At 73.0% G+C, this 55716-nt stretch carries 48 protein-coding genes, 2 tRNA genes and 1 rRNA gene (1 of these 51 only partly in view); 18 read left to right on the plus strand and 33 right to left on the minus strand.

Going from position 1 to position 55716, the window contains the following annotated elements:
• The 4 genes from BLW78_RS26555 to metG all read right to left on the minus strand — a co-directional run.
• Window positions 1–276, minus strand: a 16S ribosomal RNA gene (locus BLW78_RS26555); the annotation flags it as partial.
• Between the two features lie 455 nt (window positions 277–731).
• Window positions 732–1535, minus strand: coding sequence for an MBL fold metallo-hydrolase (locus BLW78_RS26560; RefSeq protein ID WP_091683120.1), 804 nt, complete (start codon window positions 1533–1535; stop codon window positions 732–734).
• Between the two features lie 22 nt (window positions 1536–1557).
• Entirely contained in the window at window positions 1558–2358 is an 801-nt protein-coding gene (locus tag BLW78_RS26565) for a TatD family hydrolase (RefSeq protein ID WP_091683122.1), read from the minus strand.
• Between the two features lie 49 nt (window positions 2359–2407).
• A complete protein-coding gene (gene metG / locus BLW78_RS26570) occupies window positions 2408–3985 on the minus strand; it encodes a methionine--tRNA ligase (RefSeq protein ID WP_091683123.1) in 1578 nt (525 codons plus the stop codon).
• A gap of 1314 nt (window positions 3986–5299) precedes the next feature.
• Here metG and BLW78_RS26580 point away from each other — a divergent pair.
• On the plus strand, window positions 5300–6274 hold the full coding sequence (locus BLW78_RS26580; protein ID WP_091683125.1) for a helix-turn-helix domain-containing protein: 975 nt from the start codon (window positions 5300–5302) through the stop codon (window positions 6272–6274).
• A 104-nt stretch (window positions 6275–6378) separates the two neighbouring features.
• On the opposite strand, the gene BLW78_RS26585 is transcribed toward BLW78_RS26580, so the two are convergent.
• The 8 genes from BLW78_RS26585 to BLW78_RS26620 all read right to left on the minus strand — a co-directional run bounded on the left by BLW78_RS26585 (window position 6379) and on the right by BLW78_RS26620 (window position 15018).
• A complete protein-coding gene (locus BLW78_RS26585; RefSeq protein WP_091683126.1) occupies window positions 6379–8097 on the minus strand; it encodes an FAD-dependent monooxygenase in 1719 nt (572 codons plus the stop codon).
• Complete coding sequence (locus BLW78_RS26590; protein ID WP_091683128.1) at window positions 8094–8678, minus strand: MarR family winged helix-turn-helix transcriptional regulator; 585 nt, start codon at window positions 8676–8678, stop codon at window positions 8094–8096. The genes BLW78_RS26585 and BLW78_RS26590 overlap by 4 nt, the downstream gene beginning before the upstream one ends.
• A gap of 148 nt (window positions 8679–8826) precedes the next feature.
• Entirely contained in the window at window positions 8827–9879 is a 1053-nt protein-coding gene (locus BLW78_RS26595) for a DNA polymerase III subunit delta' (protein ID WP_091683130.1), read from the minus strand.
• A 166-nt stretch (window positions 9880–10045) separates the two neighbouring features.
• The gene (tmk, locus tag BLW78_RS26600; protein ID WP_091683163.1) at window positions 10046–10768 is read right to left on the minus strand and encodes a dTMP kinase; all 723 of its coding nucleotides are present in this window, start codon (window positions 10766–10768) and stop codon (window positions 10046–10048) included.
• Between the two features lie 10 nt (window positions 10769–10778).
• On the minus strand, window positions 10779–12011 hold the full coding sequence (locus BLW78_RS26605; protein ID WP_042670512.1) for a D-alanyl-D-alanine carboxypeptidase family protein: 1233 nt from the start codon (window positions 12009–12011) through the stop codon (window positions 10779–10781).
• Window positions 12012–12218: 207 nt separating this feature from the next.
• Window positions 12219–13595, minus strand: a complete 1377-nt coding sequence (locus BLW78_RS26610) for a septal ring lytic transglycosylase RlpA family protein (RefSeq protein WP_091683132.1) — start codon at window positions 13593–13595, stop codon at window positions 12219–12221.
• A 468-nt stretch (window positions 13596–14063) separates the two neighbouring features.
• Window positions 14064–14387: a ribbon-helix-helix domain-containing protein gene (locus tag BLW78_RS26615; RefSeq protein WP_020095560.1), complete on the minus strand. Its 324-nt coding sequence runs from the start codon at window positions 14385–14387 to the stop codon at window positions 14064–14066.
• Window positions 14371–15018, minus strand: a complete 648-nt coding sequence (locus BLW78_RS26620; RefSeq protein ID WP_012318487.1) for a ParA family protein — start codon at window positions 15016–15018, stop codon at window positions 14371–14373. Before BLW78_RS26620 ends, BLW78_RS26615 begins: the two co-directional genes overlap by 17 nt.
• Before the next feature lie 372 nt (window positions 15019–15390).
• On the opposite strand from BLW78_RS26620, the gene BLW78_RS26625 reads away from it, so the two are divergent.
• The gene (locus BLW78_RS26625; RefSeq protein WP_020095561.1) at window positions 15391–15951 is read left to right on the plus strand and encodes a PAS domain-containing protein; all 561 of its coding nucleotides are present in this window, start codon (window positions 15391–15393) and stop codon (window positions 15949–15951) included.
• 106 nt (window positions 15952–16057) lie between these two features.
• On the plus strand, window positions 16058–17695 hold the full coding sequence (locus tag BLW78_RS26630; protein WP_091683133.1) for an acyl-CoA synthetase: 1638 nt from the start codon (window positions 16058–16060) through the stop codon (window positions 17693–17695).
• Window positions 17696–17738: 43 nt separating this feature from the next.
• Here BLW78_RS26630 and BLW78_RS26635 read toward each other — a convergent pair whose 3' ends face one another.
• Window positions 17739–17924, minus strand: coding sequence for a hypothetical protein (locus BLW78_RS26635; RefSeq protein ID WP_056524620.1), 186 nt, complete (start codon window positions 17922–17924; stop codon window positions 17739–17741).
• Window positions 17925–18209: 285 nt separating this feature from the next.
• Between BLW78_RS26635 and BLW78_RS26640 the strand changes: the two genes are divergently transcribed.
• The gene (locus BLW78_RS26640) at window positions 18210–19562 is read left to right on the plus strand and encodes an alpha/beta hydrolase (protein ID WP_091683135.1); all 1353 of its coding nucleotides are present in this window, start codon (window positions 18210–18212) and stop codon (window positions 19560–19562) included.
• A gap of 229 nt (window positions 19563–19791) precedes the next feature.
• Window positions 19792–22038 carry a TonB-dependent siderophore receptor gene (locus BLW78_RS26645; protein ID WP_091683137.1) on the plus strand — a complete coding sequence of 749 codons (2247 nt, stop codon included), beginning with the start codon at window positions 19792–19794 and terminating at the stop codon, window positions 22036–22038.
• A gap of 154 nt (window positions 22039–22192) precedes the next feature.
• Here BLW78_RS26645 and BLW78_RS26650 read toward each other — a convergent pair whose 3' ends face one another.
• The 8 genes from BLW78_RS26650 to BLW78_RS26685 form a co-directional block, all read right to left on the minus strand.
• A complete protein-coding gene (locus BLW78_RS26650; protein WP_091683138.1) occupies window positions 22193–23752 on the minus strand; it encodes a PhnE/PtxC family ABC transporter permease in 1560 nt (519 codons plus the stop codon).
• Window positions 23752–24456, minus strand: a complete 705-nt coding sequence (locus BLW78_RS26655; RefSeq protein ID WP_091683140.1) for an ATP-binding cassette domain-containing protein — start codon at window positions 24454–24456, stop codon at window positions 23752–23754. Before BLW78_RS26655 ends, BLW78_RS26650 begins: the two co-directional genes overlap by 1 nt.
• Window positions 24457–24461: 5 nt before the next feature.
• The gene (locus tag BLW78_RS26660) at window positions 24462–25436 is read right to left on the minus strand and encodes a putative selenate ABC transporter substrate-binding protein (RefSeq protein ID WP_244527071.1); all 975 of its coding nucleotides are present in this window, start codon (window positions 25434–25436) and stop codon (window positions 24462–24464) included.
• 157 nt (window positions 25437–25593) lie between these two features.
• Entirely contained in the window at window positions 25594–26919 is a 1326-nt protein-coding gene (locus BLW78_RS26665; protein ID WP_020095569.1) for an adenylate/guanylate cyclase domain-containing protein, read from the minus strand.
• The gene (gene hflX / locus BLW78_RS26670; protein WP_020095570.1) at window positions 26919–28331 is read right to left on the minus strand and encodes a GTPase HflX; all 1413 of its coding nucleotides are present in this window, start codon (window positions 28329–28331) and stop codon (window positions 26919–26921) included. The genes BLW78_RS26665 and hflX overlap by 1 nt, the downstream gene beginning before the upstream one ends.
• A gap of 249 nt (window positions 28332–28580) precedes the next feature.
• Window positions 28581–28832 carry an RNA chaperone Hfq gene (hfq, locus tag BLW78_RS26675; RefSeq protein WP_007563033.1) on the minus strand — a complete coding sequence of 84 codons (252 nt, stop codon included), beginning with the start codon at window positions 28830–28832 and terminating at the stop codon, window positions 28581–28583.
• A gap of 196 nt (window positions 28833–29028) precedes the next feature.
• Complete coding sequence (locus BLW78_RS26680) at window positions 29029–30393, minus strand: nitrogen assimilation response regulator NtrX (protein ID WP_020095571.1); 1365 nt, start codon at window positions 30391–30393, stop codon at window positions 29029–29031.
• A complete protein-coding gene (locus BLW78_RS26685; RefSeq protein ID WP_091683142.1) occupies window positions 30390–32855 on the minus strand; it encodes a sensor histidine kinase NtrY-like in 2466 nt (821 codons plus the stop codon). Before BLW78_RS26685 ends, BLW78_RS26680 begins: the two co-directional genes overlap by 4 nt.
• Before the next feature lie 131 nt (window positions 32856–32986).
• On the opposite strand from BLW78_RS26685, the gene BLW78_RS26690 reads away from it, so the two are divergent.
• Together BLW78_RS26690 and BLW78_RS26695 are read left to right on the plus strand one after the other, a co-directional pair.
• Window positions 32987–33079: transfer RNA gene (locus BLW78_RS26690), tRNA-Sec, on the plus strand.
• 210 nt (window positions 33080–33289) lie between these two features.
• Window positions 33290–33550, plus strand: coding sequence for a hypothetical protein (locus tag BLW78_RS26695; protein ID WP_091683143.1), 261 nt, complete (start codon window positions 33290–33292; stop codon window positions 33548–33550).
• A 22-nt stretch (window positions 33551–33572) separates the two neighbouring features.
• On the opposite strand, the gene BLW78_RS26700 is transcribed toward BLW78_RS26695, so the two are convergent.
• Entirely contained in the window at window positions 33573–33968 is a 396-nt protein-coding gene (locus BLW78_RS26700; RefSeq protein ID WP_056524642.1) for a hypothetical protein, read from the minus strand.
• A 184-nt stretch (window positions 33969–34152) separates the two neighbouring features.
• Here BLW78_RS26700 and BLW78_RS26705 point away from each other — a divergent pair, with 184 nt between their 5' ends.
• Together BLW78_RS26705 and BLW78_RS26710 are read left to right on the plus strand one after the other, a co-directional pair.
• Window positions 34153–34389, plus strand: coding sequence for a DUF4170 domain-containing protein (locus tag BLW78_RS26705; protein WP_020095575.1), 237 nt, complete (start codon window positions 34153–34155; stop codon window positions 34387–34389).
• A 226-nt stretch (window positions 34390–34615) separates the two neighbouring features.
• Window positions 34616–35560, plus strand: a complete 945-nt coding sequence (locus BLW78_RS26710) for a ribose-phosphate pyrophosphokinase (RefSeq protein ID WP_012318471.1) — start codon at window positions 34616–34618, stop codon at window positions 35558–35560.
• A gap of 45 nt (window positions 35561–35605) precedes the next feature.
• Here the strand turns inward: BLW78_RS26710 and glgX are convergent, their stop codons facing one another.
• Together glgX and BLW78_RS26720 are read right to left on the minus strand one after the other, a co-directional pair.
• The gene (glgX, locus tag BLW78_RS26715; protein WP_091683145.1) at window positions 35606–37729 is read right to left on the minus strand and encodes a glycogen debranching protein GlgX; all 2124 of its coding nucleotides are present in this window, start codon (window positions 37727–37729) and stop codon (window positions 35606–35608) included.
• Between the two features lie 54 nt (window positions 37730–37783).
• Window positions 37784–39205, minus strand: coding sequence for an alpha,alpha-trehalose-phosphate synthase (UDP-forming) (locus tag BLW78_RS26720; protein WP_091683166.1), 1422 nt, complete (start codon window positions 39203–39205; stop codon window positions 37784–37786).
• A gap of 521 nt (window positions 39206–39726) precedes the next feature.
• Here BLW78_RS26720 and BLW78_RS26725 point away from each other — a divergent pair.
• The 4 genes from BLW78_RS26725 to BLW78_RS26740 all read left to right on the plus strand — a co-directional run bounded on the left by BLW78_RS26725 (window position 39727) and on the right by BLW78_RS26740 (window position 42035).
• Window positions 39727–40272, plus strand: coding sequence for a hypothetical protein (locus tag BLW78_RS26725; RefSeq protein WP_082557795.1), 546 nt, complete (start codon window positions 39727–39729; stop codon window positions 40270–40272).
• A gap of 4 nt (window positions 40273–40276) precedes the next feature.
• Complete coding sequence (locus BLW78_RS26730; RefSeq protein ID WP_170855257.1) at window positions 40277–40726, plus strand: phage holin family protein; 450 nt, start codon at window positions 40277–40279, stop codon at window positions 40724–40726.
• A gap of 5 nt (window positions 40727–40731) precedes the next feature.
• Entirely contained in the window at window positions 40732–41103 is a 372-nt protein-coding gene (locus BLW78_RS26735; protein ID WP_020095580.1) for a DUF3618 domain-containing protein, read from the plus strand.
• 119 nt (window positions 41104–41222) lie between these two features.
• Window positions 41223–42035 (plus strand): hypothetical protein, encoded by an 813-nt coding sequence (locus BLW78_RS26740; RefSeq protein WP_091683147.1) that lies wholly within the window; start codon window positions 41223–41225, stop codon window positions 42033–42035.
• Between the two features lie 170 nt (window positions 42036–42205).
• On the opposite strand, the gene BLW78_RS26745 is transcribed toward BLW78_RS26740, so the two are convergent.
• The 3 genes from BLW78_RS26745 to BLW78_RS26755 all read right to left on the minus strand — a co-directional run bounded on the left by BLW78_RS26745 (window position 42206) and on the right by BLW78_RS26755 (window position 45697).
• A complete protein-coding gene (locus tag BLW78_RS26745) occupies window positions 42206–43723 on the minus strand; it encodes a malonate--CoA ligase (protein ID WP_020095582.1) in 1518 nt (505 codons plus the stop codon).
• 116 nt (window positions 43724–43839) lie between these two features.
• Window positions 43840–45249 carry a malonyl-CoA decarboxylase gene (locus BLW78_RS26750; RefSeq protein ID WP_091683148.1) on the minus strand — a complete coding sequence of 470 codons (1410 nt, stop codon included), beginning with the start codon at window positions 45247–45249 and terminating at the stop codon, window positions 43840–43842.
• 256 nt (window positions 45250–45505) lie between these two features.
• Window positions 45506–45697, minus strand: coding sequence for a hypothetical protein (locus BLW78_RS26755; RefSeq protein ID WP_012318462.1), 192 nt, complete (start codon window positions 45695–45697; stop codon window positions 45506–45508).
• Window positions 45698–46030: 333 nt separating this feature from the next.
• On the opposite strand from BLW78_RS26755, the gene BLW78_RS26760 reads away from it, so the two are divergent.
• A complete protein-coding gene (locus BLW78_RS26760; protein WP_091683150.1) occupies window positions 46031–47206 on the plus strand; it encodes an MFS transporter in 1176 nt (391 codons plus the stop codon).
• Here the strand turns inward: BLW78_RS26760 and cobD are convergent.
• Window positions 47199–48233 (minus strand): threonine-phosphate decarboxylase CobD, encoded by a 1035-nt coding sequence (gene cobD / locus BLW78_RS26765; RefSeq protein ID WP_091683170.1) that lies wholly within the window; start codon window positions 48231–48233, stop codon window positions 47199–47201. The two genes, BLW78_RS26760 and cobD, sit on opposite strands and share 8 nt — an antisense overlap.
• On the opposite strand from cobD, the gene cbiB reads away from it, so the two are divergent.
• Both cbiB and BLW78_RS26775 read left to right on the plus strand, forming a co-directional pair.
• On the plus strand, window positions 48225–49220 hold the full coding sequence (cbiB, locus tag BLW78_RS26770; protein WP_091683168.1) for an adenosylcobinamide-phosphate synthase CbiB: 996 nt from the start codon (window positions 48225–48227) through the stop codon (window positions 49218–49220). The two genes, cobD and cbiB, sit on opposite strands and share 9 nt — an antisense overlap.
• A 175-nt stretch (window positions 49221–49395) precedes the next feature.
• Entirely contained in the window at window positions 49396–50310 is a 915-nt protein-coding gene (locus BLW78_RS26775; protein WP_091683151.1) for an NAD(P)-dependent oxidoreductase, read from the plus strand.
• A gap of 41 nt (window positions 50311–50351) precedes the next feature.
• Here BLW78_RS26775 and BLW78_RS31535 read toward each other — a convergent pair whose 3' ends face one another.
• The 5 genes from BLW78_RS31535 to cobU form a co-directional block, all read right to left on the minus strand.
• Window positions 50352–50528, minus strand: a complete 177-nt coding sequence (locus BLW78_RS31535) for a hypothetical protein (RefSeq protein WP_010687019.1) — start codon at window positions 50526–50528, stop codon at window positions 50352–50354.
• Window positions 50529–50629: 101 nt separating this feature from the next.
• Window positions 50630–51976 carry an MFS transporter gene (locus BLW78_RS26780; protein ID WP_091683153.1) on the minus strand — a complete coding sequence of 449 codons (1347 nt, stop codon included), beginning with the start codon at window positions 51974–51976 and terminating at the stop codon, window positions 50630–50632.
• A 78-nt stretch (window positions 51977–52054) separates the two neighbouring features.
• Window positions 52055–53497, minus strand: a complete 1443-nt coding sequence (locus tag BLW78_RS26785) for a cobyric acid synthase (RefSeq protein WP_091683155.1) — start codon at window positions 53495–53497, stop codon at window positions 52055–52057.
• Window positions 53498–53532: 35 nt separating this feature from the next.
• Window positions 53533–54135 (minus strand): cob(I)yrinic acid a,c-diamide adenosyltransferase, encoded by a 603-nt coding sequence (gene cobO / locus BLW78_RS26790; protein WP_091683156.1) that lies wholly within the window; start codon window positions 54133–54135, stop codon window positions 53533–53535.
• The gene (gene cobU, locus BLW78_RS26795) at window positions 54132–54674 is read right to left on the minus strand and encodes a bifunctional adenosylcobinamide kinase/adenosylcobinamide-phosphate guanylyltransferase (protein WP_170855258.1); all 543 of its coding nucleotides are present in this window, start codon (window positions 54672–54674) and stop codon (window positions 54132–54134) included. Before cobU ends, cobO begins: the two co-directional genes overlap by 4 nt.
• Window positions 54675–54836: 162 nt before the next feature.
• On the opposite strand from cobU, the gene BLW78_RS26800 reads away from it, so the two are divergent.
• Together BLW78_RS26800 and BLW78_RS26805 are read left to right on the plus strand one after the other, a co-directional pair.
• Window positions 54837–54912: transfer RNA gene (locus BLW78_RS26800), tRNA-Glu, on the plus strand.
• A 379-nt stretch (window positions 54913–55291) separates the two neighbouring features.
• Window positions 55292–55716: the 5' portion of a hypothetical protein gene (locus BLW78_RS26805; RefSeq protein WP_091683171.1), read on the plus strand. Its footprint extends 94 nt past the window's final position; the window shows 425 of its 519 coding nt (coding positions 1–425); it begins with the start codon at window positions 55292–55294; the stop codon falls past the right edge of the window.

Consider the following 55716-nt stretch of genomic DNA (forward strand, 5'->3'; position numbering starts at 1 on the left):
GATCATCCTCTCAGACCAGCTACTGATCGTCGCCTTGGTAGGCCGTTACCCCACCAACTAGCTAATCAGACGCGGGCCGATCTTCCGGCAGTAAACCTTTCCCCATAAGGGCGTATCCGGTATTAGCCCTAGTTTCCCAGGGTTATTCCGAACCAGAAGGCACGTTCCCACGCGTTACTCACCCGTCCGCCGCTGACCCCGAAGGGCCCGCTCGACTTGCATGTGTTAAGCCTGCCGCCAGCGTTCGCTCTGAGCCAGGATCAAACTCTCACGTTGAAGAGATTGATCTGGCCGATCACGTATATTCTCAGACGGAGCCTCACATCGACCAAGCATCCAGACGCTTCACAGCGCCAGAACACCCGTCGGTGAGCTCAGAAAGAAGAACAACAGATCGGCACAAGTCTACTCACGCCAGGTCTCTCGACCTAGCCGCAAGGACAAACGCCGCCCGCGTCTCCCTTCCTCAATCCAACTTGTCAAAGAACACCTCAGTCGCCCGAGGCTCATCAGAGGCAAACAGAAGACCGCCCGGCAATCCCGCCGGCCAATCCCGCCGCTTGTCAGAAGATGGCTCAGCGCCCGGTCCACTTCCGCGGCCGGCGCCGATGAGCCGGGGTATAGATCCAGGGTTCCCGGCCGTCAACAGGCTTGTTGGCCGGAAAGCCGATTTTCTTGGACTCCGCGGACGACAGCCGTGTGACGCCCGATTCGCGCTCCCGGTGAGCGCGCTAGGCCTCGAGGCTCAGGGTCATGCCGTCATAGGCGGGCACGATGCCCTCCGGCAGGCGCGCCGCGAGGGCGCCGTAGTCGAGATCCGTGTGCAGGTTGGTCAGGACCGCGCGGCGTGGCTGCACCGACTCGATCAGCGCGAGGGCGTCCGAGACCGAGAAGTGGGTCGGGTGCGGGGTGTCCCGCAGGGCGTCGATGATCAGCAGGTCGAGACCGCGGAGCCGGGCGAGGCTCGCCTCCGGGATCAGGCTGACGTCGGGCATGTAGGCGGCCGCGCCGAAGCGGAAGCCCAGGGCCGCCTCGTTGCCGTGCTCCACCGGGAGCGATTCCACGGTGACCGCGCCCCCCTCCCCCTCCAGGGTGAGGTCGCGGCCGGCGGCGAGGTCGCGCAGGTCGAGGATCGGCGGGTAGGCGCTCCCGGGGGGCGTCTCGAAGCAGTAGCCGAACCGGGCCGTGAGCAGCGACCGCGTCAGGGCGTCGGCGTAGACCGGGATGCGGGCCCGCATGGCGATCACCAGCGGGCGCAGGTCGTCGATCCCGTGGGTGTGGTCGGCGTGGGCGTGGGTGTAGAGCACCCCGTCGAGGCGCGTCACGCCGGCGTCAATGAGCTGCTCGCGCAGGTCCGGAGAGGTGTCGACCAGGAGCGTGGTCCGCCCCGCCCCCGACGCGCGCTCCACCAGGATCGAGCAGCGCCGCCGGCGGTTGCGCGGCTCCGCCGGGTCGCAGGCGCCCCAGCCGCTGCCGACCCGCGGCACCCCGCCGGACGAGCCGCAACCGAGGATGCGCAGGGTCAGGCTCGCCATCCGGATCTCCCGCTCCGACTCGTCACGCAGCGCCCGGGCGCGTTCCGGCGGCCTTGTCGAACAAGGTGAAGAAATTCGCCGTCGTGGTCCGGGCGAAGTCCTCGGCGGTCAGCCCCAGGGTCCCGGCCAGCGACCGGGCGGTGTCGGCCGTGTAGGCCGGCTCGTTGGTCCGTCCCCGGTGGGGCTCGGGGGCCAGGAACGGCGCGTCGGTCTCCACCAGGATCCGGTCGAGGGGCACGGCCCTGGCGATGTCGCGCAGGTCGTGCGAGCGCCGGAAGGTGACGATGCCCGAGAAGGACACGTACAGCCCGAGCTCCACCCCCGCCTCCGCCAGCCGCCGCCCCGACGAGAAGCAGTGCAGCACCGCCCGGAACGGCGCCCGGCCCATCTCGTCGGCGAGCACCCGCTCCATGTGGTCGTCGGCGTCCCGGGCGTGGATCACGAGCGGCAGGCCGGAGAGCCGGGCCGCCGCGATATGGGCGCGCAGCACCCGCTCCTGCACGGCCTCGGGGGCGGCGTCGGCGTAGTGGTAGTCGAGGCCCGCCTCGCCGATCCCGACGCAGCGCGGGCTGGCCTGGGCGAGGCCCGCGATCGTCTCGGCGGCGACGTCCGGCTCCTCGGCGGCCCCGTGGGGATGGGTGCCGACCGTGTGCCAGACCTCGGGATGAGCCTCGGCGATCGCCCGGTAGGTGTCGGCCTTGGCGACCCGGGTGGCGATCGTGAGCATGCCGGCGACGCCCGCGGCCTTGGCGCGGGCGATCACGCCCGGGAGGTCGGCGGCGAAGTCCGGGAAGTCGAGATGGCAGTGGCTGTCGATGAGCATCGGGTCTCGGGGCCGTCGGGCGGCAGGGTCCTTCAAGCGGCAAGGTCCTTCAGGCGGACGGAGTCTCGGGGCGCTCGAAGCGCGGGAAGATCGGCGCGGGGGCGGGGAGCGCCGTGCCGGGGACGAGCCGGCCCCCCGCCCCCACATCGGCGAGGCCGCGCCGGTCGGCCGGCACCGCCAGCAGGTCGAGGAGCTTGGCCGCCGCCCCCGGCACGAAGGGCTGGGTCAGGATGCCGAAGACGCGCAGGGATTCCAGCGTCGTGTAGAGCACCGCGTTCATCCGCGCCGGGTCGGACTTGCGCAGTTTCCACGGCTCCTGGGCGGCGAAGTAGCGGTTGGCCTCGGCCACCACGGCCCAGATCTCGGCCAGGACGGTGTGGAGCGCCAGCTCGCCCATGAGGGTCCGGGCCCGTGCCGGCAGGGCGTCGGCCTGGGCCAGCAGGGCCGTGTCGGCCGCGTCCAGGCTGCCCGGATCCGGCACCGCGCCGTCGCAGTTCTTGGCGACCATCGTGAGCGAGCGCTGGGCGAGGTTGCCGAGATCGTTGGCGAGATCGGCGTTGATCCGGCCGATGATCGCCTCGTGGCTGTAGCTGCCGTCGCCCCCGAACGGCACCTCGCGCAGCACGAAGTAGCGCACCGGGTCGACCCCGTAGGTGTCGGCGAGCTCGAACGGGTCGAGGACGTTGCCCAGCGACTTCGACATCTTCTCGCCCTTGGAGAGCAAGAAGCCGTGGCCGAAGACGCGCTTCGGGAGCGGCAGCCCGGCCGACATCAGGAAGGCCGGCCAGTAGACCGCGTGGAACCGGACGATGTCCTTGCCGATCACGTGCAGGTCCATCGGCCAGAATCTTTTTTGGGGGTTCTCCGCGTCGGGGAAGCCGGTGACGGTGAGGTAATTGGTGAGCGCGTCGACCCACACGTACATCACGTGGTTGGGGTGGCCGGGCACTGGCACGCCCCAGTCGAAATTGGTGCGGCTGACCGAGAGGTCCTTGAGGCCGGAGCGCACGAAGCTCGCCACCTCGTTCCGGCGCGTGTCCGGCCCGATGAAGCCGGGCTGCTCGTCGTAGAGCTTCAGCAGCCTGTCCTGGTAGGCAGAGAGCCGGAACAGAAAATTCTCCTCCTCCATCCACTCGACCGGCGTGTCGGTGGCGAGGCTGCGGCGGCTGCCATCCTCCAGGAGCCGGGTCTCGGACTCGTCGTAGTAGGCCTCGTCGCGGACCGAGTACCAGCCGGCATACTTGTCGAGGTAGATGTCGCCGTTGGCCTCCATCCGCCGCCAGATCTCCTGGGCGGCGGCGTAGTGGCCGGGCTCGGTGGTGCGGATGAAGCGGTCGTAGGCGCAGTCCATCCGGTCGGCCATGGCCTGGAACCGGGCGGCGGTGCCGTCGACGTAGGCGCGCGGGGTGGTGCCGGCCCGGGTCGCGGCCTGCTGGATCTTGAGCCCGTGCTCGTCGGTCCCGGTGGAGAACAGCACGTCGTAGCCGTCGAGCCGGTGGAAGCGCGCGATCGCGTCGGCGGCGATCACCTCGTAGGCGTGGCCGATATGGGGCGCGCCGTTGGGGTAGGAGATCGCGGTCGAGAGACCGAACGTCTTTCGGGGATTCGCCGGGGCGTTGGACGTCACGTCTGTGGTGTTCCGGATGAGCGCGGGAAGCTGCCCGCGTTGTCGCGCGGCCGGCGCCGGGACGCAACCGTCGCCGCCTGCGGGCGCGACGGCGATCCTCCGCGGCGGCCAGCACCGGACACGCGTGATCGTCCCCGCGCGCGCGGGGCGCCGGGGGCATGGCCCGGGAGGCGAGCACGAGGGACGCGGGACGCCGCGGGAACCCAGGTGTCGGCCAAGTACGCGCGGGATCCGATCCCCGCGGCGCCCCGCGGCATCGACCGGGCATGGTCCCCGGCCGGTGCCGTCTGTCTCGTCGCGGCGTCTCCGACGTCCCGGTCCTGCGACTCCCCGTTAGCGGTCTCGGGCGAGGTGCAGGCACGCCGTACTCGCACGCCGTGCCCGCACCTCCGGAACCCGCATCGGCGCCGTGGCCTTCCAGCCGTCCCCCGCCTCGTAGTGGGCGGGTCCGCAGGTCGCTCAGGGTCGGCCCAGAGGCGGGTCGGCGCGGGGGCATTTCCTCACCCGCCGGGCAGAGTGCCGCCCGGTCTCACGCCCGCGTCCGAGGCACGCCCCGCACCGGTCCGTCGCCCGGGGCGATGGCGGCTGAGAGCCACCGACGCGGGCGCCGCCCCGTCCCCGGACCCGCACGGTCAGCCACCGGGCGGGCCCCCGAAGGACGCCCCGGGATCACTCCCGGGCCGCCGCGGACAGGTGCGGTCAGGAAGCACAAAATAGGAACATTGTCAAGGGAAGCTGAGCCGCGCGCTGCGGTCGACGACGCTTCTCCGTCATCGCGAGCGCAGCGAAGCGACCCAGGGCGGCGCAACATCGGCAAGGTCGCGCTGCTGGATTGCTTCGCTCCGCTCGCAAGGACGTCTGTGCCGAAGACTCATCGGCCGCTGGCACCGTCACGTGGGCCGAGCCCTGCCGGCGTTCCGTCGCGCCGCCGGATCGGTGCACCACGCACGGCCGCCATCGACGTCACATCGGCCCGGAATGCCGAGCGCCAGCGGACGCAGATCCGCTCGCTAAGTTATTCTCGGAGCTTGAGGGGCGAAGGAGCGTGACATATGAGCGATTCGAATCGGTATTGCCAGGTCTTTGTCGACGAAATGTCTATAGAGATCGGATTTATGGCCGTAAACGGTTCGATATATCGCGAATAACAGAGAAAATAAGTCGATTATTGCTGAATTGGTCGATCAAATATGGTGGAGATGTGATCTATCCGTCGTCGATGACTTGTCTTCAGGTCACGCTCCGGGGCATCCGGCTCCGCGCAACGGACGGGTCCTCCGGAGGCCGCGCGCCAGCGCCTCTCCGAGCGGCCTGATGCGCCGGGTCTTCTCGACGGCCGGGACACATCCCCGGACGCGCTTCAAGCTCTGGCAGGAGGTCGTCGCCGAACGGATCGGGCCGATCGAGCAGCGGCGGCGCGCCGACGGGCCGTTCGCGGGCGAGATCGAGATCGGCGCCGTCGGCCCGCTGACCTTCAGCCGGATCACCCAGAGCGCCCTCACGACCACGATCACCGCCGATACGGTCCGGCGCCGGCCTGACGGGCTGATCCGCGTGAACTTCCGTCTCGCCGGCGCGTCCACCTTTCAGCAGCACGGCCGCGAGGCGGTGCAGGGGACGGGAGACCTCACCGTCATCGACCATCACCCGGGCGTGCTGGACGCGCGCACGGATGGCCAGACCCTGGTCATGGCCCTGCCGCGGGAGCGCCTCGAGGGCCTGCTCGGACCGGCCCGGCTGTTCGCGGCCCTGACGATGCCCGCCGGATCGGCCACGACCCGCCTGGTGACGACCTTCTTCGGGGATCTGCTCCGGGTGAACCGGCAGCTCTCCCCCGAGGCGGCGGAGCGCATGGCGACCATCGGCGTGGATCTGATCGTGGCCGCGCTCGCGGATCGGATGGCCCGGGAGGTGCCGCATTCCCTGCACGGCAGCGTCGTGGTCCAGCGCGCCAAGGCCCATGTCGAGGCGAATCTCGGCGACCAGACCCTCGATCCGCCCCGGCTTGCCGCCGCGATGGGCGTGTCCCTGCGCCGGCTCCAGGAGCTGTTCCACGAGCGCGGCCAGCACATCTCCGACTGGATCTGGGAGCGCCGCCTCGCGGCGGCGGCCAGGCGCCTCTCCGATCCGGTCAGCCTGCACCGCCCGATCGGCGTCGTGGCCTACGAGTGCGGCTTCGCGAGCCAGGCCCATTTCGCCCGGCGCTTCAAGGACCGCCACGGCCTGTCGCCCCGCGCCTACAGGGAAGCCGCGATCCTGCGCCTGTCCGGCAGCCGGCCGGATCCGTGAGACGCCGCGACTCCGGTGCCGGTCGCGCTCGGCCGGGACGCGGCGCCGGGACGAGGGGCGGAGCCGTGCCCCGGGGCACGGCTCCGACGTCGCGGCCCCCGCCCTCACCCGGCGCAAGCCGCCTCCGGCCGCACCGCTTCCCCGGCCGCGCGCCCCGCCGCGTCGAAGAGCGCGCGGCAATACGCGATCAGGCGGTCGGTCCGGTCGGCGCCGCTCCGGAAGGCGATGTGCCCGTCCGGGCGCACCAGCACGAGCGCCGGCCGGCCCTCCAGCCCGTAGGCGCCGTGTGCCCGGCCGTCCAGATCCGACAGGACGGGCACCTCCGCCGCCGCGATCAGGGGGCCGGCGAGGACGAGCCGCGGACGCAGCCAGGGCCAGGGCGCCACGGCCCGGACCGCCTCCAGAAGGGCGGGCGCCGCCTCCGGCGACCGTCCGTCGAAGCACAGGAGCGCCCAGCCCGTCGTCCATCCGTCCGGGTTGTAGAGGAACGGGAACAGGCGCGTGGGCACCCCGTCCCGCGTCACCGGCGCGTCCGGCGCGCGCTGGCCCGGCTTCGGCTCCGGCCGCAGCAGGTGCGTCAGGTTCGCGAGGCCCGACAGGTGATCCGCGTTCAGGGGGCTGCCGGGATAGGCGACGCCCATCTGCTGCATGTCGTCCGTCCCCTGCAGCAGGGAGCCCAGGTTCGGCAGCGCCTTCGCGGCCAGCCCCAGCACCGTGTCGGTGACGGGGCCGCGATAGACGGTCCACCGGAACCCGCGCACCTGCTGGGCGCTCAGCCGGGCGTGCTCGCCGCCGCGCTCGCCGTCGTAGGAGTCGAGGATGGCGGGCGCCGCCTCGCCCCGCAGGGTCATGGCCAGCCGCCACGCGATCTCGACCGCGTCGTGGAGGCCGGCATTCATCCCCTGGCCGCCGATCGGCAGGGACAGGTGCCCGGCATCGCCCGCCAGGAACACGCGGCCCCGCGCGTAGCCGGGGGAGACCCCGTAGGCGAAGCGGCTGTGCGTCAGCCATTGCGGGTCGCTCAGGGTGAGGGTCTCGTCGCCGGTGACCTCCCGGGCGAGGGCCTGGATCTCCGCGAGCGTCGGGTCGCGGTCCGGCACGCCGGCGTCGTCGGCCAGGAAGAACAGCCGGTGGTAGCCGCCCCAGACCGGCATGATGCCGGCGAAGCCGCGCGGGTAGTAGAAGAACCAGAGCTGGTCCGGCTCGGACCCGCGGCGCCAGGACAGCCGGGCGTCGACCTGCCGGTTCATGCAGCCCGCGAGCCGCTCGGGCTCGAAATCCAGGCCGAGCCGGGCGCGGACCGTGCTCCGGGCCCCGTCGGCGGCCACGCAGTAGCGGGCGCGCAGCCGCGTCTCCGGCCCGTCCGCGCCCCGCCGGAGGGTCACGGTGACGCCCGCCGCGTCCTGGTCGATGCCGGTCACCGTGCAGCCCCGGTCCAGCCGGCCGCCGCGGGCCTCGAACGCGTCGGTCAGGGTCCGCTCGATCACGTCCTGCCCGCTGTAGAGGACGTCGGGATAGGGGCTGGCGACGTCGGCGATGGGGATCGGCGTCGTCGGCGCGCCGTCGACGAAGAAGTTGATGGTGCGGACCGCGTAGGCGTTCTCCGCCAGGGCGTCGCGCAGGCCGATGCCGGCGAGCAGCTCCTGCGGGCGGGCCCAGAGATTGTTGGCCCGCGAGTACGCCCTGACTTCCGCGCGCTGCTCCAGGATCAGGCACGACACGCCGTGATGGCGCAGGGCGCAGCCCGCGGTCAGGCCGACGGGGCCCGCGCCGACGATGATCACGTCGGCGTCGTAGCCCGGGGCGGCGTGGGCGTCGGTCATCGGTCGGTCTCCTGTCGGCTTTCCTGTCGGGTCTCGTGCGGGGTCTCGTGCGGGGTCTCGTGCGGCGTCTCCTGCCGGGCCTCCGCGGCGATGGACGCGATGGCGGCGTGGGAGGCGCCGATCCGCCGCTGCAGGCCCTGCAGCAGCGCGGCGGCGGCCTCGACGCCCTCGGGCGCGAGGCCCTCGGTGAGCCCGTCCGACCAGAGGGCGTTGCGCGCCATCGCCTGCCGATAGGCCTCCGCGCCCCGCGGGGTCATGGCGACGAGGGGCGCGCGGCGGTGGTGGGGGTTGGGCGCGAGCCGGATCAGCCCGTCGGCCCGCATCTCGCCGACGAGGCGCTGCACCGACTGGCGGGCGAGGCCCATGTTGCGGGCGATGTGGGCGACGGGCAGCGGCGCCGGCGCGAGGGCGATGGCCCCCAGCACCTGCCAGCGGGCGCTGGTGAGCCCGAGATCCTGCACCAGCGTGTCGCCGGCCGCGAGCAGGTCGCCGTTGAGGCGGAACACCGCGAGCACGAGGTCCGACAGAGCGTGCCGGGTCCGGTCGCGGTCGCGGGCTGTCCGAGGCGGGTCGGGCTCCATGGGGCACGTCCTGGCGGCAGGATGTTGTCAGAATGACAGTATGCTGTCATCGCGCCGACAACGGCGCCGGCGCCGGACGGTTCCACGCCGGCGGCGGGCCGGATCCGGATGTCGGATACGGGCGACGGGGACGGGTGCCCGCCGGGCCCTAAGCCACCGCCGCGAGATCCCCGAACAGCGACAGCACGACCGGGCGCCGGTCGAGGTTGTAGATCGCCGCCTCCCGGGCGGCGCGGCCGAACCGGTCGGCGACCTCCACCAGGGCCGCGAGGCGGGCGGGGGGCTCGTCCCGGCGCCGGTCGATCTCGGCCGAGACGAAGCGCAGCACCGCGTCCTGGGCGGCCTCGAACCGCGCCTCGGCGTCGCGGCCCGCCAGGGTCTCGGCGAGCTTGAGCACCCGGCCCCAGTCGGGCGTGCGCGCCCGCGCCAGCAGGGTCTCGATCTCGGCCACGAGGCCGGCGGTGACCGGATCGAGCATCGCGAGCGCGCGGGCGACCGAGCCCTCGCACTGGGCCAGTGCCCGGGCCAGGGCGGTCTCGTCGGGCTGCGCGAAGGGCTCGGGCAGGCCGCGCACCACCCGGGCGACGTCCTCGGCCGGGAGGGGGCGCAGCATCAGCGCCCGGCAGCGGGAGCGGATGGTCGGCAGCAGCCGGCCGGGCTGGTGGGACAGGATCAGGAACAGCGCGCGGGGCGGCGGCTCCTCCAGCACCTTCAGCAGCGCGTTGGCGGCGTTGGCGTTCAGGTCCTCGGCGCTGTCGAGGATGCAGACGCGCCAGCCCGAATCCGCGGCCGTCGAGGCGAACAGGTCGAGGGCGCGGCGCACGGCGTCGACCGAGATCTTGGTCGGCAGCGTCTTGGCGCCGGCGCTCCGGTGGCGGCGCAGGACCACGAGGTTCGGGTGCGACAGGCCCGCCACCTTGCCGAGGACGGCGTCGCCCGCCGGCACGGCGAGGCCCGCCGGGCCCCCGCCCCCCGGGTAGGCGAGCAGGCGCCGGGCGACCCGGTAGGCCAGGGTCGCCTTGCCGATGCCGGGGGCGCCGCCGATCAGCCACGCGTGGTGCAGGCGCCCCGCCGCGATGGCGGCCGCGAAGGCGTCGGCCGCGGCCGCGTGGCCGACGAGCCCGAAGGTCTCGCGCGGGCGCGGGATCCCGGCGAGGTCCCCGGGCTCGACGTCGTCGGCGGCGCGGTCGGTGGGCTTCACGGGGCGGGTCTCACGGGGCGGGCTTCACGGGCGGGCTTCATGGAGTGGGTCTCACGGCGCGGGCCGGCGGGCTCCGATCTGGGTGGCGCGCCCGCGCGACTGCTTACACGGCCGCCGGCCAGGATGGGACCGGTCGGGCCGGGACCGGCCCCGCCCGTACGGCCGCTCACGCGGCGTCGCCGCTCCGGCCCGCCCCCGCCGGCCGGTCGGGCAGGAGCGCCGGCAGCCGGGTCGCGACGGCGGCGCGGATCGCCGCCTCGACCGCGTCGGGATCGCGGGACGCGTCGATCACCGCGCAGCGCCCCGGTTCCGCCCGGGCGATCGCCAGGAAGGCCTCCCGCAGCCGGACGTGGAAGTCGAGGGCCTCGGCCTCGAACCGGTCGGCCCCCTGCCCCGTCCGGGCGCCGCGCCCGGCCGCGCGGGCGAGGCCGGACTCGGGGGCGAGGTCGAGGATCAGGGTGAGATCGGGCCGGGTCGGGCCGACGACGACCCGCTCCAGGGCGTCCACGAGCCCGGGATCGAGCCCCCCGGCGGCGCCCTGGTAGGCCCGGGTCGAGTCGATGAACCGGTCGCACAGCACGGTCTCGCCCCGGCGGAGCGCCGGGCGGATCAGCCGGTCGAGATGGTCGATCCGGGCGGCGCTGAACAGCAGGGCCTCCGCGAAGGGGCCGTAGGGCTTGGCGACGCCGTCGAGCAGCGCCGTGCGGATCTCCTCCGCCCGCGGCGAGCCGCCGGGCTCGCGCGTCACGCAGACGGGCCGCCCCGAGCGCGCGCGCAGGGTCGCGGCGAGGCGGGCGATCTGGGTCGACTTGCCGGCCCCCTCCCCGCCCTCGACGGTGATGAAGGTGCCGCCCGCCCCGGCGGGATCCCCGGACAGCGGCCCGGTCACGCGCGCGCCGTCACGACGGGTTGGCCGCCCCGGCAGCACCCTTGTCCCCGCCCTTGTCGGTTCCCTTGCCGGCCCGGTCGAAGGCCTTGCGGACGAGGCCGGTGCCGAATTCCAGCGCCGCGTCCATCGCCCGCTGCGACAGGGTGCCGGGCTCCACCGCGGCGCCGGCGAAGAGCGGCTGGTCGAGGGCGACGGTGTCGCCGCGCTGGACGCGCAGGATCCCGACCCGCTGGCCCTCCTCCACCGGGGCGATGAGCGGCCCGGTATAGATCGCCCTGGCGCTGACCCGGTCGCTGGAGCCCCGCGGCAGCAGCACCCGCACGGGCTTCTTCGCCACCAGCGGCACCGAGCCCGACTGGCCGCCGAACACCGAGGCCTCGGCCACGGTCTCGCCCGGCGCGAAGACCTGCCGGGGCTCGAAGGCGCGGAACCCCCACTCCATCAGCTTGCGCGACTCGGAGGCGCGGTCCCGGGCGGTCTTGAGCCCCGAGACCACCAGCACGAGCCGCTGGCCGTTCTGCACCGCCGAGCCGGTGAGCGCGTAGCCGGATTCCTCCAGGTAGCCGGTCTTGAGTCCGTCCGCGCCGATGTCGAGGGCGAGCAGCGGGTTGCGGTTCTGCTGGCGGATCTTGTTCCAGGTGAACTCCTTCTCGGCGAAGATCTTGTAGTAGTCCGGGTAGGTGTCGATGATGTGCAGCGCGAGCTTCGCCATGTCCCGGGCCGTGACCTTCTGGTCGGGCGCCGAGTAGCCGGTGGCGTTGCGGAAGGTCGAGTTCGTCAGCCCGATCTCCTTGGCGCGCTGGTTCATCAGCCCGGCGAAGGCCTCCTCGGAACCGGCCATGTTCTCCGCGATGGTGATGGCCGCGTCGTTGCCCGACTGCACGATCAGGCCGCGCAGCAGGTCCGCCATCTTGATGCGGCTGTTCACCTGCGCGAACATCGACGAGCCGCCGCCCCCGGCCCCGCCGCGCTTCCACGCGTCCTCGGTGACGGTGAACTCCGTGTCCATCGACAGGCGGCCGGATTTCAGCGCCTCGAACACGATGTCGGTGGTCATCAGCTTGGCCATGCTGGCCGGCGAGAACCGCTCGTCGGCGGCCTTCTCGAACAGGACCGAGCCGGAATCGGCGTCGATCAGGATCGCGTGCGGGGCCGCGGTCTGGAAAGTCTGCGCGGCGGCGGCGGCGAGGCCGGCGCCCAGCGCGCAGGCGGCCGCGAGAAGGGTGAGAAGGGGTCTGCGCATCACCGTTCCGTCCCGCGCCTGCCGTCGGGCCGGAAGCGTCCCGCCCGTATCCCAATAACAAGCGTGACCATATTACGGTTTCGGCGCCGGATCGAATGCGAAATGCCGCATCGGCCGCCACATCGGCCGCCACATCGGCCGCCACATCGGCCGCCACATGGGCCGCCGGACCCGTCGGGCGGCCACGGGTCGGCCCGGGCGCCGCCGTCAGTAGATCCCGGCGAGGCGGGCGTGTCCCGCCTTGCCGGCGGTCTTGGTGGCCGGCCCCTTGGCGGCGGGGGCCTTGGGGGCGGTCTTGGCAGAGGTGGCCGCGGAGCCGTTCGCGGCCGGCGCACCGGCCTTCGTGGCCGACGCCCTGGCCGGCACCGCGGCGAGGCGCGCCATGGCGAGCTTGGCCGAGGCCGGCATCGCGGCGGGCATCGCGGCCGGGGACGCGCCGTGCGGCGCGGAGGAAGGGCCCGACGACGCCTTGGCGAGCTTCACGGTCCCGGGCGCCGGGACCGCCCGGCGATGGACCTCGGCGAGGGCCGGGCCGGCCTTCGGGCCGGCCTTCCCGGCGGCATGACCGTGCGCCGGCGGCGCGGCCGGGGCGAGGCCGGGGGTGTGGGCCGGGTTGAGACCCGCGACCTTCAGGGTCCCGGCCCCGAGGCCGCCCCTGGCGGCGACGGCCGGCACGGGGGCGGGCCGGAACTCGCGCACCCGCGGGGCGGTGGGCTGCACGGCCGCCGGGACCGTCACGGCGGCCGAGGCCAGCACGATCGGCGCGCGCACCGGCGCCGTCCGCTCGGGCCGGGCGGCCGGGGCCTCGGCGGGCGCCTTCCCGGCCGCCGTCCCGGCCTCCGTCCCGCTCTCCTCCGCCTCCTGGGCGGGCCTGAAGGCCAGAGCCGGGGCTGAGCGCGTGTAGCGCTCGGTGTCCTCCGTCGGGCCGAGATCGGCCATCATCACGGTCGAGCGGCCGGCGGGCCGCCCGTCGGTGCGCAGGCTCGCGAGGAGCTTGCGGTCGTCGCTGCCGGCCACCGAGGCCTTGCCGACATACTCGACGCGCACCCGCGCGGTGCCCCTGCGGTGGAAGCCCAGCGCTTCGGCTGCATCCTCCGACACGTCCATGACCCGGCCGGCATGGTAGGGGCCGCGGTCGTTGACGCGCACCAGCATCGAGTAGCCGTTCTCGAGGTTCGTCACCCGGGCGTAGCTCGGCAGCGGCAGGGTCGGGTGGGCGGCGGCGATCGAGTGGCGGTCGAAGACCTCGCCGTTGGCGGTCATGCGGCCGTGGAAGGCCGAGCCGTACCAGGAGGCGAGCCCCTCGCGCACGTAGCCGCTCGGATTCTCCTTCGGCACGTAGGTCTGCCCGGCCACCACGTAGGGCTTGCCGGTGTAGCGGCGCCCGCCGCCCTTCGGGATCACGTCGCCCTCGTTGTAGAGGCGCGGGCTCGCCTTGACCCCGTATTTCGGGTCGATCCCGTTCCCGGCGGCGAGCTTCTGCTGGGGCGAGGTCGCGCAGTTGGCCGTGGCCAGGGCCACGCCCGAGACGGCGATGAGCCGCAGGGCGAGGCGCGCCGGCCGGGGAAGCGTCGTGCGCACCATCGTGGGGTTCACCAAACTCTACGCGTGAGCGGGGCCCGACCGGACCGGAGCCGGCCGCGTGCACGGGGCCGCGATCGGTCCACCCAGATTTGTAGCGGTCGCGTAAAGGAAGCCTGAACGATGGGCTGCGGCCGGGTTCAGGAAGCGGGCCGCGCGGCCGGTCGGTTCTCGAGCATTGCGCGCGGATCGACGGGCAACATCTTGTTCGGGAACGGATTTTTCAAATTCTAACTGGCGCGCCCGTCCGACCGCCCCCGGGCGCGGCGCTCCACTTTTCCGTGTGGGAGCGGGGCCAGGATCGCGATGGCTCGGGACCGAGCCGGTGCGGAGGCCGCGGGCCGCTCGATCCGCGCCGGCCCTCCGCGGCGCCGCGGTCCCGGAGGGCCGGAAGGCGCCGCGCGCAGCAGCGGCACGCTCCGGAGCGGCCGCGCCGCCCCGGGTGTAATAGGCCGAAGGCCGAGTTCGCCCTCAGCGGGACTGCGTGTCGGTGAGCTGCCCGATCGACTGGGCGCCCCGCTGCTTGAACAGCAGGTCGAGGCCTTCCAGCATCAGCGCGTGCATCTTGGTCCGCTCGGCGTAGGCGAGGTCGCGCAGCTGGTCGTAGACCGGCGGCTCCAGGTAGACCGACATCTGGCGGGCGCGCTGCTTGAGCGTGGCCGCCTGCTTCGGCGCCGGGGGCGCGAGGGTGAGCGACACGATCTCGGCGCCCTGCGGCCGGGCCGCCTGGGGCCGGGCCGGCGGGCTCGCCGAGGCCACGATCGCCGCGAGGCTGAGCTTAGGCGGCTTGGACATGCTGGCCCGTCCTCAGGGACTGCGTGCGGCGCTCGATCCACGACCAGAGGCGGCGGACCTCGCCGGCGGCCTGGCCCTTGGGGTTGAACTCGGTGACGCCCTGGCCGAGGCCGATCGCGTCCTGGTGGTCGGTGCGGGCGACGATGTTCACGTCGGGCAGGATGCCCAGCACCGCGAGCCCGTCCGCGGCGTCGCGGACCCGGTAGGAGCGCGGCGGGGTCTGGTTCAGCACGAAGGCGAACTTCTTCTCCAGCCGGTAGACGGCGGCCAGGGTCGGCTTGAACGCCCGCAGGTCCGCGGGGGTCGGCCGGCACGGGATGATGCACAGATCCGCGGCGCGGATCGCCGAGAGGGTGCCGGTGGAATCGACGCCGGGCGTGTCGATGAACACGTAGTCGTAGGCGGAGTCGCGCAGGCGCTCCATCACGGCGTCGATCTGGGTGGCGTCGATCTGCGCCACCTCGGGACCGTCGGCCGTGCGGTGGTCCAGCCAGTCGGAGATCGTGGCCTGCCGGTCCATCTCCAGGATGCAGACCGTGTGGCCCGCCTCCCGGGCGGCCACCGCCAGGGAGATGCACAGCGTGCTCTTGCCGCTGCCGCCCTTCTGCGTGACGAAGGTGATCGCTTTCATCCCGGGCGTCCTCCAGAAGGCCCCATGCATCCGTCCGGGCGCCCGCAACTGCCGGTCGCCGCGCCGTCTGTGCCAACCTCAGGTATGGGATTCGCGGCGTGCCGCGATCCTGTGACCCAAGGATGTCGGGGCACAGGTTGGGGCCGACATGGTTAACGAGCCGTTAAGACAACGGTCCCTCGCGGATATCCCCGCCCAGTGCGGCAGCAGGACAGCAGTCTAAACTTCAAGTTAAGATTCTTGGCATATAGAGGGTTAACAGCCTTTCCAGCGACGCCCGGATACCGTAGCGTGAGCGCGGGTGAGACGAGGAGCTTGGTGGGGGTGAAAACCTCAAGTTTAAAGACAAGGATCGCCCCATCGAGGAATGGCATGTCCGAAGCCCCGATCCCGCAATCCATTCTGGAGGCCTCCGGCGTCGTGGGCACCTGGGCCCACGATTACTGGGCGGGGCAGCTGGCGCTCTCGGCCCCGCTCGCGGATCTGCTCGGCCTGGACCCCGAGGCGGCCGCCGCCGGCGTGTCCCTGGAGGCCTTCCTCGACCGCACCCATCCCGAGGACCGCGTCCGGATCGAGAGCTATCTCCACGCGGTGGCCGAGACCGGCGGTCCCGTCGAGGCGGAGTTCCGCACGAAGGACACCCGCACCGGGATCCGCACGCTGCTGATGCGCGGCCGGATCGAGCGCGACCCCGCCGGCGGGGCGACCCGCGGGCGCGGCATCGCCATCGACCGCACCGAGGAGCAGGCCGCCAACCTCGTGCAGAGCGAGCGGGTGGTGAACCGGATGGCCGAGCACGTCATCGCCCTGCGCGACCTCGCCCGCGCCCTGCACCGGCCGTCGCTCACCGACCGGATCGAGCACCTGATGATCGAGATCGGCTTCGAGCTCGCCCGCTTCCTGCCCGAGCCCGAGGACGAGCCGCGCCACTGAGCGCGCCACTGAGAGCGCGACGGGGCGCGGAAGCCCCGCCGGACCGATTGATCGCGCCCGTTCCGGCAAGCTACTGTCCCGGCAACACTTTGCCGGGAGGACGGGGATGGCCCGCGACACGATCTACGACCGCGACCTCGACCGCGTCCCGGCCAACCACCAGCCGCTGACGCCCCTGCTCTACCTGGACCGGGCCGCGCGGGTGTTTCCCGACCACGTCGCGGTGGTCCACGGCCCCCTGCGGCGGTCCTACCGGGAGGTCTACGCCCGGGCCCGCCGCCTCGCCTCGGCGCTGGCGGCGCGCGGGATCGGCCGCGGCGACACCGTGGCGGCGCTGCTCGCCAACACCCCCGAGATGATCGAGTGCCACTACGGCGTGCCGATGACCGGGGCGGTGCTCAACACCCTCAACACCCGCCTCGACGCCGACGCGATCCGCTTCTGCCTGCAGCACGGCGAGGCCAAGGTGCTGATCACCGACCGCGAGTTCTCCCGGACGGCCGCCGGGGCCCTGGAGGGGCTGGAGCCCAAGCCCTTCGTGATCGACGTCGACGATCCCGAGTACGACGGCCCGGGCGCCCGCCTGGGCGCGACCGACTACGAGGCCTTCCTGGCCGGCGGCGACCCGGAGCACGACTGGCGGCTGCCGGACGACGAGTGGGACGCGATCACCCTGAACTACACGTCGGGCACCACCGGCGACCCGAAGGGCGTGGTCTACCACCATCGCGGGGCGGCACTGCTGGCCCTCGGCAACGTCATCACGGGCGGCCTCGGCCAGCACCCGGTCTATCTCTGGACCCTGCCGATGTTCCACTGCAACGGCTGGTGCTTCCCCTGGACCCTGTCGATCGTGGCCGGGACCCATGTCTGCCTGCGGCAGGTGCGGGCCGAGACGATGTACCGGCTGATGGCCGAGCACGGGGTCACGCATCTCTGCGGCGCGCCGATCGTCATGCAGATGCTGATCAACGCCCCCGATGCCGAGCGCCGCGACCTGCCCCGGCGCGTCGCCTTCTTCACCGCCGCGGCCCCGCCGCCGGAGGCGGTGCTGGCCGGCATGTCGGAGGCCGGATTCGACGTGACCCACCTGTACGGCCTGACCGAGAGCTACGGCCCGGCGGTGGTCAACGCCTGGCACGCCGACTGGGACGCGCTGGCGGCCGACCAGCGGGCAGCCCGGAAGGCCCGCCAGGGCGTGCGCTACCCGGTGCTCGAGGCCCTCGACGTGCGCGACCCGGAGACGCTGGAGCCGGTGCCCGCCGACGGGGCGACGATCGGCGAGGTGATGATGCGCGGCAACGTGGTGATGCGCGGCTACCTCAAGAACCCGGCGGCCACGCAGGCCGCCTTCAAGGGCGGCTGGTTCCGCACCGGCGACCTCGGGGTGAAGCACCCGGACGGCTACGTGCAGCTCAAGGACCGCTCGAAGGACATCATCATCTCGGGCGGCGAGAACATCTCGTCGATCGAGGTCGAGGACGCCCTGTTCAAGCACCCAGCGGTCGCCGCGGCCGCGGTGGTGGCCAAGCCCGACGCGAAGTGGGGCGAGACGCCCTGCGCCTTCGTCGAGCTCAAAGCCGGCGCGACCCCCACGGCCGACGAGCTGATCCAGTGGTGCCGGGGGCGGCTGGCCTCCTACAAGCTCCCCCGCCACGTGGTCTTCGGCGAGCTGCCGAAGACCTCCACCGGCAAGGTGCAGAAGTTCATCCTGCGCGAGCGGGCTCGGCAGGACGGGGCCTGATCCGCGCCCGGCCCGGCACCCGTCGATCGGAGCGGCGGGCCGGTCAGGCCTGCGGCGGATCCCGGCGGTCGACGCGCACCGGTACCGGCACGGGCTTCGGGGCGGACCCGGCGTCGCGGAGGTCGGCCAGGATCTGGGCGACGAACGCCTGGAGCGACACGAGGCTGAACAGGGTGATCGACGCGACCAGGGCGGCGGAGACCAGGGTCTTGGCGGTTTCGGGATCCACGGCGGGAGTCCTTGGCTTCGCCCCGCCGCGGGCGATCCGGGCGGGGGGCGCCGCTGTGGCGCCGGTGCCTCCCCAAGGTGGGCGCGCCGCCCGCGCCGCGCCAGCGCCGCCGCGGTCGCGCCTGGCATGCGCGGAGGGCCGGGCTCGGCCGCGATCCCGGTCGCCGCGACGCTTCGTCCGGCCGGGGATGATCGCGCGGGACCGTGCAGCTTTCCTGGCTGGTGGAACGTTGCGTTTCCCGCAATAAGCGCCGGCGCGGAGCGGCGCGCATCCGGGAGAGACGGCATGGCCGGCAGCGGCATCGCGGGCGGCATCGCGAACGGCACCCGCGCGGCGCTGCGCGCCGCTCAGGGGCTGATCCTGGCCGCCGGACTGGGAACTGTGCTGGGAGCCGGGCCTGTCGCGGGCCCCGCCCGGGCGCAGGGGCCCGTCCCGGCCCAGCCCGCGCCCCTGCCCGCTCCCCTGCCCGCGACGCCTCCGAACGCCCCGCCCCGGAGCGCGGCGCCCGCCCCCGCCGCGCCGGGAGCGGCGGCGGAGCCGGGCCCGGCCGAGCCGGTGACCCGCGCCGGCTACTTCTACATCGGCGGCCGCTACCAGAAGCTCGGCGACAAGACCGTGATGGTCGGCCAGATGTTCGTGCAGTCGCGCACCCCGGCCCGGGTCACGCAGCCCTACCCGGTGGTGATGGTCCACGGCCTCGCCCAGACCGGCGTGAACTACCTCGCCACCGCGGACGGCCGCCCGGGCTGGGTGCAGCGCTTCGTCGAGAAGGGCTACCAGGTCTACGTGGTCGATCAGGTCGGGCGCGGGCGCTCGGGCACCAACCCGGAGGTCTACGGCCCCTACGACCGGCTCGGCACCCGCAGCCTGGAGCGCACCCACACGGCGCCCGAGGTCTACGACCTCTACCCGCAGGCCAAGCTCCACACCCGCTGGCCGGGCGGGGCCGGCGTGCAGGGCAACGCCGCCTTCGACCAGTTCTTCGCCAGCCAGGTCCCGTTCCTCGCCAACAGCCAGCAGACCGAGGAGCTGGTCGACCCGGCGCTCGTGGCGCTGCTGGACAGGATCGGGCCGGCGATCCTGCTCACCCACGGTCAGGCGGCCCTGTTCGGCTGGGCGGCCTCGGACGCGCGGCCGGACCTCGTGAAGGCCCATGTCGCCGTCGAGCCCAATGGCCCGCCCTTCTTCGACGTGCAGTTCCGCGGCGGCAAGGAGTTCTGGGAGAAGACCGGCGACGGGCGCGCCCGCGCCTACGGGCTGACCCGCATGCCGCTGACCTTCGACCCGCCGGTCCGGGCGCCCGAGGACCTGACGGTGGCGCAGGCGGCCAAGGGGTCCGAATCCAAGTCCGACAGGGCGGCGGACGGGCGGATCCGCTGCTGGCTGCAGGGCGAGCCCGTCCGGTCCCTGCCGAACCTCGCCAAGGTGCCGGCCGTGGTGGTGACCGCGGAGGCCTCCTTCCACGCGACCTACGACGACTGCACCGTCGCGTTCCTGACCCAGGCCGGCGCCAGGCCGGACGTGGTCCGGCTGGCCGACCGCGGCCTCCACGGCAACGGCCACATGATGATGCTGGAGACGAACAGCGACGCCGTCGCGGACGTCCTGGCCGGCTGGCTCGCGGACCGGGTGAAGTAGCCCCGCGGGACCGCCCCCCGCCGCACCACCGATACGTGTCGCTACGGCAACAGGCGTCGCCTTCCGCGTGAAGGCCGCTTGCGGCCGCGTCCGGCTGCCCGTAGTCCGGATGGAGAAAGATCAAGTTTTACAGTACTTTATCACAATTCTAAACAGCGCGGCCGAGACGCCGGGGTGGGTCCCGGCGCGCGCGGTCGGCTGCCCGCAGCGTCGCATCCGGCAAGAGACCATGAGAGCCGTCCACCCCCTCCCCGGCATCACCCTGCGCGCCCTGCTCGCCGGGGCCTCGCTCGCCGTGCTGGCGCAGGCCGCGCCGAGCCTCGCCCAGGACGCGTCGCGCCGCGGCGGCGCCGGCCCGACCGCCGGCGGCAGCGTGCAGCTCGAGGAGCTGAGCGTCACCGGCCAGGGCGGCGGCCCGGCCTCCGGGGCCCCGGCCGGCGCACCCGTGCGCGGCGCGGAGAGCCCGACCGGCCCGATCGACGGCTACGTGGCCCGGCGCTCGGCGACCGCGACCAAGACCAACACCCCGCTGATCGAGACGCCGCAATCGATCAGCGTCGTGGGCCGCAAGCAGCTCGACACCCAGAACGCCCAGACCCTCACCCAGGCGACCCAGTACGTCGCCGGCACCTACGCGGGCACCTTCGGCGCCGACACGCGCCTCGACTTCTTCCAGCTCCGCGGCTTCGTGGTCAGCGATTACGGCCTCTACCTCAACGGCCTGCAGCTCCTGAACTACGGCTTCGCCTACAGCCGCGTGAACACGTTCGGGCTGGAGCGCATCGAGGTGCTGCGCGGCCCCTCCGCGGTGCTGTTCGGCGCCGGCAATCCCGGCGGCCTGATCAACCAGATCAGCAAGCGCCCGACCGAGACCCCGTTCGGGCTCGTCGAGGTCGGCGGCGGCTCCTTCGACCAGCGCTACGCCGCCTTCGACGTCGGCGGCCCGGCCGACGCCGAGGGCCACTGGTTCGGCCGCCTGACCGGCTACGCCCGCAACGGCGGCACGCAGGTCCAGGGCGCGCCGGACGACAGCTACTACATCGCCCCGGCCTTCACCTATAAGCCGGACGGGTCGACCAAGTTCACGGTCCTGTCGAGCTTCCAGCACGACAACACGGCCGTGACGGCGAACTTCCTGCCCTATTACGGCACGGCCCGGCCGACCCTGCTCGGCCTGCGCATCCCGCGCTCGCTCAACGTGGGCGATGCCGGCTTCAACACCTTCCGGCGCGACCAGGCCTTCATCGGCTACGAGTTCGAGCACGTCTTCGACGACACCTGGGCGGTGCGCCAGAACGCCCGCTACGGCTACACGCAGAGCTTCCAGAACTCCTATATCGGCCAGCTTGGCTACACCGACCCGCTCCAGACCCAGCTCGGCCGCTACCTGTTCCGGGATTCCGCCAAGATCGCGCAGCTCGACGTCGACACGCAGGCCGAGGCCAAGTTCTTCGACGGCTTCTTCCGCCACGACTTCCTGATGGGCGTGGAGTACCGGAACTTCCAGATCCACGACAACCAGGCCTCGGGCTTCCCCGGCCCCGACCTCAACATCCTCGCGCCCGCTTACGGCCCGCAGGCGGTCTCGGCCTCGCCCTACCTGATCAACGCCAACTCGTTCCAGCAGGTCGGCCTCTACTTCCAGGACCAGATCAAGCTCACGCCGGAGCTGACCCTGATCCTCGGCGGCCGCCAGGACTTCGTCCAGAACACCGTCTACGACCGCCTGACGCCCGCCAACACCAACGGCCGCAACGACAGCGCCTTCACCTACCGGGCGGCGGCGATCTACAACTTCGACTTCGGCCTCGCGCCCTACATCATGTACGCGACCTCGTTCCAGCCCCAGATCGGTGTGGACATCAACAACCGCACCTTCAGGCCCGATACCGGCGATCAGGTCGAGGGCGGCGTCAAGTTCGAGCCGCCCGGCCAGGGCTACTTCCTGACGCTGGCGGGCTTCGACATCCACCGCAGCAACGTGCTCACCCCCAACCCGGTGAACACGATCTTCCAGACGCAGGTCGGCGCGGTGCGCTCCACCGGCTTCGAGGCGCAGCTCGTCGCCAACGTCGCCGACGGCCTCAACCTCGTGGCGTCCTTCACCAAGTTCGACTTCACCACCGAGCGGGATGCCGATCCGGTGCGGGTCGGCAAGACGCCGGTCAACATCCCCCAGACCCTGGCCTCGCTGTTCGCCGACTACACCATCCCGCTCGGGCCGTGGCGCGGCTTCGGCTTCGGCGGCGGCGTGCGCTACGTCGGCAGCTCCTTCGCGGACGTGGCCAACACCCTGCGGGTGCCCGACTACGTGCTGTTCGACGCGCAGGTGCACTACGATTACGAGAACTGGCGCTTCCAGGTGAACGCCTCGAACCTCGCCGACCGGCGCTACGTCGCCTCCTGCCAGTCGAACGTGTCGTGCTTCTACGGCGACGCCCGGCGGGTGCTGGCGAAGGTCAGCTACAAGTGGTGAGGCGGTCCGGGCGGTTCTTGTTAGCGGCCGCCCGCAGCATGGTGACCAGCCCCGTCATCGCGAGCGCAGCGAGGCGATCCAGGGAAGCGCGACATCGGCGGGCGTGGCGCTGCTGGATTGCTTCGCTCCGCTCGCAACGACGGCGGCGCTCCGATCAGCCGTCCGCAGCCTCCGCCCCGGTGATCGGCTGCGGCCCGGAGAGCCGGGTCGGCAGGGTGTCGATCCGCAGGGACCGGCGGAGCGCCCGCGAGAACGCGTCGACCGCCATCGTCACCAGCGCGGTGGCGGCGATCAGCACCAGGGCCACGTCGAGGCGCAATTCCGAGATCGCGGCGTCGACATAGAAGCCCAAGGTCGTGACCCCCAGGATGCCGAAGATCGCGCTCTCCCGCAGGATCAGCTCCCAGCGGTAAAGCAGGTAGGCCAGGAACTGCCCGTAGAGCCGCGGCACGGTCTCGTAGGCGTAGAGGTCGAGGCCCCGGGGGGCGTCCGCCCGGTAGGGGATCGCGTCGGCGTGCCGGCCCATCAGGTAGGCGACGATGCCGGCATTGTGCAGGGCCAGCGCCAGGATCGCCGGCAGCATCGAGGGGCCGAGCAGCTGCAGGGCGACGTAGGCCAGCATGTATTCCGGCGTGGAGCGCACCACCACGAGGAGCGCCCGCCCCAGCGGCCGCCCGATCGGCCCGGCGAAGCGCCGCGCGGTCAGCGGGAACAGGACGAGGGCCCCGAGGGCGGTGGCGGCCAGGGCGATCTGCGCCAGGATCAGGGTCTGGGCGGTCCCGGGCAGGACCTGCTCGGTCAGGATCGGGCGCAGCCACGACCAGAGCCGCGCCCAGGTCTCGGGCTCGGCGAGCGGCGCGCCCCGGAGCGGGGCCGGCACGACGTCGTGGCCGAGGAAGCGGGCGAGGCTCGGGCCGATCGCCGCGCTGCCGACGGTCGGCGGCAGCGCCAGCACGGCGCCGACGAGGAGGAACGGCAGGGTCCGGGCGCGCACCCAGAGCCGGCGCGTGCCGATCAGCGCGTAGAAGATCAGGAGCAGCGCCCCGGCCTCGGCGTAGCGGCCCTGGCGGAAGGCGGATTCGAAGGCGAAGCCCATGGTCGGCAGGCCGATGAAGCCCAGCACGAGGCTGGAGCGCAGGCCGCATTCGAGGCGATAGAGGGTGTAGTCGCGCATCCGTCCGGCCACTTCGGGCAGGCGCGCGTACAGGAAGGCCGAGACCGCGCCGGTGCCCGCGGGCAGGACGCGGAGCGCCGCGAGGTCGGCCTCCTCGATCAACTCGGCGTAGACCTTGGCGCAGATGCCCGCGTAGGGCAGCGCGATGGCGAGGACGCCGGTGGTCGCCGACAGGCCGAAGACCTGCATCAGCAGCAGCGCCCAGAACAGCTCGTGGACGGCGCGCAGGCCCGCGCAGGCGAGCCGGACGGCGCGCGAGCGGGCGAAGGGGACGGCGAGCAGCAGCCCCGTCCCGGCCCCGAGCCCGACGCCGAGCATCGCGAAGGCCACGGTGTAGAGGACGCTCCAGCCCTCGACGGCGGGGAAATCGGGCCGGATCAGGCCGCCCAGCAGCCGGGCGAGGTCGGCGAAGGGGTGGAGGGTCGTGACCTGCAGGTCGGCGACCAGCAGGCCGGCGAGCGCCGCCGCCAGGAACCAGCGACTCACCGCCGCGTAGCCCGGCCGCGGCAGGAACGCGGCCTTGCCGGCGAGAGCGCCCATCAGGCGGCCTCGTAGAACGGGCTGAGCCGCGCCGGGTCGAGGCCGGCCGAGGGCGCGTCGAGGACGATCCGGCCGGCCTCCAGCACCACGACCCGGTCGGTGTGGGCGAGGGCCAGGGCCACGTCGTGGAGCGCCAGGATCAGGGTCTCGTGCCCGCGGGCCAGCTCGGTGAGGATCCGGCCGCCCTGCTGGCGGTCCAGCGCCGAGACCGGCTCGTCCGCCACCAGGATCGGCCGTCCGTTGTAGAGGGCGCGGGCCACCGAGACGCGCTGCTGCTGGCCGCCGGAGAGCTCCCCGGCCCGGTCCCAGAGCCGGTCCGCGAGCCCGACCCGGTCGAGGACCGCCGCCACGGCGGCGACGTCGGCCCGCGCCGGCCGGACCAGGGTCCGCAGGTTGTGCAGGGTCGAGCGCCGGTCGAGGCGGCCCATGTAGACGTTGTGGAACACCGAGAGCGGCCGCACCAGGGCGGCCGCCTGCGGCACCAGGGCCACCCGCCCGGGGGCCTGCCCGTGGATCAGGCCGATCAGGGTCGACTTGCCGGCCCCCGAGCGCCCCATGAGCGCGACCCGCTCGCCCGCCCGCACGGTCAGGTCGAGGCCCGACAGAACCGGGCGCCCGTCATAGGCCGCGGAGGCGTTCGCCAGGACGATGGCCGCGCCGGACCCCGCGCCCGACTCGTCGCCGGCTGCCGCGCCGCGCGACACGCGCGTCAGTCCAGGAGGCCGGTGGAGCGTCCGACCTCGACGAGGGGCTCGTAGGCCGCGTTGGTCACGGGGATGAACTTCGAGCGCCCGAACGGCTCCAGGATCGCCGGGTCGGCGATGCCGGTCAGCGCGGCCCGCAGCCTGTCGGTGAAGCCGGCGCCGTAGGTCTGCTCCACGTCGCCCCGCACGGTCCACTGGTAATCGGGGAAGGTCGGGCTCTCCCAGATCACCGAGACGGCCTTCGGGTCGACCTTGCCGGCCTTCGAGTCGAGGTCCCAGACCGAGTAGTCGACGGCGCCGACCGCGAAGGCGCCGGACTGGACCAGCTGGATCGTCCGGGTGTGGTCGCCCGAGAAGCCGACCCGGGCGAAGACCTGCTCCGGGGTCTTCCCCGGGAAGGCCTGCCGGACGAAGTACTCGGGCATCAGCCGCCCGGAGGTCGAGGCGCGGGCGCCGAACGTGAAGGTCCTGCCCGCGACGGCCTTCGGGAAATCCTTCTCCGGCTTCAGCCCGGTGGCGGCGTTGGCGATGACGTAGGTCTTGAACGCCGCGTCCTCGGCGCCCTGCGCGATCGCCTGGGAGCCCGGCACGGCCTTGCGCGCCTGGACGCCGGTGAAGCCGCCGAACCACGCGAGCTGCACCTGCCCGTTGGTGAAGGCGGTGACCGCCGCCGGGTAGCTCTTCACCGGGATGTAGCGCACCGGCACGCCGAGCTCGGCCTCCAGATAGGCGGCGACCTTGCCGAAGCGCTCGACCAGCCGGCTCTCGTCCTGGTCGGGGATGCCGGTGAAGACGAGGGGCGGGAGCGCCTTCGCGGCCGGCTTCTCCTGCGCCCGCGCCGGCCCGGCGGCGGCCAGGGCCGCCAGGACGCCCAGGGCGAGCCGCCCCAGCCAGCCCGGTCCCGGCTTCGATCCCGACCTCGATCCCGGCTTTGAGCCCGGCTTGGAGCCCGGCTTCGATCCCAGCGTCGATCCCTGCATCGCGTCCTCGTGGCACCACGCCCACGCACGGTGGGCTCGCAACACGTCGGGCGTAGCAGAAGACGCCGCGCGCGCCAGCCTCGATCCTCGCGATCCCGGCGCCCTGCGGCGCCGGGAGACCGCCGAGACGCCGCCGGGATCCACCCGGAAATCCGTCTCAGGCGCCGGGCGCCACCGCGATCGCCGACAGGGTGAGGTGCTCCGGCAGGGCGGCGTCCGGCACCGGCACGGCCCGGATCCCGGCCGGGAGCACGCCGCCGAGCAGGTCCAGGAAGTCTCCCGACGCGGCGATCTCGATCTCGGCCGCCTTGGCCTGGGTCTCGATCCGCGCCAGGGCGTTCATCGCCGGGCCCAGCACCGTGTACTCGGCCCGCACGCCGTCGTCGAAGACCCCGACCAGCAGGTCGCCCGCGTGCAGGGCGACCACGACCCGCAGGGGGAACAGATTCTCCCGGGCGCGGGCCGCGTTGAGCGCGGCGATCCGGTCGCGGATCGACAGGGCGCAGGCGAGCGCCGCGCGCGCCTGGACGTCGGGATGGCCGACGACGAACTGCACCAGCACCGCGTCGCCGATATACTTGTCGACGAGGCCGCCCTGCTCCGCCACCGCCGCCTGGGCCGCCGCCCGGACCCCCAGCAGGGCCGTCACCATGGCCTCGGGCGGGTGCTCGCGGGAGAGCCGCGAGAAGCCGCGGATGTCGAGGATCATCAGGCAGGCGTGGCGCCGGTGGATGCCGAGGCCGGAATCGCCGTCGTCGGCGGCGAGGTCGAGGGCGACCGTGTCGGGCACGAAGCGGGCGAGCTGGGTCCGCTCGTGCTCCATGCGCAGGGCCCGCACCACCGCGGCGCGCAGGCGGACCATGCCGTCGACCACCAGGAGGCCCGCCGCCATGAAGGTGGCGAGCCCGGTGAGCTGCGCGGTCGGGAAGGTGTCGGCGTTCGGGAACAGGTCCGGATGGATCAGGCCGACCAGGAAGGCCGCGCTCCAGCAGACGGTGACGAGCCCGCAGAATAGCAGGGTCTGCGCCACCCGCATGCTCAGGCCGGTCTGGAGCAGGAGCAGGAAGGCGGGCAGGCGGCTCACCGCGTCGGCGCCGAGCCCCGCCCCGCCGCCGGCCAGCATGTGCTCGATGATCACGTAGACGGCGAGCCCGGCATTGAGGCCGGTGCCGGCCCAGCTGTAGACGGTGGCCGCGGGGCCGCCGCCGCGCTCCCGCAGCCCGAACCAGATCGTGCCGAGGCCGTACAGGCCGAGGATGAACCAGTGGCTCAGGGCGTGCAGAGAGCCGTCATAGGCCTGGGCCGCCATCAGCAGCACCAGCACGATCACCACCCGGAGGCCGAGCAGGCGCAGGCCGCCGCCGGCCTGCATGGTCCGCAGCACCGCCTCGTCGTCCGATCCGGGATCCGCCCGGCCCTCGGCAGGAGCCCGCGCGGGCCGCAGCGCGGAGAGCGTCGGGTTGCCGGCGCTGCCCGAGGCCATCAACCGCCCCGGCCGAGGCGCCGGGCCGCCGCGAAGCGGTTGAGGAAGCGCGGCTCCTTCTCGGGGGCGATCCGGATCGCGAGGTGCAGGGTGCCGTCGGCCTCCGACCGGCGGTCGAGGATCTCGGCGTTCTCGTAGAGCCAGTTCAGCGCCGCCCCGTCCTCCGGCGGCAGCGCCACCGCGAAGCTCGCGCGGTTGCGCCCGATCCGCGCCTCGATCCGGGCCGACAGCGCGGCGAGCCCCTCCCCGGTCACCGCCGAGACCAGGACCGGCGCGGCGCTGTCGCGGTCGTTGCGGGCCCTGGCCTGGCCGCTGAGGTTCAGGAGCCGCGCGCGCTCGTCGTCGTCGAGCAGGTCGGCCTTGTTCCAGACCTCGATGATCCGGTCGGTGCTGGTCTCGATGCCGAGCTCGCGCAGGACCTCGCCGACATCCTCGGCCTGGGCCTCGGAATCGACGTGGGCGACGTCCCGCACGTGGAGCAGCACGTCGGCCTCGATGGCGTCCTCGAGCGTCGCCCGGAAGGCCGCGATCAGGGGCGTCGGCAGGTCGGAGATGAAGCCCACCGTGTCCGACAGGATCACGGTCTCGCCGTGGGGCAGCTTGGTCGCCCGCGCGGTGGGGTCGAGGGTCGCAAACAGCATGTCCTTGGCGGTGACCTCGGCCCGGGTCAGGGCGTTGAACAGGCTCGACTTCCCGGCGTTCGTGTAGCCGACGAGCGCGACGATCGGGTACGGCACCCGAGCCCGGCTCTGCCGGTGCAGGCCGCGGGTGCGCACCACCGCGTCGAGGTCGCGCTCGATCCGGGTCATGCGCTCCTGGATCATGCGCCGGTCGGCCTCGATCTGGGTCTCGCCGGGGCCGCCCAGGAAGCCGAAGCCGCCGCGCTGGCGCTCCAGGTGGGTCCAGGAGCGGACGAGGCGGGACTTCTGGTAGGCGAGGTGGGCGTGCTCGACCTGCAGCGTGCCCTCGCGCGTGGAGGCGCGGCGCCCGAAGATCTCCAGGATCAGGCCGGTGCGGTCGATGACCTTGGCGCCCCAGGCCTTCTCGAGGTTGCGCTGCTGCACCGGCGACAGGGCGCAGTCCATCACGACGAGGCCGATCTCGCGGGCGCGGATCAGGCCGGCGATCTCCTCGACCCGACCCTTGCCGAGATAGGTGGAGGGCCGGATCCGCGGCAGGCTGACGGCGAGGCTCTCGACCACGTCGAGCTCGATCGCGGCGGCGAGCCCGGTCGCCTCGTCGAGGCGGGCCTCCACGGAGCGCGACGGCGCGGCCGGTCCGGGGCCGGCCCCCGCCGCGCCGCGCGCGAGGTAGGGGCCGATCACCAGGGTGTGGGTCGCCGCGGCGATCTCGCCCTCGGGGGCGGCCTGCGCCTGGAGGCGGGCTTCGCCGGACGTCAGCGTTTCGGTCATACGGCCTTCGGCGCCGCCGCCCCGGGCGACGGCTTCGTTGGAGAGGTCGGAGTGTCAGAATGGGGATGCGGGCGGGCCGGGCCAAGATGCCGGCCGCGAACGGGCACAGATATCCGTCGGCGGGCGGGGTCTCCGCCCTCCCCCCGCCGCGGCCGCGCCGGTCGCGCGGCGTCGCCCGCGCGGCGCATTGGGCCTCCGACCCGCCCGATCCCCGGCTTCCGGCCCGCTAGGCGCCGGGGCCGCCGGCCCTCACGCCTTCTCGGCGGTCTCGTCCGGCTCGAACAGCTGCACCGGGTGGCCCGGCATGATCGTGGAGATCGCGTGCTTGTAGACCAGCTGCGAGTGCCCGTCCCGGCGCAGCAGCACGCAGAAATTGTCGAACCACGTCACCACGCCCTGCAGCTTGACGCCGTTGACGAGGAAGATGGTCAGCGGAATCTTGTTCTTGCGGACATGGTTGAGAAAGGTGTCCTGAAGGTTCTGTGCGCGTTCGCCCGCCATCTTCTTGGCCTTCTTGTTGTCCCGGCTCGCTCGGTCCGGGAGGAGTATGCCGCGGGCCGGATCGTCCGATCATCCGGTCCAGGGCCGTGTATACCAACACCATGACGACGTGAAAGCGTGGGTGCAAGCAACCCCCGTTCCAGCCGATCCGTGACGGATCGGCCCCGCCCTCAACGCGCGCCCCGGCGCCGCGGCCTCACGGGCCGATGCCGAGGGACTTCAACTTGCGGTGCAAGGCCGAGCGCTCCATGCCGATGAACTCGGCGGTGCGCGAGATGTTGCCCGAGAACCGCGCGATCTGCGCCACGAGGTACTCGCGCTCGAAGATCTCGCGGGCCTCCCGGAGCGCGAGGCTCATCAGCTTCTCGCCGCCCGCGCCGCCCGGCGTCGTCGGCACCAGGGCGCCGATCTCGGAGGGCAGCATCTCCGAGGTGACCTCCTGCTCCGGGTCGGCCTGGGTCAGGATCATCAGCCGCTCGACGTTGTTCTTGAGCTGGCGCACGTTTCCCGGCCAGTTGTGCGACTGCAGCACCGCCATGGCGTCCTCGGCGATCCGGCGCTTGGGCAGGCCGGTCTGGGACGAGATGTTGTCCATGAAGAACTGGATTAGCTCGGGCACGTCCTCCCGGCGCTCCGACAGGGCCGGCACCCGGATCGGCACCACCGACAGGCGGTGGAACAGGTCCTCGCGGAAGCGGCCGGCGGCGATTTCCTCCTGAAGGTCCCGGGAGGACGAGGAGATGATGCGGACATCGACGTGGACCCGCGTCGTGCCGCCGACCCGCTGGAAGTTCTGGTCGACGAGGACGCGCAGGATCCGGTTCTGGGTCTCCCGCGGCATGTCGGCGACCTCGTCGAGGTAGAGGGTGCCGCCGTGGGCCTCCTCCAGGGCGCCGACCCGCCGGCCGCTCTCGCCCTCGACCCCGAACAGCTCGGCCTCCATGGTCTCGGGCAGGATCGCCGCCGCGTTGAGGAGCACGAACGGGCCGTTCGAGCGGGCCGAGGCCTTGTGCAGGCTGCGCGCCGCGAGCTCCTTGCCGGCGCCCAGCGCCCCGGTGATCATCACCCGGGCGTTCGTCGGCGCCACCCGGTCGAGGGTCTGGCGCAGCTGGTTGATGGCGAGCGACGTGCCGACGATGCGGTTGGTGGCGCCGGAGCGCGCCGTCAGGTCGCGGACCTCGCGCCGGAGCCGGGAGGCCTCCAGCGCCCGCTCGGCCACCAGGATCAGCCGGTCGGCCTTGAACGGCTTCTCGATGAAGTCGTAGGCGCCCGCCTTGATGGCCGAGACCGCGGTCTCGATGTTGCCGTGGCCCGAGATCATCACCACCGGCAGGTCGGGGTTCGCGGCCTTGATCAGGTCGAGCACCTGCAGGCCGTCGAGCCGGGAGCCCTGCAGCCAGATGTCGAGGAAGACGAGGTGCGGCCGGCGCGCCTCGATGGCGGCGAGCGCCTCGTCCGAGCCGCCGGCCGTGCGGCAGCGGTGGCCCTCGTCGTCCAGGATCCCGGCGACGAGGTCGCGGATGTCGGCCTCGTCGTCGACGATCAGGATATCGGCGCTCATACGTGCATCTCCGCGATCCGGGGGGCCGTCGGCGCGGCGCCCTTCTCCTCTGTCGTGACGGGACTGGTCTCAGGGGCCGCCGCCGCCGGCTCGGGCCCGTGCTCGCGCGGGACCCGCATCCGGACCTGGCCGCCGCGGCCGGCGGGATTGTCGTTCAGCTCGATCCCGCCGCCGTGCTCCTCGAGCACCTTGCTGACGATAGCAAGCCCCAGCCCGGTTCCACCCTCGCGGGTGGTCATGTAGGGCTCGAGCAGGCGCTGGCGCCCCTCGGCCGGGAATCCCTTGCCGTTGTCGGTGACGGCGATCACCGCGAACCCGTCCTCGACGGCGAGGTTCAGGCTGATCTTGCCCTTGCCGAGCTCGGCCTCCGGCACCTCGGCCACCGCCTCGACGGCGTTCTTGAGGATGTTGGTGATCACCTGGCTGAGCAGCCGGATGTCGAAGGCCGCCACGATCTTCTCCGCACTGCCCGCGCCGCCCTGGGCCGAGAACGCGAAGTCGATGTCCGGGTGCGCGACCCGCATCATGAACAGGTTCTGCTTGGCGATCTCGGTGAGGTCGTTCGGCGCGATGGCGGGCTTCGGCATCCGCGCGAAGGCCGAGAACTCGTCGACCATGCGCTTGATCTCGTCCACCTGGCGCACGATCGTGGCGGTGCACTGGTCGAACACCTCCTTGTCGGCGGTGATGACCTTCCCGTACTTGCGCCGGATCCGCTCGGCGGAGAGCTGGATCGGGGTCAGCGGGTTCTTGATCTCGTGGGCGATGCGGCGCGCCACGTCGCCCCAGGCGGAGCTGCGCTGCGCCTGGACGAGGTCGGTGATGTCGTCGAGCGTCACCACCGAGCCGCGGGACGCCCCCTGCGCCTGCTCGCTCGTGACCCGCACCGTGATGGTGCGCTCGCCCCGGGACCGGGTGAGCTGGACCTGCTGCTGCTGCAGGCTGCGCGGGCGCGCCTCGCTCTCGGCCAGCACCGGCGCGAGCTCCGGCACCGCGCGGGCCAGCGGCTCGCCGACCAGGGCGTCGCTCGCGAGGTCGAGCATCCGCTCGGCGGCGGGGTTGGCGATGGTGACGAAGCCCGCCGCGTCGAGGCCGATCACCCCGGGCGAGACCCCCGACAGCACGGCCTCGGTGAAGCGGCGGCGGGTGTCGATCAGGTCGCTCGCGGCGATCAGGCCGGCGTGCTGGCGGCGCAGCTCCTGGGTCATCTTGTTGAAGCTCTCGCCCAGGTGGGCGAGGTCGCCGCTGGTCTTCTTGGTCGGCACCTGGGCGTAGAAATTGCCCGACGCCACCTGGTCGGCGGCGTTGATCAGCCGCCGGATCGGCGCCACGAACCGGTTGGCGAAGTTCATGCCGAACCAGACGGCCGAGAGCAGCGCGATCAGCGCGATCAGCAGGAACACCGACGCGAAGGTGATCTGGATCGAGCGGCGCAGCGAATCGTAGGTGAGGTACTCGGCCGCCGCCGCCCGGGACACGCCCGGGAACTCGATGGCGAGCTGGCTCACCTCCCGCTGCACCATCAGCACGGCGTCGTCGTAGGCCGGCATGCGCAGCAGCGCGGCGAAGACCCGGCCCTCGGTGGGCAGGAGGCAGATCGGATCGGCGGAGTTCGCCGCGTCCTCGAAGGCCGCCGCCGAGGGCAGGCGGTTCGTCTTCAGGACGTCGATCTTGGCCCGGGCCACCACCTCGGTGGGGCCGCGCATGATCTGCGCCACCGGCAGGCCGAGATTAGTCGCCCGGGTGGTCAGGAAGGTCTGGAACCAGTCCCGGTTCACGTCGAAGTTCGGCCGGGCCCGGGTGAGGTCGTCGGCGAGGATGCGGATCTCGCGGGCGAGGCTCTGGCACTGGTTCTCCTGGTAGGCGTCGGCCACCTCCACGGATTTCAGCACCACGTCCCGGACCCGGTCGGTGAAGCCGAGCGACAGGCCCCGGTCGATCGTCACCGAGGCGACCACGGCGAGCAGGATCGTCGGCAGGATCGCGATCAGCGAGAACAGGCCGACGATGCGGGTGTGCAGGCGCGCCACCGCGGCGTTGGCCTTGCGGGCGTGCAGGAAGACCCGCGCCTCCCAGGCGATGATGACCGCGAGGCCGAGCACCAGGGCGGCGTTGATGGCCAGCAGCGTCACGCCGTAGGCCGGCGTCGGCGTCACCCGGATCACCCCGGCCAGGATCAGGAAGGTCGCGAGCGCCGAGACCAGGGCGGTGATCACCATGGCGGCGCCGATCCAGCCGGGACCGCGCGGGCCCGGCCGCAGCGATTCCGCCAGAGGCGTGCCGGACGGCTGGGACGCCTCGGGGCCCGCGGGCGTGCCCGCGTCCCGCTGATCCGCGGCCGGCTGGACAGCGTCCTGCTGGCCCGCGTCCTGCTGGACCGCGTCCTGGCCCGCCCCGTCGGCACCCCTCTCGGGGACCGACGCGGGGCCTTCCTCTGTCCGTGAGCGTCTCAGGAACGGCATGACTGGTGCAGGGCCACAACAGTGTGGCGGAATTAATACGAATCCGGGCGTCCGGGCGGCGGATCGGCGGCGCGATCCGCCGCACGCGGGCGGCCTTGACCGCGCCCCGCCCCGCCCGTACCCCCGGTCGCGGAGGCGAACGGGGTCTGGTGGCCCTCCTGGTCTTCAAAACCAGTGGTACGCCAACAGCGTACGGTGGGTTCGATTCCCATCCGCTTCCGCCACGCTTCAGACAATCGAAACCGATGAACCAGTGTTCGCCGATATTCAGGCGACACGTACGATTAAATTCGCGATACTGCTTCATCGGAACTGTGGGGGTGCCGGCTCGTTTCCCGCGATTGATCCCGCACGGGTGCCCGCGTGAAGAACCGATCCGCCGCCACCGTCCCGTTCCCGCCGGCCGCGGCCGGCCGCGCGCGCTGAGGCCGGCCATGCTGGACAGACTCGTCACGCTCCTCCCGCCCGGCGCCCGCGAGGCGCTGCGAACCCTCGCGGCGCGCCGGCCCGTGCGCCTTCCCGTGGGACTTCCCCCGCGTCGGCCGGGCGCCGAGGCCACGATCCTGCCGGGGCTCGACGCGCGGCCCGCCCCGATGGCGCCGCTGCACCCGCCCGCCGCCATCAACGACAATCCCCTCCAGGCCCTCCACGACGCCGTCGAGCGGGACCTGCGCGCCAGCGGCCACCTGCGCTGAGCGCGGGCCGCGCGGCCGACCGTCAGCGCTTGGCCGGTGCGGGGCCTTCGGGAATCGTCCCGGGCGCGATCCAGTGGCAGGCCGTGGTGCCGCGCACGGCGGCGCAGTCGTAGCTCGCGCCGCCCAGCGTCACCTTGTCGACGATGCCGGCGAGGTCCGTGCGCGCCAGCGCCGCGCAGCCGAGATGGTCCGCCTTGGGGTCGGCCAAGTGCGCCGCGGCCGCCGCCGCACCGTCGCGCATCAGCATGCGGTAATTGGCCAGCGACGGGCAGCCGATCACCGGCGGCCCGGCCCGCCGGTCCGGGACGCTCCTGTCGGGGCGGGGCGCGCGGGGCGCCTGCTGGGCCTGGACCGGCGCCGCGCCGAGGCCGAGGGCCAGCGCGACGAGGACGGCGTCGGGGAGGAGGCGGCGTGTCATGGGCCGCTCGTAGCACGGCGCGTCCGGTGTTGCGCATCCACCGCGCCGCTACGCTCAGCCCCCCGGCCGGCCCCCTCGCCCGGCCGCCGCAGACCTGCGGCGGATTGGGGGCTCGCCTGCGGATGTTCAGGCTTGACCGCGGGCCCGCCATTTGCGAGCGCCGCGCAGGAACGGAGGACGGGCCATGACGACGGAAATCGACAGCGACCAGAGACTGCACTTGGTCTTCGGCGGTGAATTGCAGGATCTCGACGGGGTCCGGTTCCGGGACATCAAGAACCTCGACATCGTCGGCATCTTCCCGGACTACGCCACCGCCCAGGCCGCGTGGCGGGCCAAGGCCCAGGCCACCGTCGACAGCGCGCAGACGCGCTACTTCGTGGTGCACCTGCACCGGCTGCTGGAGCCGCCGGCCCCCTGAGGGGACCGGGCGCGCGGGGATCCGAACCCGGGTCCGGGGCCGGGTCCGCCGCGCGCGTCCGCGGTGAGAGCGGGGTAAGAGCGCGGTGAGGGCGCGGCCGTGAAGGCATTGTGACACTTCCGGCCCGCTGCTAAGAGCCTCGCCCGTCATCGGATCGTTCCGGCTCCTCGGGAGACCGGTCTGAACAAGAGCGGCGGGAGGTCCGGCCGCGAGCGAGCGGCCGCCCATGAAATCCTCGATCAAGATCATCGCCGGGAATGCCAGCCGGCCCCTGGCCGAGGCGATCGCGGCCTATCTCGAATTGCCGCTCGCCAAGTGCATGGTCCGGCGCTTCGCCGACATGGAGATCTTCGTCGAGCTCCAGGAGAACGTGCGCGGCGAGGACGTGTTCATCGTCCAGTCGACCTCGTTCCCGGCGAACGACCACCTGATGGAGCTGCTGATCATGATCGACGCCGCGCGCCGGTCCTCGGCCCGGCGCATCACGGCGGTGATCCCGTATTTCGGCTACGCGCGGCAGGACCGGCGCACCTCCGGCCGCACCCCGATCTCGGCCAAGCTGGTGGCGAACCTGATCACGGAGGCGGGCGCCGACCGCGTCCTGACCCTCGACCTCCACGCCGGCCAGATCCAGGGCTTCTTCGACATCCCCACCGACAACCTGTTCGCCGCCCCCGTGATGGTGCGCGACATCAAGGAGCGGCTGCCGAGCGCCGACCGGATGGTGGTCTCGCCGGACGTCGGCGGCGTGGTCCGGGCGCGCGCCATCGCCAAGCGGATCGACTGCCCGCTGGCCATCGTCGACAAGCGCCGCGAGCGCCCCGGCGAGTCCGAGGTGATGAACATCATCGGCGAGGTCGAGGGCCGCTCCTGCATCCTCGTGGACGACATCGTCGATTCGGGCGGCACCCTGGTCAACGCCGCCGAGGCCCTGCTCAACGCCGGTGCCAAGGACGTCTCGGCCTACATCACGCACGGCGTGCTGTCGGGCGGCGCGGTCTCGCGCATCGCCGCCTCGCGGATGAAGGAGCTGGTGATCACCGACTCGATCCAGCCGACGCAGGCCGTCAAGCTCGCCCGCAACATCCGGGTGGCGACGATCGCGCCGCTGCTCGGCGAGGCGATCGGCCGGACCGCGACCGAATCCAGCGTCTCCAGCCTGTTCGACTGACGGCGCCGTCCGGCCGATTCTGGCCGGTCCTGAGGCGCCCCGCCCCTACCGGCCCGGCACCCAGCCGCCCCGGTTGCCGGTCTCGGTGCCCGGCGCGGTGAGCACCAGGACCGTGCGGCCCGGCAGCGGCACGGCGGTCCCGGCCGCGATCGCCGGCGCGCCGGGGGCGCGGGCGCCCGCGGGCTCGCCCGTGTCGAAGGCCGGCGTCCACGGGCCGCCGATCACCGGGGCGAGGCGGAAGCTGACGGCCTCCGCCCCGGCATTGAACAGCATCAGCAGGCGCTCGCCCGGGTCGCCGTCGTTGCCGATCTGCATGCCGAACACCTGGAGCCCGTCGTCGGACCAGTGCCGGACCTCCATCTCGATGCCCTCGGGGGAGAGCCAGTGCACGTCGCGCAGGGGCTCGTCGGGGTCGATCAGCGCGCCCGTGAAGAAGCGCCGCCGCCGCAGGGCCGGTTGGGCCCGGCGCAGGGCCAGCAGGTTGGCCACGAAGTCCGTGAGGGCCGGATCCGGATCGACGCTCCAGTCCATCCAGCTCGTCGGGTTGTCCTGGGCGTAGGCGTTGTTGTTGCCGCCCTGGCTGCGGGAGCGCTCGTCGCCCATGAGCAGCATCGGGACGCCCTGGGCCAGCATCACCGTCGCCAGCATGTTGCGCTTCTGGCGGGCGCGGAGCGCCAGGATCGCCGCGTCGTCGGTGTCGCCCTCGACGCCGTAGTTGCGGCTGACGTTGTGGTTATGGCCGTCGCGGTTGTCCTCGCCGTTGGCCTCGTTGTGCTTCTCCTCGTACGACACCGTGTCGGCGAGCGTGTAGCCGTCGTGGCTGGCGATGAAGTTGACGCTGGCCAGCGGCGAGCGCCCGGACGGGGCGAACACCTCGCGCGAGCCGGTCAGCCCCTGCGTGACCTTGGCGAGCGTGGCGGAATCGCCCTTCCAGAAGCCCCGGGCGGCGTCGCGGAACTTGTCGTTCCACTCGCTCCAGCCGCGCGGGTAGCCGCCGAGCTGGTAGCCGCCCTCCCCGACATCCCACGGCTCGGCCACCATCTTGACCCGCGCCAGCACTGGGTCCTGCGCCACGGCCTGGAAGAACGCCGCCTGCGGGGTGAAGGCGAAGGGCGCGCGCCCGAGGCTCGAGGCGAGGTCGAAGCGGAAGCCCGCGATGCCGTAGGCGGTGACCCAGTGGCGCAGCGAATCGAGCACGAGCTGCATCACCCGCGGGTGGCTCGCGTCGAAGGTGTTGCCGCAGCCGGTGCAGTCGCGGTTGCGGCGCGGGTCGGCGGGGTCGAGCTTGTAGTAGCTGGCGTTGTCGATGCCGCGGAACGACAGGGTCGGGCCGGTATGGTCGCCCTCGGCGGTGTGGTTGTAGACCACGTCGAGCCAAGTCTCGATCCCGGCGGCGTTCAGCTCCCGGATCGCCGCCTTCAGGCCGCCGAGGCCGCCCTCCCCCAGGTAGCGCGGCTCCGGGGCGAAGTAGCCCAGGGGCTGATAGCCCCAGAAATTGACGAGCCCCTTCTCCACCAGGAAGCGGTCGTCCGCGAAGGCCTGGATCGGCAGCAGCTCCAGGGCGGTGACGCCGAGCTTGACGAGGTGCTCGATGATCGCCGGGTGGGCGAGCGCCCCGTAGGTGCCGCGCTCCGCCTCGGGAATGTCGGGATGGGTGCGGGTCAGCGCCTTGACGTGCGCCTCGTACACCACCGTCTCGGCGAGCGGCCGGCGGACCGGGTTGAGGGCGAGGTCGGGCACCTCCGGCGCGGTGACCACGCAGCGCGGCATGTAGACCGCGCTGTCGCGCCGGTCGATCCGGTCCTCGCGCCCGCCGCCCCGGCGGTGGCCGTAGAGCGCGTCGTGCCAGCGGATCCGGCCGCGGATCTCCCGCGCGTAGGGGTCGAGGACGAGCTTCGAGGCGTTGAACCGGTGGCCCGCCGCCGGGTCCCAGGGGCCGTGCACCCGGTAGCCGTAGAGCTGGCCCGGCAGCACGCCGCGCAGGTAGCCGTGCCAGACGTCGTCGGTCCGGCAGGGCAGCCGCACCGTGCGGGTCTCGTGCCGCTCCCCCGGCTCGAACAGGCAGATGTCGACCGCGGTGGCGTGCTCGGAGAACAGGGCGAAGTTGACGCCGCGCCCGTCGAAATGGGCGCCGAGCGGTGCCGGCACCCCGTCGTCGACGGCGATCATGCGGGGCGTCCGGTCACACGGATGGCGGCGGGCGGGAGCAGCGGGAGGCGCCGGCTATTCGGCGGCCGCGGCGGCGGTGGGCGGCTCGCGCTCGACCGTGCGGAAGTTCTCGAGCTCCGCCAGGAAGTTGCGCGCCCACCAGTCGACGTCCTCGCGGGTCATGCGCTCGACCATCGGCTTCCAGCGCGCCAGCCGCTCGGCCTTCGGCATGTAGAGGGCCGCGCGGATCGCCTCGGCGACCTCGAACCGGTCGTAGGGGTTGATCAGCAGCGCCTCGGGCAGCTGCCGGGCGGCGCCGGCGAATTTCGACAGGACCAGCACCCCCGGATCGTCCTCGCTCTGGGCGACGACGTACTCCTTGGCGACGAGGTTCATGCCGTCGCGCATCGGCGTGACGAGCCCGACCCGGGCGGCCCGGTAGAGGCCGGCCAGCACGGGCCGCGGATAGGCCTTGGTGATGTACTGGATCGGCGTCCAGGCCGGGTCGCCGAGCGAGCCGTTGATCTCGCCGACCTTCTCGTTCACCTCGCGGGCGAGCTGCTCGTATTCCGGCACCTCGCTGCGGGATTTCGGCGTGATCTGGATGTAGGTGACGTTGCCGCGCTGGTCGGGATTCGAGGCGAAGAAGCTCTCCACCGCCTCCATCCGCTCGGGCACGCCCTTGGAATAGTCGAGCCGGTCGACGCCGATCAGCAGCTTGCGGGTGCGCAGGCCCGCGATGGTCTCGCGCACGACCTTGTTGGAATTGGCCTTCTCGGCGGCCTCCTTGAAGCCCGCGACGTCGATGCCGATCGGGAAGGCGCGGATCCGGGTCCGGCGGCCGTCGACCATCAGCGAGCCGCCGCCGAGCGGGATCGCCCGCTGGGTATCGACGAGGTTGCGCTGCAGGTTCTGGACGTCCGCCTCGGTCTGCAGGCCGATCAGGTCGTAGTCGACGATGGCGCGCAGGAGCTCGCCGCTCGCCGGCAGCGAGTTGAACACGTCGGCGGCGGGCCAGGGGATGTGGTGGAAGTAGCCGATCGGGTTGTCGAGCCCGAGTCCGCGCAGCTCGGCGGCGAGCGGCAGCAGGTGGTAATCGTGGACCCAGATGATGTCGTCGGGCTCGACCAGCTTGGCCAGCGCCCGCGCGAAGGTCCGGTTCACGCGGCTGTAGCCGGCATAGTCCGAGCGCGAGAAGGCGCCGAGCCCGAGCCGGTAATGCATGATCGGCCACAGGGCGCGATTCGCGAAGCCGGCGTAGTATTCCAGGTGATCCTGCGACGAGAGGTCGACGACGGCGTACTGGACCCGGCCCCGGTCGATCAGCGTCGGCTCCTCGGACGGCTCGTCCGTGATGGTGCCGCTCCAGCCGAACCACAGACCTTCGTAGGCCGTGAAGGCCTCCTTGACCGCGACGGCGAGGCCGCCCGCCGCCACCGCCTTGCCGCCCTCCTCCGGGACGGCGACGCGGTTCGATACGATCACAAGGCGTGCCACGCGGGTCGGCTCCGGATCAGGGGCGCGGGTCGGGTCGAGGATCTCGCCGCGCCTGCATCGGGACGTCACTATTATGTCAGAACGCGCGGAGGCCCTGCGCGATCCTTTGTCGGTCGTCCCGCAACCCAAGCGTGAAGCCGGGCGCGGGTCAAGTCGAGGCCCTGCCGTTCCGGGACAGGGCGGCCGCTCCGTCCCGGTCGGGCGCCCCGGTCGGGCGCCCCGGTCGGGCGCCCCGGTCGGGCGCCCCGGTCGGGCGCCCCGGTCGGGCGCCCCGGTCGGGCGCCCCGGTCGGGCGCCCCGGTCGGGCGCCCCATGCGAGCGTTGTACAAGCGTGGCGGTTCTGGCAGATCTTGCCTGAACGGCGCGTGAGCGGTGCCGCCCGTCGCGCTGGACCCCGCGCACGCATCGGAAGGGCGCACAGGGACCGGAACCCGCGACAGCCGAGTCGGTTACTCAGCCATCGCGGGGCCCGCGGTCGCCGCGAGCGGCCCCGTCCCCGCGCCGCGAGGAGTGTTTTCGAGATGGCCGGCAACGAGTTACCGCAAGGCACCCCCGCGGATCCGATCGCGGATCCGCACCGCGAGGGGCCGCACGCCGCGCCGCACGACGCGCCCCACACCGCCGCGGAGGAGCGCGCGCAGTGGCGGGCCCTCCAGGGCGACGTCGAGGGGCTCGCCGACGTGGCGGCCGAGCGCGGGCGCGGTCTGCTCGACGCGGCCCGGCTGCAGGCGCAGAGCTACGTCGAGCAGCGCAAGAGCGACGCCGCGCAATCGGTCCACGACCTGGCGCAGACGATCCGCAATTCCGGCCGCGATCTCGGCGACAAGCCGAACGTCCGCGCCTTCTTCGACAGCGCCGCGGACGGGCTGGAGCAACTCGGCTCCTCGATCGAGCGCCGCAGCCTCGGCGAGTTCTACAGCGAGGCCGAGTCCTTCGCCCGGCGCGCGCCGGTGGCGGTCGCTGTGGGGACCTTCGTGGCCGGCCTGATCGCCGCCCGCTTCATCAAGTCGTCCAGCCTGCCGCCGGAGGCGCCGGACGGCGACGCCCGCGACAGCTTCCGGGCCTGACGCCATGACCTACGGCTCCGACCCGCGCCAGGCGGGCCCCTCCACGGGTTCCTCCACGGGCCCAGCCACGGGCCCCTCCAGCATCCAGAGCCTGATCGGCGACGCCCTGCGGGAGACCAACGAGCTCGCCCGCAAGGAGATCGCGCTGTTCCGGGCCGAGATGGCCGGCAACGTCCGCCAGCTCATCGTCGGCCTCGCCTGCATGGTCGGCTCGGCGGTGTTCGCCGTGGTCGCCCTGCTGGTCCTGATCGGCGCCTTCGTGAAGTGGCTCGCCACCATCGTAGGCTCCGAGTGGCTCTCGGCCCTGATCGTCGGCGGCGTTCTGCTGCTCCTCGCCCTCGGGATGGCCCTGTGGGCGCGCAGCGTCCTCTCCCTCTCGACCCTGGCCCCGAAGCGCACGACGCGCCAGGTCCGCCAGGATGCCCAAGCCCTCTCGGAGCGCGTGTCCGGATGAGTACGATGAACGACCTCGAGAAGGAGATCGAGGAGAGCCGCGCCCGGCTCGACGACACGATCGACCGCATCCAGGGCCGGCTCTCGGTGCCGAATCTCGTGGACGAGATGCTGGGCAATGCCCGGCGGGTGCCGGCGCTGAACACGACCTACGATTCGGCCCTGGAGGCGGTGCGCCGCAATCCCGTGCCGGTGCTGCTGATCGCGGCGGGCGTCGGCCTGCTGTTCAACCGGATGGCCCGCGACGCCCAGCGCCGCCGCACCGAGGTCTCGGCCGAGCGCGTGCCCACCCTGAACACCGGCGCGGCCCGCGGCTACGACCCCGACCGCCCGACGGTCCGCCCGGCCCGCGATCCGCTGGACACGACCGAGATCTGAGGACCGGGTCCGGCCGGATCCGGCCGGGTCCGGGACGAGACACCGTGCCGCCCGGCCGGACGACCGGGCAGACCGGCGCCGAAGGCGGGCCGGCGAGACCGACATCTGAGGACAGCGCCATGACCGACAAGCCGGGTATCCCCTCCAGCACCCCCGAGCAGCTCGCCGCCGCGGCGGGGATGCCGCACGGCGCCGACGACAAGAGCCTGCGGCCGGATCCGGCCGGCCTCGGCGACCCGGGCGCGCCCGGCACCGCCGCGGGCGACTTCACCCTCCGGCCGGATCCGCGCGGCCTGCACGACCCGCTCCGGCCCGGCGCGGCGACGGGCTCGCACGACGCCGCCCGTGACACTGCCCAGGACGCAGCCCAGGACGCCGCTTCGGCCGCGAAGGACGGCATCCGGGCGGCGGGCGACCGGGCCACCGAGTTCGCCGGGCAGGCGCGCCGCACTGTCTCGGGCCTCGCCGACGACATCAACGACCGCCTCGGCGGGGCGGCCGATCAGGCGCGCGACCGCGCCACCGCGGCCTACGACGAGGCCCGGGAGCGGGCCGGCGCCCTCCATCGCCGCAACATGCGGGCGCTGGACGACCTGACCAACCAGGGGATCGAGGGGATCAACCGCGGGCGCACCGCCGTCGAGCGCTTCGTGGACGACAACCCGCTCCTCGTCGGCGTCGTCGGCGTGGCCGCGGGCCTGCTCCTCGGCGCGCTGCTGCCGCGCACCCGCCAGGAGGACCGGAGCATCGGTCCCTGGGCCGACGAGGTCCGCGACCAGGGCCTGCGCTACGCCCGCGAGGTGACCAATATCGGCCGCGAGTTCGTCCAGACCGCCCTCGACCCGGACAACCTCAACGCCGCCGCCCGCAAGGTGGTCGATCCGGAGAGCCACACGCCGCCCGCTGGCGAGCGCACGCAGCACAATCTCTGATTCGGTGGCCGGGGCCCCTCCGTGGGGGCCTCGGCGCCGTCATCCCGGGCGAGGCGACGTGCCCCGGAGTTGCGCGACGTCGAGCAGCGTGGCGCCGCCTGGATTGCTCCGCTCGCAGCGACGCGGTGGCCGGATCCTCGCTCCGTCGACCCTTCTGACAGGACGGCGCGTCAGTCCCGGTACAGCCCCGCATGCGCCTCGCGGAGCAGATTCTTCTGGACCTTGCCCATCGTGTTGCGCGGCAGCTCGTCCACGAACAGGACGCGCTTGGGGCACTTGAACCGGGCGAGGCGCCCCTCCAGGGCGGCCTGCACGCCGGCCTCGTCCGGGCAGCCGGCGCCGCCCACCACCACGGCGGTGACGGCCTCGCCGAAATCCGGGTGCGCCAGGCCGATCACGGCGGATTCGACCACGCCCGGCAGGGCGTCGATCTCGGTCTCGACCTCCTTCGGGTAGACGTTGAAGCCCCCCGAGATGATCAGGTCCTTGCCGCGCCCGACGATGTGGACGTAGCCCCGGCCGTCGACCTTGCCGAGGTCGCCGGTGATGAAGAACCCGTCGGCCCGGAACTCGGCGGCGGTCTTCTCGGGCATGCGCCAGTAGCCCTGGAACACGTTCGGGCCCTTCACCTCGATCATGCCGACCGCGTCGGGCCCGAGGGCCGCGCCGGTCTCGGGATCGACCACCCGCAGGGACACGCCCGGCAGGGGGAAGCCCACCGTGCCGGCGACCCGGTCCCCCGCGTAGGGGTTCGAGGTGCTCATGTTGGTCTCGGTCATGCCGTAGCGCTCGAGGATGGCGTGACCCGTGCGGGCCTGCCATTCCCGGTGCGTCTCGGCGAGCAGCGGCGCCGAGCCCGACACGAACAGGCGCATGCCCCGGGCCGCCTCCGGCGTCAGGCCCGGCTCCTTGAGGAGCCGGGTGTAGAAGGTCGGGACGCCCATTAGGGCGGTCGCCCGCGGCATCAGGCTCAGGATCAGCTTCGGGTCGAGCCGGGGCAGGAACAGCATGGAGCCGCCGCTCGCCAGCACCGTGTTGGTCGCCACGAACAGGCCGTGGGTGTGGAACACCGGCAGGGCGTGGATCAGCACGTCGTCGGCGGTGAAGCGCCAGTACGCGACCAGCGTCCGGGCATTCGACGCGAGGTTGTCGTGGGTCAGCATGGCGCCCTTGGAGCGCCCGGTCGTGCCCGAGGTGTAGAGGATCGCCGCGAGATCCTCCGGACCGCGGGGCACGTCCGCGAAGGCGGCCCCCGCATCGGCGGCCCGGTCAGCGGCCTCCGCGGCGCTGCCGCCGCCCGCCGCGTCGAGGGTCCAGACCTGTCGGACGCCGGCGGCGGCCTCGGCGAGCGCGTCGCGCCGGCCCGGGTCGCAGACGAACACGGTCGGCTCGGCGTCGCCGAGGAAGTAGCCGATCTCCGCCGGGGTGTAGGCGGTGTTGAGCGGCAGGAACACGGCGCCGGCCCGGACCGCGCCGAGATACAGGAAGATCACCTCGGGGCTCTTCTCGACCTGCACGGCCACCCGGTCGCCGGGTGCGACGCCCGCCGCCCGCAGGGCCGCCGCGTAGGCGCCGGAGCGGGCGATCAGGTCCGCGTACGCGTAGCGGCGCCCGTCCGGCGTCTCGATCACGGTCTTGGCGGGATCGGCGGCGCCGTCCCGCACCAGGGAGAAGAGGTGGTTCGTCATCGTGAGGCTGGGCTATCACGGGCTATGGGTCGCGCGCACCCATAGCCGCCCGGAGGCCCCCTCGGCGAGCCCTTTCCGGCGGCGCGTCGTCCGCGCGGTCCGGTGAGTCGCGACGCCTACGCCTCGGCGAGCACCACGGCCCGGGGCGGCGGCAGCTTGGCGCGCAGCTCCCGAGTCACCGCCGGAGCCGCCACCACGGTGCCGAGATTGGCGTAGGTCTCGTGGTTCCGCTCGATGGCGGCGAGGTCGTAGAGGTAGTTGACCATCAGCCCGTGGGACTGGGCCAGCCCCTTCTTGGAGGTGTCGCCCAGGAAGTTGATCCGGTCGAGGCGCGCGCCGTTGCCGAGATGGAACCGGGCCACCGGATCGAGGGGGCGCCCGCGCTCGTTCTTGGCGCGCAGGAAATAGGCGGCCGCCGCCGGGATCAGCGCCCGGCGCACCGTCTCGGCCCGGGCCTTGTCGGCCGGCCAGGCCGGGTCGTCCAGCGCCCGCAGGGTCTCGACATCCTCGGGCAGCAGGCCCTGCGGGCTGTCGGCCCGGCGCTCCCGCGCCAGCCACGCGGCGAAGCCCGGCACCGGCGAGAGCGTCACGAAGGTCTTGAGCGTGGGGACCTCGCGGGTCAGGTCCTCGACCACCTGCTTGATCAGGAAGTTGCCGAAGGTGACGCCGGCGAGGCCCTTCTGGCAGTTCGAGATCGAGTAGAACACCGCCGTGGTGGCCGCCTGCGGCTGCAGCGGCTTGCGCTCCTGCGACAGGATCGGGGCGATCGCCGGGGCGATCTGGTCGGTGAGCGCGACCTCGACGAAGATCAGCGGCTCGTCGGCGAGCGCCGGGTGGAAGAACGCGAAGCAGCGCCGGTCCGGCGGCTCGATGCGGGCGCGCAGGTCGTCCCAGCCGGAGATGGCATGGACCGCCTCGTAGCGGATGATCTTCTCCAGGATGTGCGCCGGCGTCGTCCAGTCGATGTGGCGCAGCACGAGGAAGCCGCGGTTGAACCACGACGCGAACAGGTGCTCGAAGTCGCAGTCGAGGCTGTCGACGGCGTCCATCAGGGCGGGGTCGGCCTCGTCGCCGGCGCGCAGGGCCTGGCGCAGGTCGAACAGGTCCTCGCGCATCCGCACGAGGCTGAGCGTGCCGCCGCGGGCGAGGTTGAGGCGGCGAATCAGCTCCTGGCTGCGCGGCTCGGCGGCCTCGTGCAGGCTGCCCAAGCGGGCGCGGGAGGGGGCGGCGCGGTAGGCGGCGATGGCCTCGTCGACGGCGGCGTGGTCCGCGTCGAAGTCGAGGGCGATAGCCCGCAGGAAGGCGTGGCGCTCCGCCTGGCCGAAGCTCGCGTAGCGGTCGAGGATCAGGCGGGCCAGCGCCACCCCGGAGGCCTCGCCGCGCCGGGAGATCAGGTCCTCGCAGAGCTTGACGAGGTCGCCGGCACTCGCCCGGGACGCGATGTCGCCGCGCCCGATCCCGATCAGGTCGCGGCCGCGCTCGCTGATGGTCTGAAGCAGGTCGCCGAAGAAGGAGATCGCCGCCATGACCTTCGCACTGACCCCTGTCGACCCGGATTCGAGACGTGTCCGGTCCCGCGACGCCGGCTCGTCGGTCGGGCGCGGGCGGAACCGGATCCGGACGCCGGCGGGCGTCCCGATCCGCCCGCCATTCTACGGCGCCGCGGCCGCCGCGACCAGAGCTTGACCGGTCGCCGACGCGGGGCTCCCCACGGGGCTCCCCGTGTGCGGGCGCGGCACGACCATCGTGTGACGGGGGTGGTGCGGTGGATCCGGCCGGCCGTCAGAGCCGCTCGGCCACGGTGGCGAGGTCCGCCCGCTCGCGCCAGTCGCCGACGCCGTGCTGGCGGGCGAAGCGCAGCTCCGCGGCGCGGCGGGCGCGCTCGGGATCGCGGGCCCGCGCGATCGCGACCGAGCCGATTGTGAACGGCACCCCGAGGATCTCCTTGGCGAAGTCGACGCGGTAGTTCGGCATCCCGTACTCCCTGCTGCGGCGGCCCCGGCGCCGTTCGCACGGAACGAAACCGCCCTCTCGTTCGTAGTCCGGTCCGTAAACCTCGCGAGGCCCGGCGCCCGGCGCATCGGTCGCGGCGCCCGCTGGCATGGGGGCGGCGCCGGCTGCGTCTGTTGCATATGGTGCGCCGCCGGCTCCGGTGAAGGGGCCCGGGGCGTCCCGGCAGGGATGCATCGCCGCAGCTTGCCCGGCGGCGCGCTCCGCCCGTATCGCTCGCCGCTCCGATCGCCCTCCCGACACGGACCCGACCATGGCTCTCCCGCGGCGGCCCACCCGCCTGCCCCCGACCCGGCCGTGACCGCACCCCTCGACGCGAAGGCCCGGCTCGGCCTGACGCTGATCGCCGGCGGGGCCGTGGCCAACATCTACTACAACCAGCCGCTGCTCGGCCTGATCGTGGCCGAGTTCGGCGACCGCGCCGCCCTGTGGGTGCCGACCACGGCCCTGGTCGGCTACGGGCTCGGCATCGTCGGGCTCGTGCCGCTCGGCGACGCCCTGCCGCGCCGCGCCCTGATCGTAGGGCAGTGCCTCGGCCTCGCCCTGGCCCTGCTCGCCGTGGGCCTCGCGCCGAACCTCGCCTGCCTCGCGCTCGCCCATCTGGTGGTCGGCGTGCTGTCCTGCGCGGCCCAGCAGGCGGTCCCGTTCGCGGCCGAGCTCGCCCCGGACGCGAGCCGCGGGCGGATCGTCGGCCAGGTCATGACCGGGCTCCTCACCGGCATCCTGCTCGCCCGCACGGCGAGCGGCTTCCTGGGGGCGCATCTCGGCTGGCGGCCCGTCTTCCTCGTCGCGTCCGTGGTGGCGCTCGCCATGGCGGGCATCGCGCGGGCCACCCTCCCCCACACGGTGCAGACGCACCCGCTGCGCTACCGCGCCCTGATGCTGTCGATCCTCCACCTCGCCCGCACGCAGCCGGTGCTGCGCACGGCGAGCCTGTCGCAGGCGCTGCTGTTCGCCGGCTTCAACGCCTTCTGGGCGACCCTGGCCCTGCTGGTCGAGGCGCCGCCCTTCGGCCTCACCGCCGCCGGGGCCGGGCTGTTCGGCGTGATCGGCGTCTGCGGGGCCTTCGTGGCGCCGATCTCGGGCCGCTTCACTGACCGGCGGGGGGCGAAGCCCGTCGTCCTCGGCGGCAGCCTGCTGGTCGCGCTGTCCTTCGTGGTGCTCTGGGCGGGGGGCACGTGGTCGCTCGCCGCGGTGGCGCTCGGCGTGCTGCTCATCGACATCGGCATGAACGGCGCGCTCATCGCCAACCAGACCCGCGCCTACGCGCTGGTTCCGGGCGCGCGGGGCCGCATCAACACCGTGCTGTTCACGACCCTGTTCGTGTTCGGGGCGCTCGGCGCCTATGCCGGTTCGCAGGCCTTCCTGCTCGTGGGCTGGCCGGGCGTCTGCGCGGTCGGCCTCGCCTTCTCGGCGCTGGCCGTGCTCGTGGCGGCCCGCGACCCGCACCCACCGGGGGCCCGGGCTACCTGAGCACCCGCGACAGCCGGCACCAGCCCACCCTGTCGGGCGGAAGTCCGAAGCGCAGGCGCTCCGGGCGCCCGGCGAAGCGCCGCACCGCGATCCCGGACGCCGCGAGCCGCCGGTAGAGGTCCGGCCCGTCGGGGAAATCGGCGGTCCGGAACAGGCAGGTGCCGCCGACGGTCCGGCCTCCGGCCCGGGCGATCATCCGGTCGAGGCGGCCCGCATCCGCGGCCCGGGCGCGGGCGGCCTCAGCGCGCCAGCCCGCGTCCGACAGGGCCGCGCGCCCGATCGCCAGGGCCGGGCCCGACACCGCCCAGGGTCCGAGCGCCGCGGCGATCCGGGCCGCCGTGCCGGGCTCGGCGACCGCGAAGCCGAGGCGCAGGCCGGCGAGCCCGTAGGTCTTGCCGAAGGAGCGCAGCACCACGGTGCCGGGCCCCGAGTCCGGTGCGGAGACGTGCGGGCACAGGCTCTCCACCGGCTCGAGGTCGGCGAAGGCCTCGTCGGCGACCAGCAGGCCGCCGCGCCGGCCGAGCGCCGCGGCGAGCGCCCGGCGCTCGGCCAGGGGATGGGTCCGCCCGTCCGGGTTGTTGGGATCGACGATCACCGCCACCCGGGCCGCGCCGAGGGCGTCGACGCTCGAGACCTCCGCCACCGCGTGCCCGGCCCGCGCCCAGGCGGCGGCGTGCTCGGCGTAGGTCGGCCCGAGAACCGCGACCCGGGTCGGGGCCAGGAGCCGGGGCAGGGTCTCGATCAGGACCTGCGTGCCGGGCGCGGGCACGACGTGGTCGGCGTCCGGCGCGCCGTAGGCCGCGGCGGCGGCCTCCCGGAGCGCGCGGACCTCGGCGGCCTCGGGCAGGCGCGCCCAGGCGCTGGCCTCCAGCGCGGGCACGGGATAGGGGACCGGGTTGATCCCCGTCGAGAGGTCGAGCCAGGGCTCCGGCGCGTCGGGAAAGGCTTGTCGGAGCCCGCCGAGATCGCCGCCATGCGCGATCGGGGCGGCCTCACGCGCGGGAACGCTCCACACCGAATGGTCCATCTGCCCGGTACGTTCGCCGACACGCTCGCCGTCCTCGCCGTCGCCCTCGGGATCGAGGCGGCGGCCGGCTATCCCGACGCGCTCTACAGGGCGGCCGGTCACCCTGTCACCTGGATCGGCCGGCTGATCGCCGCCCTGGAGCGCGGCCTCAACCGCGGCTCGGCGCGCCGGCGGCGGGTCGCCGGCTGCGCCGCGCTGGCGCTGCTCCTCGCCGCGGTCGGCTCGGCCGCCCTCGCCGTCACGGCGCTGGCGGGGCTCGCCGGCCCCCTCCCCGCTCTGCTCCTCCTCGGCCTGCTCGGCGCGAGCCTGCCGGCGCAGCGCAGCCTGCACCAGCACGTCGCCGCCGTGGAGACGGCCCTGCGCGCGGGCGGCCTGGAGGCCGGGCGCCGGGCCGTGGCGATGATCGTGGGGCGCGACCCCGACCGCCTCGACGAGGCGGCTGTCTGCCGGGCCGCGATCGAGAGCCTAGCGGAGAACTTCTCCGACGGGATCGTGGCGCCGGCCTTCTGGATCGGCTGCCTCGGCCTGCCGGGGGGTGCCCTCTACAAGGCGGTCAACACCGCCGACAGCATGATCGGCCACCGCAGCCCGCGCTACGCCGCCTTCGGCTGGGCGGCGGCCCGGCTCGACGACGGCGTGAACCTGCCGGCCTCCCGGCTCGCGGGCCTGCTGATCGCCGGGGCGGCGGCCCTGCGCGGCGCCGACGCGCGCGGGGCGCTCCGGGCCATGGCCCGGGACGCGCGCCGGCACCGCTCGCCCAATGCCGGCTGGCCCGAATCCGCCATGGCGGGGGCGCTCGGCCTGCGGCTCGCGGGGCCGCGGGTCTACGACGGCACCCTCGTCCCGGACGCCCATATGGGCGACGGCCGGGACGCCGCCACGGCCGACGACATCGCCCGGGCGCTGGCCCTCTACCGCACCGCCTGCTGGCTGCAGGGCGGGCTCGTGCTGGCGCTCCTCGCGCTCTGCCTGTCGCTCACCGGCTGAGCCGTCCTCGCGAGCGGAGCGAAGCGCGCCAGGGCCGCGCGACCTCTGAGATCGTGGCGCCGACGGGATCGCTTCGCTCCGCTCGCAGAGACGGCGGCAATTCCCGATCGGGCCTTGGCACGGCCCGCGCACCGGACGCATCGTGGCCGGACGGGGCAGGATGAGGGAGACGCCGATGCGTGCCGTGTTCGTGGATGCCAGCGAGACCCTGGCGGCGGTGGCCCGGCGGCTGCTGCGGCCGGACGATCCGCCCTTCGCGATCCACGCGGATCCCGGAATCGCGCCGCAGGACCTGCCCGCGATCCTCGACGGCGCCGAGACCGCGGTGATCGACCACACCGCCCTCCCCCTCGACGTGGCCCGGGCCTGCGCGGGCCTGAAGCACGTCGTGTTCCTCGGCACCGGCGCCCGCAGCTACATGGACCCGGAGGCGCTCCGGGACGCCCTCGGCGTCACCGTCCACACCATCAAGGGCTACGGCGACACGGCGGTCGCCGAGTGCGCCTTCGCGCTGATGTGGGCCGCCGCCCGCGGCCTGCCCGAGATGGACCGGGCGATGCGCGCCGGATCCTGGCTGCGCACCGAGGGGATCCAGCTCACCGGCAAGACCGTCGGCCTCGTCGGGTTCGGCGGGATCGCGGCCGAGATGGCGCGCCTCTGCCGGGGCGCGGGCATGCGGGTGCTCGCCTGGAACCGGACCCCGAAGACCCATCCCGGCGTCGACTTCGTCCCGCTCGACCGCCTGCTCGCCGAGAGCGACGTGGTCTCGCTCCACCTGCTCCTGACCGACGCGACGCGCGGCTTCCTGTCGGCCGCGCGGATCGCCGCGATGAAGCCCGGCGCGATGCTGATCAACACCGCCCGCGGGGCGGTGCTCGACGAGGACGCCCTGGTCGCGGCCCTGCGCACCGGCCACGTGGCGCGGGCCGGGCTCGACGTGTTCACCGTCGAGCCCCTGCCGGCGGATCACCCGCTGGCGCACCTGCCCAGCGTCACCCTGTCGGCGCACTCGGCATTCCGCACGCCCGAGGCGAGCGACAACCTGATCGGCGCCGCCCTCGACCATTGCCGGCGGATCGCCGCCGGCTGACAGCTGCGCCGCGGGAGCGGCCGCCCCGGTGCCCGGCTCTCCTAGTGCTCGGTGCCCTGCATGTTCGGGCGCGGCTCGCCGCCGTGGTGGTGGATCACGCTGGAGCGCTCCGGGCTCCCCTTCGCGTCGGCGACCTGCTTCCGGGCCGCGGCGGCCAGGAACCAGATGCCGCCGAGCGTCCCGAAGGCGAGGATCATGAGCGGAAATCCCTGACTCATCGCGGTGCCCTCCTCGACGATGGCCCGCGGGCTTGCGGGTCTGCATCATCCTGCCGGTCGTGCCGGCCTGAGGAAGGATAACGCACGAATCCGGACCGTGTTCAGGCCGGTCTCGCGGCCGTCGGCATCGCCCGCCGCGCCGCGTCGCGGCGCAGGGCAGAGAGCACCACGAACATGAGGCCGGCCCCCACGGCGAGGCAGGCGGCCAGGAACAGCATCGGCACGAGGTCGCTCTGGGTCTGGTCGCGGATGAACGGTACGGCGTTCTGGGCGACGAAGCCGCCGAGATTGCCGACCGAATTGATCGCCGCGATCCCGGCGGCCGCCGAGGCACCGCGCAGGAACGTCCCGGGCATCGACCAGAAGACCGGCTGGGCGGCGAAGGTCCCGGCCGCAGCCACGCACAGGCAGGCGAACTTCACGGCGTTGCCCGGCAGGACGACGGAGAGCGCGAGGCCCGCCGCCCCGACCAGCGCCGGCCCGACCACGTGCCAGGTCAGGGCGTTGCCCTGCGCCCCCGTGCGGGCGGCGTGGCGCGGCACCCACCACAGGGCGAAGGCCGTGGCGAGCCACGGGATGATGTTGAGGAAGCCGTTGGTGAGGTTCGAGACGCCGAAGCCCTTGACCACGGTGGGGAGCCAGTAGCCCAGGCCGTAGGCGGCGAGCGGCAGGGAGACGTAGACCCCGGCGAGCATCAGCACCCGCCGGTCGAGGAGCGCCGCGAACGGGTTGCCGTGGTCGACGTGGCCGCCGTCCTCGCGCTCGGCCCGGAGCGTGCGGGCGAGCCAGTCGCGCTGGGCCTGCGACAGCCAGGGGGCGGTCTCGGGGCCGTCCGGCAGGACGAACAGCACCACCGCGGCCATGAGGATCGCCGGCGCGCCGGTGGCCAGGAACACCCACTGCCAGCCCTGGAGGCCGAGGAGCCCATCGAGGCCCAGCAGCGCGCCGCCGATCGCCGCACCGACCGCGTTGGCGATGGCGCTGGCGATCATGAACCAGCCGATCATCCGCGCCCGGTGCGCTTGCGGGAACCACAGGGTCAGCGCGAACAGCACGCCGGGGAAGAAGCCGGCCTCGGCGGCGCCGAGCAGGAAGCGCAGCACGTAGAACATCGCCGTGCCCTGGGTGAAGCCCAGCAGGACGGTGACGATCCCCCAGGTGATCATGATCCGGGCGAACCAGATCCGCGCGCCGACCCGCTCCAGGAAGACGTTGGCCGGCACCTCGAACAGGAAGTAGCCGAGAAAGAACAGCGAGGCCCCGAGCCCGTATGCGGTCTCGGAGAGGCCGAGGCTGCCGACCATCTCCAGCTTGGCGTAGGAGACGTTCTGCCGGTCGATATAGGCGATCAGGTAGAGCAGGCCGAGGAGCGGCATGAGCCGCAGGGTCACGGTCCGGACGGTGCTCGCGGCGAGATCCTCCCCGGCGGGGGACGGCGTGGGCGGCATGGGGCGTTCCTCCGGGGGCGTGCGGCCCTTCGTGGCGGGGCCGGCATAACACAGAGTAATCCCTGGCCCGCGCCCCGCCTACCGGGCAAGCGCCAGGAGGCGGTCGCAGTCAACATGGGCCGCGATGTGTCGCGCGAGGCCGTCCAGCGCCGCCTCGACCCCGGCCTCGTAGCCGGTGCCCTCCGAGACGGTGCCGAGGCGCGCGAGCCAGGCCGCCCGCTGGGCATCCTGCGCGAAGAGGCCGTGCACGTAGGTCCCGGCCACGCGCCCGTCCGCCGAGACCGCCCCGTCCGGGCGCCCGTCGGCGAGGCGCAGCAGCGGCCGGTCCGCGTCGGGGCCCTCCGTCGCGCCGATATGCATCTCGTAGCCGGCGAACGGCACGCCGTCGGGCAGGCTCGTGCCGGTGACGGCGGCGAGGCGCTTCTCCGGCGTCATCACGGTGTCGACGGCGAGGAGCCCGAGGCCCGGCACCGTCCGGGGCGCCCCCTCGATCCCGTGCGGGTCGGCGAGGCTGTGGCCCAGCATCTGGTAGCCGCCGCACAGGCCGAGCACCCGTCCGCCCCGGCGGACATGGGCGCGCAGGTCGACGTCCCAGCCCTCTCGGCGGAAAGCCTCCAGGTCGTCGATCGTGGTCTTCGACCCCGGCAGCAGCACGAGGGCGGCCCCGGCGGGGATCGGCGTTCCGGGCCGGACCAGCACCACCGACACGTTCGGCTCCGCCCGCAGCGGGTCGAGATCGTCGAAATTGGCGATGCGCGGCAGCACCGGCACCGCCACCGTGACGGAGCCGGCCCCGCGCGAGTCCGAGCCGGCGAGGCCCAGCACGTCCTCGGCCGGCAGGCGCGCGGCGTCGGGGAAGTGCGGCACGAGGCCGAGCGCCGGCCAGCCGGTCCGCTCGGCGATCAGCCGCATCCCGTCGGCGAACAGGCTCGGATCGCCGCGGAACCGGTTGACGAGGAAGCCGGCGACCATCGCGGCGTCCGCCGGGTCGATCACCGCCTTCGTGCCGACGAGGCTCGCGATCACCCCGCCCCGGTCGATGTCGCCGACCAGCACCACCGGCGTGTCGGTGGCCCGGGCGAAGCCCATATTGGCGATGTCGCCCGCGCGCAGGTTTATTTCCGACGCCGAGCCCGCGCCTTCGACCAGAACCAAGTCGGCCTCGTCCGCGAGCTGGGAGAAGCTGTCGAGGACGGCGGACATCAGCCGGGGCTTCCAGGCCTGGTAGTCGCGCGCCTTCACGGTGGCGACCATCCGGCCCTGCACGACCACCTGAGAGCCGACCTCGCTCTGCGGCTTCAGCAGGACCGGGTTCATGTGCACGGAGGGCGCCACCCGGGCGGCCCGGGCCTGGAGCGCCTGCGCCCGGCCGATCTCGCCGCCGTCGGCGGTGACGGCGGCGTTGTTCGACATGTTCTGCGGCTTGAACGGCCGGACCCTCAGGCCCCGCTCCGTGAAGGCGCGCGCCAGCCCCGCCACGATCAGGGACTTGCCGACGTCGGAGCCGGTGCCCTGGATCATCAGGGCCTTCCTGGGCGCCTTCGCGCGCGGCGGGCTCAGAACTCGATCCCTTCCTGTGCCTTCACGCCGGCGGCGAAGTGGTGCTTGACGCTGCCCATCTCGGTGACGAGGTCGGCGGCCTCGATCAGGGCGGGCTTGGCGTTGCGGCCGGTGACGACGACGTGCAGGTCCGGCCGGCGCGCGCGCAGGGCGGCCAGCACCGCGTCGAGGTCGAGATAGTCGTAGCGCAGCGCGATGTTGAGCTCGTCGAGGACGAGCAGGCGGATCGCGGGATCGGCCATCAGGCCCTCGGCGACTGTCCAGGCGTGGCGGCAGGCGGCGATGTCGCGCGCCTTGTCCTGGGTCTCCCAGGTGAAGCCCTCCCCGAGGGTGTGCCACACGACCCTCTCGCCGAAGGCCGCCACGGCGTGGCGCTCGCCGGTGTCCCAGCCGCCCTTGATGAACTGCACCATGCCGACCCGCCAGCCGCGGCCGAGCGCCCGCAGCATCAGCCCCAGAGCCGCCGTGCTCTTGCCCTTGCCGGGGCCGGTATGGACGAGGAGCAGGCCCTTCTCGAGGGTTTTGCCCGCGACCTCGGCGTCCTGGACGGCCTTGCGCTTCTCCATCTTCTCGCGGTGGCGCGCGGCGTCGTCGCTCATGCGGAGGCTCCTGTCTCAGAGGTTCGCGGCTTCACGACCAGCGGCAGGCCGGCCACGGTCAGGACGACCTGGTCGGCCCGCGCGGCGAGCTGCTGGTGGAGGCGGCCGGCGGCGTCGCGGAATCGCCGGGCGAGGGCGTTGTCGGGGACGATCCCGAGCCCGACCTCGTTGCCGACCAGCACGAGCGGGCCCGGGACGTCGGCGCAGGCGGCGAGGAGCCGCGCCGTCGCCTCCGCCACGTCGGCCTCCGCCAGGATCAGGTTGGTGAGCCAGAGCGTGAGGCAGTCGACCAGGGCCGGTCCCTCGGCCTCGGCGACCGCCTCCGGCAGCGCGAGCGGCACGTCGCGGGTGCGCCAGGCGCCGCCGCGCCGCGCGCGGTGCTGGGCGATGCGGTCGACCATCTCGTCGTCGAAGGCCTGGGCGGTGGCGAGATAGAGCCACGGGCCGGGGCAGGCTTCGATCAGCCCCTCCGCGTAGGCGCTCTTGCCGGACCGCGCCCCGCCGAGGACGAGGGTCATGCGAGGGGTGGGCTGGGGCATGGCTCTCCATCGCCCCAACCCGGTGCGCGGTCAAACCCAGGACCGACAGAGTAAGGGTCTGTGACCTCAGGACCTGCAAACTCGGGACCTGTGGCACCTGTGCCGCGCCTGGACGGTTGCCGGGCGTCTCCGGTCCGACTATAGAACCCCGGCCCAGCCAGAGCGCCCTTCGTCTAGCGGTCCAGGACGTCGCCCTTTCACGGCGAAAACACGGGTTCGATTCCCGTAGGGCGCGCCAGCAAAATCAAGCACTTAGCTGAAATTGCTGATGCGGCTCACACTGGCGTCTCACACAGCCGATCTCGACAGCGTGTGAGATTGCAGCCTGAGCGCGTCAACGTGTGAGACGCTGCTAGCGTGGCCGCCCATGCGGTGGCGGGAACCTTGCGGTTTCATACGATCACGATGCCGCTGTCGTTTGTGATTGGTCCCGGAACCACGGCGAGCCAACTGATCGAGAAATCGTATCAACGGAGCGTGGCAGCATGCCGCACGACGTTGAGAGGTCTCGGGCGGGCGTCACGTTCGGCACCGCGAGGACCATGAGGGGTGCAATGATACGGTTTGCGACTGCTCCCCTGATCCCGGGCACCAAGAAGGAAGAAATCGAGTTACCGATGGCAAATGACGACACGCTCGCTAGGGCCTTGGCCAACGTCCGGCACCAGCGCGAGAGCCTTGAGGCTGAGTACGAGCGCGTGAGCGGCGAGCTGACGAAGCTCCACCTCGCTGAGCGCTCACTTGCATCTATCTTGGAAGGCACGCCGCTGGACGATCCTGCCGACGATCTATCAACTCGCCGTCGCGCGCCGGCGAGCGAGGACCGGCCTCGTGGTAGTCGTGGCCCCCGAGGACCGCGCGCCAATTCGGCCAAGGGGCGGCTGAAGGCACTGCTTGAGGAGGCTGGCTCTGAGGGTCTGACGCACGCCGAGATCAGCGAGCGCCTGACAGACGTGGCGGCCAACACTCTGAACACGTACCTCAGCGTGATGGCGAACAGCGGCGAATTGGAGCGGCAGGGCGATAAGTACCGGGCTGGTGC

This window comes from Methylobacterium sp. 275MFSha3.1, from assembly GCF_900108435.1.
Taxonomy (GTDB): domain Bacteria; phylum Pseudomonadota; class Alphaproteobacteria; order Rhizobiales; family Beijerinckiaceae; genus Methylobacterium.

What these genes read in the sequence shown, in the direction of transcription:
- cbiB (WP_091683168.1), top strand. Translation starts at nt 48,225, where the DNA reads ATGGTCCATCTGCCCGGTACGTTCGCCGACACGCTCGCCGTCCTCGCC.
- BLW78_RS31535 (WP_010687019.1), bottom strand. Translation starts at nt 50,528, where the DNA reads ATGAGTCAGGGATTTCCGCTCATGATCCTCGCCTTCGGGACGCTCGGC.
- BLW78_RS26615 (WP_020095560.1), bottom strand. Translation starts at nt 14,387, where the DNA reads ATGTCCAAGCCGCCTAAGCTCAGCCTCGCGGCGATCGTGGCCTCGGCG.
- BLW78_RS26585 (WP_091683126.1), bottom strand. Translation starts at nt 8,097, where the DNA reads ATGACCGACGCCCACGCCGCCCCGGGCTACGACGCCGACGTGATCATC.
- BLW78_RS26745 (WP_020095582.1), bottom strand. Translation starts at nt 43,723, where the DNA reads ATGACGAACCACCTCTTCTCCCTGGTGCGGGACGGCGCCGCCGATCCC.
- glgX (WP_091683145.1), bottom strand. Translation starts at nt 37,729, where the DNA reads ATGATCGCCGTCGACGACGGGGTGCCGGCACCGCTCGGCGCCCATTTC.
- BLW78_RS26640 (WP_091683135.1), top strand. Translation starts at nt 18,210, where the DNA reads ATGGCCGGCAGCGGCATCGCGGGCGGCATCGCGAACGGCACCCGCGCG.
- BLW78_RS26780 (WP_091683153.1), bottom strand. Translation starts at nt 51,976, where the DNA reads ATGCCGCCCACGCCGTCCCCCGCCGGGGAGGATCTCGCCGCGAGCACC.
- BLW78_RS26695 (WP_091683143.1), top strand. Translation starts at nt 33,290, where the DNA reads ATGCTGGACAGACTCGTCACGCTCCTCCCGCCCGGCGCCCGCGAGGCG.
- BLW78_RS26680 (WP_020095571.1), bottom strand. Translation starts at nt 30,393, where the DNA reads ATGAGCGCCGATATCCTGATCGTCGACGACGAGGCCGACATCCGCGAC.
- cobD (WP_091683170.1), bottom strand. Translation starts at nt 48,233, where the DNA reads ATGGACCATTCGGTGTGGAGCGTTCCCGCGCGTGAGGCCGCCCCGATC.
- BLW78_RS26775 (WP_091683151.1), top strand. Translation starts at nt 49,396, where the DNA reads ATGCGTGCCGTGTTCGTGGATGCCAGCGAGACCCTGGCGGCGGTGGCC.
- BLW78_RS26660 (WP_244527071.1), bottom strand. Translation starts at nt 25,436, where the DNA reads ATGCAGGGATCGACGCTGGGATCGAAGCCGGGCTCCAAGCCGGGCTCA.
- BLW78_RS26735 (WP_020095580.1), top strand. Translation starts at nt 40,732, where the DNA reads ATGAACGACCTCGAGAAGGAGATCGAGGAGAGCCGCGCCCGGCTCGAC.
- BLW78_RS26730 (WP_170855257.1), top strand. Translation starts at nt 40,277, where the DNA reads ATGACCTACGGCTCCGACCCGCGCCAGGCGGGCCCCTCCACGGGTTCC.
- BLW78_RS26645 (WP_091683137.1), top strand. Translation starts at nt 19,792, where the DNA reads ATGAGAGCCGTCCACCCCCTCCCCGGCATCACCCTGCGCGCCCTGCTC.
- BLW78_RS26750 (WP_091683148.1), bottom strand. Translation starts at nt 45,249, where the DNA reads ATGGCGGCGATCTCCTTCTTCGGCGACCTGCTTCAGACCATCAGCGAG.
- BLW78_RS26665 (WP_020095569.1), bottom strand. Translation starts at nt 26,919, where the DNA reads ATGGCCTCGGGCAGCGCCGGCAACCCGACGCTCTCCGCGCTGCGGCCC.
- hfq (WP_007563033.1), bottom strand. Translation starts at nt 28,832, where the DNA reads ATGGCGGGCGAACGCGCACAGAACCTTCAGGACACCTTTCTCAACCAT.
- BLW78_RS26650 (WP_091683138.1), bottom strand. Translation starts at nt 23,752, where the DNA reads ATGGGCGCTCTCGCCGGCAAGGCCGCGTTCCTGCCGCGGCCGGGCTAC.
- BLW78_RS26700 (WP_056524642.1), bottom strand. Translation starts at nt 33,968, where the DNA reads ATGACACGCCGCCTCCTCCCCGACGCCGTCCTCGTCGCGCTGGCCCTC.
- cobU (WP_170855258.1), bottom strand. Translation starts at nt 54,674, where the DNA reads ATGCCCCAGCCCACCCCTCGCATGACCCTCGTCCTCGGCGGGGCGCGG.
- BLW78_RS26725 (WP_082557795.1), top strand. Translation starts at nt 39,727, where the DNA reads ATGGCCGGCAACGAGTTACCGCAAGGCACCCCCGCGGATCCGATCGCG.
- BLW78_RS26740 (WP_091683147.1), top strand. Translation starts at nt 41,223, where the DNA reads ATGACCGACAAGCCGGGTATCCCCTCCAGCACCCCCGAGCAGCTCGCC.
- BLW78_RS26755 (WP_012318462.1), bottom strand. Translation starts at nt 45,697, where the DNA reads ATGCCGAACTACCGCGTCGACTTCGCCAAGGAGATCCTCGGGGTGCCG.
- hflX (WP_020095570.1), bottom strand. Translation starts at nt 28,331, where the DNA reads ATGACCGAAACGCTGACGTCCGGCGAAGCCCGCCTCCAGGCGCAGGCC.
- BLW78_RS26620 (WP_012318487.1), bottom strand. Translation starts at nt 15,018, where the DNA reads ATGAAAGCGATCACCTTCGTCACGCAGAAGGGCGGCAGCGGCAAGAGC.
- cobO (WP_091683156.1), bottom strand. Translation starts at nt 54,135, where the DNA reads ATGAGCGACGACGCCGCGCGCCACCGCGAGAAGATGGAGAAGCGCAAG.
- BLW78_RS26565 (WP_091683122.1), bottom strand. Translation starts at nt 2,358, where the DNA reads ATGCTCATCGACAGCCACTGCCATCTCGACTTCCCGGACTTCGCCGCC.
- BLW78_RS26590 (WP_091683128.1), bottom strand. Translation starts at nt 8,678, where the DNA reads ATGGAGCCCGACCCGCCTCGGACAGCCCGCGACCGCGACCGGACCCGG.
- BLW78_RS26685 (WP_091683142.1), bottom strand. Translation starts at nt 32,855, where the DNA reads ATGCCGTTCCTGAGACGCTCACGGACAGAGGAAGGCCCCGCGTCGGTC.
- BLW78_RS26610 (WP_091683132.1), bottom strand. Translation starts at nt 13,595, where the DNA reads ATGGTGCGCACGACGCTTCCCCGGCCGGCGCGCCTCGCCCTGCGGCTC.
- BLW78_RS26710 (WP_012318471.1), top strand. Translation starts at nt 34,616, where the DNA reads ATGAAATCCTCGATCAAGATCATCGCCGGGAATGCCAGCCGGCCCCTG.
- BLW78_RS26580 (WP_091683125.1), top strand. Translation starts at nt 5,300, where the DNA reads ATGCGCCGGGTCTTCTCGACGGCCGGGACACATCCCCGGACGCGCTTC.
- BLW78_RS26605 (WP_042670512.1), bottom strand. Translation starts at nt 12,011, where the DNA reads ATGCGCAGACCCCTTCTCACCCTTCTCGCGGCCGCCTGCGCGCTGGGC.
- BLW78_RS26705 (WP_020095575.1), top strand. Translation starts at nt 34,153, where the DNA reads ATGACGACGGAAATCGACAGCGACCAGAGACTGCACTTGGTCTTCGGC.
- BLW78_RS26785 (WP_091683155.1), bottom strand. Translation starts at nt 53,497, where the DNA reads ATGATCCAGGGCACCGGCTCCGACGTCGGCAAGTCCCTGATCGTGGCG.
- BLW78_RS26560 (WP_091683120.1), bottom strand. Translation starts at nt 1,535, where the DNA reads ATGGCGAGCCTGACCCTGCGCATCCTCGGTTGCGGCTCGTCCGGCGGG.
- BLW78_RS26625 (WP_020095561.1), top strand. Translation starts at nt 15,391, where the DNA reads ATGTCCGAAGCCCCGATCCCGCAATCCATTCTGGAGGCCTCCGGCGTC.
- BLW78_RS26630 (WP_091683133.1), top strand. Translation starts at nt 16,058, where the DNA reads ATGGCCCGCGACACGATCTACGACCGCGACCTCGACCGCGTCCCGGCC.